Raw genomic sequence first — 55,263 nt, 5'->3', positions numbered from 1 at the left:
ATATACTATCGACAGCGTCTGTGCTTTTGACCACGCAGGTTCGTCAAGTTTGCCATCAAGTGTTATTGTTCCCGATGGTACTGCCTTCGCCCAGATTACATCCTGGCGAGCTGGTTGAGCTTTGGCTACTGTAAAAAAAGACCAAATAGCCAGCAACAGAAATGACAACAGAAATTGTTTCTTCATGAGTGCCTCCATGTTTTTGTTTAGAAATAATATTAATCTATATTTGGACTAAAACTTGTACCTCCTTATTTTCTTCTGTAAAGGAAATAATGTTACCATCAATTTCTTTCCCATTAACAAAAATTTTTTTAATGTTTGATTTATTCATTATTTCGATATTATAGACAGAGCCTCTAAAAGTTCTCTTGATTTTTACTCTGTCCCATTCAGCTGGAAAACATGGGTCAATAATCAACCCTTTCTCTGTTGCTCTAACGCCAATTATCCAATCGACAATAACTTTTTGAAACCATGCAGCCGAGCCAGTATACCATGTCCATCCTCCCATGCCGTAATTAGGTGAATCTGGTCCTTCAATATTGCCTGGTGTAACGTATGGTTCTGCACAATATTTATCTGGATTCATTCCATTATAAATGGGGCACAGTTTTTTAAACAATTCCCAAACATTTTTTTTATCTTTCAATAAAGCATAAGCCCAAATAGCCCATGTAGCGGCATGGGTATAAACCCCTCCATTTTCACGGCGGCCAGGTGCGTACCTAGAAAGATAACCAATATATTTATCCGGCTTAGTGTAAGCAGGATACAATAATAACGTTCCGTTATCTTTCATTAAATAATTGGAAACGGCTTCCATCGCTGTTTCTTTACGTTCGTCACTTGTTATATTACTTATTACGCTCCAAGTTTGTGCATTCAAGTATATTTTACCCTCATCACACTCCTTACTTCCAATTTTTTCTCCGTTATCCTTAGTAGCTCTAAAAAACCATTGTCCATCCCATGCATGCTTATTAAAAGTTTCACGAAGGCTTTCAGCTTTATCAGAATATTTTTTTGAAAGATTATGTTCCTCAATTTTGTTCAGCAATTCTGAAAATCTATTTAAGATTAAATAAATAAATTCTGCGAGCCAAATTGATTCGCCTTTCATTTCCAAGCCAACTGCACTTAAGCCGTCATTCCAATCGCCAGCTCCAATTAGCGGCAAGCCTCTCTCGCTAAATCTTGATAAAGCTTTTTCGATTGCAGCAATGCAGTGATTAAGAAGAGTATCTTCTTTAAGTTTATTATCGTAGTATGGCTCTTTTTCGAAGAGGAATTTATAATCAGCAGTTTCATCAATATATTGAAGAACAACAAATGGAAGCCATAGAAGGTCATCTGTCATCTTAGTTGATAAGCCTGTTTCAGTAATTGGATGCCACCAATGCAAAACTGTTCCATCTTCAAATTGATGCCGTGCATGTAAACGAATCTGTGATGCTGTTAAAGAAGAATCGATAGGCAAAAAAACTAAACTATCTTGTAGTTGATCTCTAAAACCGTAAGCGCCACTTTGTTGATAATAAGCAGTTCTTCCCCACAAACGACCAGATATTGCCTGGTACCTTAGCCATTTATTAACTAAAATATTCAGAGCGTCATCAGGTGTAACTACTTCAAGTGGTGAAAGAAAATTAATCCAGTAGGATTTTATTTCATTTAGGGAAGCATTAATATTATCTCGCGAAGAATATTTTTCAACAATAGATGGGATTTTACTCTTATCACTTTGGATACCCAAAATAAAAGTAACATAATCTACTTCATTAGCATTGATAAGCAAATCAGACTTCAATGAAGCAATTGCATCTCCCCATTTTCCGGTTTTCTTTGCCATTTGTTTAGCATATAATCCAGCTGGATTATTAACTGAATTAAATCTTCCAATAAATGTTTCCTTTTCTCCGTCGTAATCAGCAATTTTTTTTGTCGAAGAAATAAAACCGTAATACGGATACTCTATATTCCAATGTCCTCTATTTTCAATAGGAATTTCCCAAAGTCTTTTAGTAGCCAACATTGTATTAAACTCATCGTGAAACTCAGTCTCAATGAATGATTTGTGGAATTCGCGGTGATGGTCGGCGGAAGAGCCGAGACACCATTCAAAATAAGTATAGATAGATAAATTAATAGGGACACTTCGAATATTTGCAATCTTAAAATCCCACAACTCAAAATCTTCTTTTAAGGGGACGTGAATTGTAAGGGTTATCTCAACATCCTTGTAAACTGAATTAAAGACAGTGTATCCCAGGCCGTGCCTACATTCGAAAAAATTTAGCTGTGTTTTTACCGGCATCCATGTTGGGCTCCATATTTCTCCGGACAGGTTATCTTTCACATAGAAAAACTTTCCCCAGTTATCTTGAACTAAATCCTGATGCCAGCGATTAAGTCTATTAAACTCCGAATGTTCTTTCCAACTAAATCCACCGCCAGTTTGAGAAATAACCAATCCATATTGACCATTTGAAATTACATTTACCCACGGTTTAGGAGTATTATAGTTGGTAATTACATACTCGCTACCGTCATCTGAGAAGTAGCCATATTTTGTAGAAAATTTCGACATTGTTCAGTTCACCCAAATTTATTTTATCAACAAGATTTTCTTACTATTAGTTCAGCTGAGACTTTAACTTTACGATTAGCGGCGTAACTTTGGCTTCCCATTTTATTCAGCAATAATTCAGCAGCAGTAATACCAAGTTCATTAATATGCACCTTTACTGTTGTAAGGGGAGGGTTTAAATACTTTGACAATAGGATATCATCGAAGCCAGTAACACCAATATCTTTCGGTATCTTTAAGCCTCTTTCCTGAATTACTTCATAACAGCCCAAAGCCATCATATCGTTTGCAGCAAAAATAACCTCAGGCTTCTCTTTAAGATCTAATAGAACTTTGCATGCGCTATTACCACTTTCCATTGTAAAATTTCCATCGACCAACCAATTTTTCTTAAGCTTAATTTGGTTATCCTTACATGCATCAATATAACCTTGCTTTCTGCTGATTGCATCATTATTATCAGCTGGACCGCTAATGTGAGCAATTTTCGTATAACCTTTTTTAATTAAATATTCTGTCATAGAGTAGGCAGCGCCGTAATTATCTATACTAACCATTGAGTAGGAATTTTGACTGTTGTCGCTGCTTATAATCACGAAAGGTATTCTTTCATGATTTAATGCTTCTTTTATTTCTTTTGACAAAAAGGGAATTAATAAAATAGCTCCACCAACCAAGCCTGCTCCCATTATTGTATGAATTGATTCAACCAGTGATCGATTTTTATGGGAGCTAATTACCATTGTATAATACCCGGATAGAAAAGCCGTGTCATCTACACCTCGTATTATTTCGGAAAAGAACTCATCAGTTATATCTGGAAGTATAAGTGCTATTAAATTTGATTTACCTTTTACAAAATTTCTCGCTAGCAAATTGGGGTTATAATTGAGTTCCTTTGCTATTTTTAGAATAAGCTGTCGTGTTTCTTCTTTTACTTTTGGGCTTCCACTCAATGCTCTTGAAACAGTAGCAATTGAAACGTTTGCCAACCTCGCTATTTCTTTAATTGTAGAAACCAATCTAATCTCCCAAAGATGAAAAACCCTTTATTTTTGTTAATGTTTTCAACAAGTACAGCAATTATTGATAAAGGATTGGAATAAATTGCAATGTAAACGTTTACATTGCAACTTCAACTTAGCAATCGTTTTTTTTAAAGTCAAGTTAAATCGTACTACAGAATGAAAATTTTAGGATGAATCAAATAATAATTTTTCATTTCACTTTTAATGTATAGCATCACAAATAGAAAGTTCATCAATGAGAATGTTTTCAAAAGGCTTGATATAGATGCAAAAAACTAACTTTCTTAACAATTACTAAAAATTCAACATATACATGAATAAAGTTGCAAATTAGTGGAATTTTCAGCTATATCATTTTATAGTTTTGTGGCGGAAATTATTATTTTACACTAATTAAATACTCCATTTAAGAAGCACAGGATAATATTATGCAAAAAAGAATCATTCAGATTTCATTTCAAATAATTATCGCAATATTCCTTTTCCACTTATCAAGCTGCAAAGCTGTATCCCTCTTCCAAGAGCAATCGAAAGTAACTCACCCCCAATGGAGTAAAAATGCTGTTATCTATGAAGTTAATATTCGTCAATATACACCTGAAGGAACTTTCAAAGCATTTGAAAAACATTTACCAGAACTTAAACAACTTGGAGTGGATATTCTATGGTTAATGCCAATAAATCCTATTGGCGAACTTAATAGAAAAGGCACTCTTGGCAGTTATTATTCAATTAAAAATTATAAAGCAGTTAATCCCGAATTTGGTACATTAGACGACCTTAAAAGTTTGGTAACTAAAATCCATTCACTTGGAATGCATGTAATTATTGACTGGGTTGCTAACCATACCTCGTGGGATAATGTATGGACAAAAACGCATCCTGATTTTTACACAAGAGACAGTAATGGAAATTTTGTTTCCCCTGTAGCAGACTGGAGCGATGTAATAGATTTAAATTATGATAATAAGGAATTATGGACTTACATGATAGATGCAATGAGTTATTGGATAAAAGAATGTAACATTGACGGCTTCCGCTGTGATGTGGCTGCAATGGTTCCTACCGAATTTTGGATTGAAGCAAGGAAAGAATTATCAAAAATAAAAAGTGATATTTTCATGCTGGCTGAAGCAAGTGAAAATTACCTTCATCAAGCTTTTGATATGACATATAACTGGCAACTGAAAGATCTAATAAACAAAGTAGCAAAAGGAACGAAAAAAGCTTCCGACATAATTTCTTACTATAATCAAGAAAAGAAAGATTACAACGATGATGATTATAGAATGGTATTCACTTCTAACCACGATGAGAACTCGTGGAACGGAACTGTCTACGAAAGACTAGATGGTGCTGCAGAAACATTTGCAGTGCTGTGCGGAGTTGTAAAAGGAATGCCACTAATTTACAGCGGTCAAGAAGCTGGATTAAATAAAAGACTACGTTTCTTTGACAAAGATACAATTGATTGGAAACCCAGCCCAATGAGACAAATTTATACTGACTTAAATAATCTAAAAAAATATAATAAGGCTCTATGGAACGGCTTGGCGGGCGGTGAAATGAAATTTTTAGAAACTGGCAATAATGACGTTTTAGCTTTTATACGTGAAAAAAATAACAACAAAGTCTTAGCAATTTTTAATCTCTCGCCTACAAATCAAACTATAAATTTAAGTAGCCCGCTAATTAAGGGTGATTTTTCAATTCTTTTTGAAGACGGTAAGAAAATTACATTTTCTGAGAGCGAGAAATTTCAGCTTACTCCTTGGAAGTATTTAATCTACTTCAAACTATAAAGTGATAAATTTTGATAAAGAATAAAAGGAAGCCTTATATGGAAAAACCCCGTTTAAGCTTTTGGCAAATCTGGAACATGAGTTTTGGATTTTTAGGAATACAATTCGGCTTTGCTCTGCAAAACGCAAATGTCAGTCGCATATTCGAAACTTTAGGTGCAAGTATAGACCAAATTCCAATTCTTTGGATAGCTGCACCTGTAACTGGATTAATTGTTCAACCAATCATAGGTCACATGAGCGATAAAACATGGAACAAGTTAGGTAGAAGAAGACCTTATTTTTTATCAGGCGCAATTCTTGCTTCGCTTGCGTTGCTGATTATGCCAAATTCACCAGCACTTTGGGTTGCAGCTGGAATGTTATGGATAATGGATGCCTCAATAAATATTTCAATGGAACCTTTCCGAGCTTTTGTGGGAGATATGCTTCCACCTGAACAAAGAACAATCGGTTTTTCAATGCAAAGTTTTTTTATAGGTACCGGCGCAATAATTGCCTCGGCTTTACCTTACGTTATGACCAACTGGTTCGGAATTAGCAATACCGCACCAGCTGGAGAAATACCCTCTTCAGTTAAATTTTCATTTTACATCGGCGGGATAGTCTTTTTTCTTGCTGTTCTTTGGACGGTTATCAGTACAAAAGAATACTCACCCGAAGAAATGGAACAATTCAATAAATCTGAAATTGAAAAAGACCCGTCACTGATTAGAAATATTGAATTTCTCCCTTATTCAAAATTTTACAAAAGCGGTCTTGTGTGGTTTTTGATAGGTCTTGTTTTATTTATTTTATTCGATTTTTTTATTTACATGGATTACGGTCTTGCTGTTTTCTTCGGCGGTATAGCTGTATTTGGCTTGCTGCAACTTCTCGTCGGTTTTTTAACGAAATCAGGCAAGATAAACAATGGATTTGTTATTGTTATAAATGATCTTTTTAAAATGCCGAAGACGATGATACAATTGGCTTATGTACAATTCTTTTCCTGGTTTGCTTTGTTTGCAATGTGGATTTACACAACACCGGCTGTAACTCGACACATTTACGGAACAAGCGATACAACTTCGGCACTTTACAATAAAGGTGCAGATTGGGTTGGCGTTCTGATGGCAGTATATAACGGGTTCGCAGCGGTTATGGCATTCTTTTTAGTCTGGCTTGCCAAAAGAACCAGCAGAAAAACAGTTCATTCAATCAGCTTGATTTGTGGAGGTTTAGGATTAGCTTCATTTTATATAATTAAGAATCCCAATTTACTTTTGATTTCTGAATTGGGAATTGGACTTGCATGGGCATCAATACTCGCAATGCCCTATGCAATACTAACTGGCTCACTCCCGAAAAACAAACTCGGCGTTTACATGGGAATTTTTAATTTCTTTATTGTGATTCCGCAGATTACAGCAGCTGCAATACTTGGATTTTTTGTAAGAACACTCTTTGCAGACCAGGCAATTTACGCGCTCATTTTAGGCGGCGCATCAATGATAGCAGCAGCAATTATGGTTTATTTTGTGGAGGATAAGGATTAGATTTTCCCTCTGTGGTACTCTGTGCCTACTCCGTGCACTCCGTGTAATTACTCTACAGATGGGAACACGGAGAACCACAGAGGCACACTGAGTTATCTCATTTCACTTCTTGTTTTTGTAATAACATGCTAATAAAAATTATTACGCCTTGACAAATAAGTTGACTCTTAGCATACACAAAAAAATAATCATTCCAGTTTCAAAAATATCCAACCATAACCATCCAACTTTACTTTAATTTTTCCATCATTAATATCTGTTGAAGATTTACTCAACAGATTTTCTGCTTTATGTAAATTATAAACTTCGGGCAGATTTAATTCTACAGTTTGATGTCTTTTTGATTTATTCAACACAACCAATATCCTCTCATTAAAATCAGAGCGGATGAAAGCATAAATATTTTCATCGGCATGTAAAGTGTAAAAATCACCGTAACGCAAAGCAGAATGCTTTGAGCGAAGTTTTGTAACGTCACTTACAATGCGTAGCATATTTTTTTCATAATTATCAAGCTGTTGACCAAACCGCATCATTCTTCTATTGTCTGGGTCCGCTGCGCCTGTCATTCCAAATTCACTTCCGTAATAAATTACTGGAATACCTGGGATGCTCATCATATATGCAAAATAAAGTTCGGCTCTTTTATAACTGTTCGGATTGTTTACTATAGGAGGATTATTCCAACCAATCTCAACCGCATTATCTCCATTTAAAGATACATCACCATCAGCGTAAGCCATAAATCTAACTTTATCATGACTATCCATTATATTTCCCATTAAACTCAATGGGCCGAAAACATCAAAAGATTTTTTCATTTCGAGGTCAAGTTCTTTAAATGAGCGAGTAGAGTCTAAAAAAACAGCAAGTGCAGTATTGAACAATTCGAAATTAAATTGTGCATCAAGTTGACCATTGTTAACGTAAGAGCCTACTAAATTATAATCCCCAAACGTTTCCCCTATTTGATAAACTTTTTTGTCTTCGGGAATTTCAATTTCCCTTTTAATTTTCCGTGTAAGAGCACGCCAAAATTTATTGGGTACATGTTTAACTGCATCGTGACGGAATCCATCAGCGCCAGTCTGCTTTAACCACCAAATTGCATTGTCACTCATATAATTTACCGCCGAATCAGAATGAATAAAATCAAAAGAAGGCATGTACGGTTCAAACCATGTCGTTAATCTTTGTTCATCCCAAAGACGTAGATTCAATCGACCATCTGGCAATTCAAGTTTGCCAAACCAATTGCGGTGTTTTTTAAACAATGGATTGTCTTCATGAACATGATGCGAAACAAAATCGAGAAGAATTTTTATTTTATGTTGATGAGCAGTCTTGATTAGATTTTTTAAATCATCGAACGTTCCAAATTTTTCTTCTACCTTATTTTCAGCGATTGGCCAATAGCCATGATAACCGGTAAACCACCGATGCGGTGCCGGATATTCTTTATATGCCTTATCAGGATTATCAACAACGGGCGAAAGCCAAAGTATATTCACTCCTAATGAATCAAAATAACCTTCATTTATTTTTTGAGTGATTCCTTCAAAATCACCTCCCATATAATTTGCTTTCCAAGAAACAGAATCATTTTTAACAGGGATATCGTTGTTTTTATTCCCATCATAAAAACGGTCAATCATTATCGAATAAATTATACCATCATGCCAATCAAAGTTATTTTTATTCAATAATAAAATATCGCTTAGCGGAACTACCTGCATGTTGCTGTTAATTCCGTTAATTGTAACAACTGTTCTAAGCACCTCTGCTTTTTTTAATTCATCAATTGGGAGAGAAACAACAATTTCTTTTTCGTTAATCAATATATTTTGTTTATCAATTTTCTTATTGTCGATTAAAGCAATAATGTTTGAATCGCTCAATTTAGTTTTATGGTTTGATTCCAAATAAAAATGAAACTTCAGATTTGATCTTTCTTTTTCCAATCCTTTTTTGTGTAAGAATACTTTTTCTTCATGAGGATTTTTAACAACTAAGAGTGAATTATATCCTCCAATTCCGTTTGGAACCACATTTTCATTTTTCGGATCGAGAAGTTCTTCGCCGTCGCAGTAAAACTTATATTCATAACGTCCGGGTTCGAGAGTTACTGAAACAGAATATATGCCATTTCCTTCTTTATCTTCCATTGGTATGCTTTGTCGGTTCCATCCGTTGAAGCTGCCAAAGAGGTTTATTGATTTGTATTTTTTTGAGGGCTTAAATGTGAAGTGAACCTGTTCTAATTTTTTTGAGTAAACAGGGATTGAATATTCTTCTCCTTTGTATTTAAAATTTACTGTCGTAATCCCCTCAAAATTTGGGTCTGCAGTAAAAATTATTTTTGAATTATTGTTTATGGCATTTGTTTGGACGTTTGGATTGCTTTCCACTGCAATATCATAATCTGGAGCGTAAAACAGGTCGGAGATTACAACGGTATCCGGTTGACCAGCAATTAATTTTACAGGAGGGATTATATCATTAATAAGCTCGGGGTTATTTGAAGAATATGAAATAATTGAAAATACAATCAGAGGGATTATAATTATTATTTTAATCCTAGATTTCATTTTTGTTTTTAATCCTTTTTTACTTCTCAATTCATAAATTGTTAATCATTATTCTGAAATCGATTTTTATAATTTTATTTTCCTGAATACAATAAGATTTAAAAAAATTACACGGAGTTCCACAGAGGAGACTCTGAGAACCACGGAGAAAAGATTATTCTTCTCTAACAAAGAACCACAGCACGGCAGATATAGCAAGTGTAACTGTACTTATCACAAAAATTAAACTTTTATCTGCTGCGGCACTTACCGCCTGCCCCACTCCAAAACTTGCAACCAGCTGCGGAAGTACAACCGCAAGATTAAATAAACCCATGTACAAGCCCATCTTCGTTTGATCAACTTTCTGTGACATAATAGCAAACGGCAGACTAATTGTTGCAGCCCAACCAATTCCAAGGAACCCCATTATTATATAAATCACAATCGGTTGAAATCCGAATAAAAGCATTGCGGCATAAGAAAGTGCCATTGTAGAAATACAAATTGCGTGAGTTTTTACCCTCCCAATTTTTCTTGTAATTGGTTCAAGAACAAACGCAGGCAAAACAGCACCAACTGCGTTCAAAATCAGAAAGCTTATTGAGACAACACGACCCATTTCAATTTGTACATCAGCTGAAATTTCGCTTCCATGTGCAAAATTAAAAACTTTGTACTGCACATAAGCAAACATGTAAACAAACATTGTCTGAATTCCAATCCAGGTAAATGAATGTGCCGCAAGGACTTTTTTAAAGCCGATTAATCCGACTTCGTGTTTTGAATCTCCTTCAGTCTTTTTGAATAGTACTTTTAGAATAAAAACTATTGTAATAGCAAAACAAATTATCTCTACATAATAATTATTGAATTTAATCTGCAATAGTCTCATTGTAATCGCATAAACAGCATAAATCAAAAATCCCCACAATGGCTGAATGCTGTTTAATATTTCAACGAACGATGTTTTTGACGAATGAAGTTTTTCGAAACTCCCGCTTTCTTTTTGGAGTTCTTTCGGTTCCTCAATAAAAAACGGCGGAACAATTGAAAGCAGAATTACCAACACAACTCCCGTAAAAATCAATACATAATTATTCCAAACGGCACCGATTACATACGCCAGAACACCGAACGTTCCAGAAATTGTTTGCATCCAAGCATAACCTTTAGTTCTTTCAACACCCTGTTTTGTAACATCTGCAATTATAGACCTAGTTGGATTGAAGCTAACATTAATTGCCAAATCAAGAGTTAAGGCTACTGCAATTGCTACTCCAAGTATTCCGTTAAAACCAAGTGAGGACGAGATTACATCGATATACGGAAGAGCAAGTAGCATCAAAGCTGCAAGAAATCCACCAATAAAAATGAATGGTCTTCGTCTTCCGTTCCAAAGCCAAACTTTATCACTAATGATACCGATAATTACCTGTCCCAAAATTCCCGCAATTGGACCCGAAGCCCAAACTAATCCCACATCATCGATGTTCAAATGATATTTTGTTGAAAGTATCCAGCTCAGTGCAGAAATTTGGATTGATAATGCAAACCCCATTGCAGTTGCAGGTAAACTTAGCAACGCAAAAAAGGTATTACTCATTCTTTTCTGAATGGTCAACATGGTGCCTCCCATATCTACAGTAATTTTTCAGAGCAACATAAAAATTTGTATTCTTTAAAAGAAGAAAAAACTATAGGCAAAGTGTTATAATAACAAAAAAAATTTCATAGTTAGCGCTAAAGAAAATAGATAGAATGCACATTCACTTGATTAACTTCTTACTCATATCTAATTTTAATAAGAAATAATTACACAAAAGAAAAATGAGTTAATCATGAAATTAAAAGTTTTCATTCTTTTTTTATTCTTCTGTATAAATGTTTTCGCACAGACAACTTTTACCACAAATCCAAAGTACCCAACACAAACAGACACGATAACTATTACTTTTGATGTAACAAAAGCTAATCCCGCAGGCAAACAAACACTTTCTGGCTATCAAGGCGATGTTTATGCACATACCGGTGTAACCTTGCAAACAGGGAACGGAGCGCCTATACGTTGGCAAAAGGTAATTGGCAATTGGGGAGATAATAGCATCCAGCCAAAATTAACAAGAACTGGAACTAATACATATTTAATCACAATTCGTAATCCAAGAAATTACTATAAAGTCACTGATTCCAGCACAAAAATTACCGAGCTTTGTTTTGTCTTGAGAAGTTCTGACGGCTCTAAACAAACTGAGGATATTTTCGTACCGTTATATGAGCCCGGCATATCTGTTGTAATCAACACACCAAAAGTAAACACAAACTTTGGCGACCCAGCCCGTTCCCCAGTGTTCGTAGACGAAAACGGAACAGTCCCTATTTCAATCAGCACTTCCGAAATCGGTACAAAAACAAAAGTGATTAATCTTTTTGTTAATAACTTTCTGAAGTCACAAAGTCAAACAAACTCTCTTAATTTTGATTTTGTTGCAAACGAATATCCGGCGTGGAAAAATGTAATAACCATTATTGCAGAAGATACTGCCGGAGTAAAAGATACATCCAAATTTGCAATATTTAAAAATGTTCCGCCAGCAAATGCACCTCTACCAGATGGAAATCAAATTGGAATAAACTATAGCAGCGACCCGACAAAAGTCACTCTTGCACTTTATGCACCCTACAAAAAAAATGTATTTGTAATAGGAGATTTTAACGATTGGAAAGTTGATACAACTTATTACATGAACCGTTATGAAGTAACTCCCGATAGCGTTATCTGGTGGATTACTATTTCCAATTTAACACCTGGACAGGAATACGGGTATCAATTTTTAATTGACGGCAATCTCCGAATCCCTGATCCTTATACCGAAAAAGTTCTCGACGCTGCCAACGATCCTGGAATACCTTCTACAGTTTACCCTAACTTAAAACCTTATCCCAATGGAAAAACAGAGCAGCTTGTCTCAGTGCTTCAAACTGGACAAACCCCTTATCAATGGAAAGCACAAAATTACGTTAGACCACCAAAAGAAAAACTTGTTATTTATGAATTGCTCGTAAGAGATTTTGTTTCAACTCACTGGTACAAAACTTTAAAAGACACATTAAGTTATTTTAAGAACCTTGGAATAAATGCAATTGAATTAATGCCAATAGCAGAATTTGAAGGCAATGACAGCTGGGGTTACAACCCATCAATGTATTTTGCACCAGATAAATATTACGGCACAAAAGATCAGCTAAAAGAATTTATCGATGCTTGTCATCAAAACGGAATTGCTGTAATTATGGATATAGTACTAAATCATGCTTACGGTTCTAATCCAATGGTAAGAATGTATTGGGACAGCACGAACAACCGACCTGCAGCAAATAATCCTTGGTTTAATCAAACAGCGCCGCACACTTGTTTTAGCTGGGGTTACGATTTTAATCATGAAAGCAACGCTACTAAATATTTTGTGGATAGAGTAACCTCTTTTTGGCTGACCGAATATAAAATGGATGGATTTAGATTCGACTTCACTAAAGGTTTCACCAATACCCCTACCAACAGTTCTAATGGCTGCGGGTCTTACAAAGATAATTCACGTATTGCAATACTTAAAAGAATTGCAGATAAAATTTGGCAAGTCGACTCGACTGCCTACGTCATTTTAGAACACTTCGCAGAAGACAGCGAAGAAATAGAATTATCAAACTACGGAATGATGCTCTGGGGAAATCTTAATGGAAATTATCAACAGGCTGCAATGGGGTACCCTTCAGGACCTCCTGGAACGTGGGACTTCAGCAGAATTTCTTATAAATCAAGAGGTTGGACAAAACCGTATCTGGTTGGTTATATGGAAAGTCACGATGAAGAAAGATTAATGTACAAAAATCTACAATATGGAAATTCAAGTGGAAATTACAACATAAAAGACCTGAACACTGCATTGAACAGAATAAAACTTTGCGCAACTTTTTTTATTCCTGTTTCTGGACCAAAAATGATTTGGCAATTTGGTGAATTAGGTTATGATTATTCTATTGATTACAATGGAAGACTCGGAAGAAAACCAATACCTTGGGACCCCCCCTTGAATTACCTTAACAACAGCAATAGAAAAAATCTTTACAAAGTTTTTAAAGCACTAATAAACTTGAAAGAAAACTACCCGGCTTTTTCTAGTAACAATTTCAGTATCAGCGCTGCAGGTGCATTAAAAAGAATTTCAATAACAGATTCTTCAATGGATGTGACCATACTGGGAAATTTTGGTGTAACACCTGCCAATATAACTCCATATTTTCAAAAAAGAGGAATTTGGTATGAATATTTTTTAGGGGATAGCTTGAATGTGACGGATACTTTAGCACAAATTACATTACAGCCGGGAGAATACAGAATTTATACTTCAGTAAAAATTCCAGCTGCGCCATCAGGGATTACGACCGAAGTAAGTGAAAAAAACAGTTATGAAATTCCAGGTGAATTCAGACTTGAACAGAATTATCCGAATCCGTTTAATCCAACTACAGTAATAAGTTATCAATTACCAGTTGGCAGTTATGTTACGTTGAATGTTTATGATATGTTAGGAAGAGAAGTAGCCACACTTGTAAACGAAGAGAAATCAGCTGGCACCTATAAAGTAAAATTTGACGCTTCCAAACTTAGCAGCGGAGTTTATTTTTACAGAATTCGTACAGAAAATTTTATCTCTACAAAAAAGATGATACTTTTAAAATAAAGACCAGGTGAACCATCAACGTCTATTATGATTTAGAGTAAATGAGTCATAAAAAGCTTTGTTCTTTGTAAAGCATTGCAGATTAAATCTCTGCTATTCTTTTGTGTTAATTTGTGTAACAAAAAGTTACTTAAAGTTTTTTAACTCATTAAATTTATTCAACAAGAAAAATATTAGCACTCATCGGCTTAAGTAAAATTTTTCCATCTACAATTTCCACATTAGAATCATTCATCAAATCATAAAGTACAGGATTTTTTTTGGACAAACTTTCAATAAGATTCATATCAACTTTTTTAATTTCATTATCACCGTTCAGCAAAATTATAGTAGTTTCATTTTTATATTTTTTAGAGTAGGCATAGACATTGTTGTGAGGCGGTAAATGCAAAAGTTTTCCCTCTGTCAACGATTTATATTTTTTTCTCAGCTTAATTAACTCTTGAAAGAAATTGAACAAGTTACTTTGCTTTTGATTTCTTCCTTTTTCAAGAAATGCATTTAAAGTATCAGTAGGAAACCCGCCGGGAAAATTCGAACGTTTTAATCCATCTTCTTTACCACCGGTCATTCCAATTTCGGTACCGTAAAAAATTTCCGGAATGCCTCTTGATGTTAAAAGATGTGTAAAAACAATTTTCACTTTATCCGCATTGCCGTCTGTATTAAACATTGCCCGCACCAAATCATGATTATCCACAAACGTTAAAAGATTGTTCGGATTCTCGTATAAATAATCTTTAGCCAATACACTAAAAATTGAATACAAGTTGGAATTTCCTTTCAAAAAACTTTCGTAAGCATTCTGCAAGGCAAAATCAGTAACAACAGGCAAATTTGTATTATATTTTATATTAAGAGACGAATTTTTTTGGAAAGGAGCTAAAAAAGCCGGTTCACCTGTCCACACTTCTCCAACAATATTGAATTTTGGGTACTCCTCAAAAATTTTCTTTGCCCATTCAGAACTGAACTTACTATCAACATAAGGATAGGTATCCTCTCTAATTCCATCTATACCAGCAAATTCAATCCACCAAATTGTATTTTGAATAAGATAATTAGCAACGAATGGATTTGATTGGTTTAAATCTGCCATCTCATTAACAAACCATCCTTTAGTTAAGTGTTCTTTTGTTAAATCTACCCCATGAATATCCCAAAGAACCATTTTATCGTGCCATACATTTAGATGATTATTCTTCGAACCGTTAAACCAATCCTTAGTTGGCGGATTAGAAACCCACGGATGATTAATACTAACATGATTACTTACGTGGTCATAAATTATTTTCAATCCAGCTTTATGGGCATCTTTAACCAGTTCTTTATATTTCTCATTAGTACCTAAACGCGGGTCAACTTTATAAAGGTCAGTTGCAGCATATCCGTGGTAACTAACCGAAGTATTATTTTCCAATACAGGTGTTAACCAAAGTGCAGTTACACCCAGCTCATTAAAATAATTTATGTGATTGATAATGCCCTGCAAATCTCCGCCATGTCTTCCATTTGGGCTATATGGATTAAAATCATTAATTAACCCTTTCACAATATTATTGGTAGTATCACCATCTGAAAATCTATCTGGCACAATAAGATAAATAATATCGTTTTGGTTAAAGCCTTGATGAATATTTTTCGAATTTTCTCTTTTATATAATGGAAATTCAACTATAACATCCTTACCCTCTTTTTGGAACAACAATTTATATCTACCCGGTTTTGCTTTATCCGATATTGAAACATCAATAAATGAATAGTCCGTATTTTTATTCCTATATATTTTCCTAACGGATATATAATGAGAGTTAAAAGTGGCCTTATAATTAGCGAGATTTTTTCCGTAAATCATTAATTGAATACTACTCATTTTCATTCCAACCCACCAATTTGGCGGTTCAATTTTATCAATTCGGATTTCTTGAGAAAACAGGTTTGCCGCAAGAACAAACAATAGGATTAGAATTTTATTCTTCATTTTTTCTCTCACAAACTTTTAACAATAATGCTCTCAAAACTGTGTAGCAAGTTAATATTTTTTGCGAAAGTTTTGACAAACATATCAAATTTTCAAGTAAGCGCTTAATTAAATAGTATTTTTTGAAGATGTTATTCTTAATTATATTAACAACGATTTTTCTAAAAATTCATTTAAAGAGGCATTATGAATATTGAACGTTCAGCAGGCATTTTGCTCCATCCTACTTCTTTACCAAGTAAATTTGGAATTGGAGATTTAGGTCCAAACGCTTACCAATTTATTGACTTCTTAAACCGAGCAGGTCAAACTTTATGGCAAACATTTCCACTTGGTCCAACAGGCTACGGCGATTCACCCTATCAATGTTTTTCTGCTTTTGCAGGTAATCATCTTCTCATCAGCCCCGAAATCCTTATAAAAGAACAATTGTTAAAAGAAGATGACATTGGAAAAATACCCGACTACAATCCTCACAAAATTGATTACGGTTCTGTAATTAATTTTAAGTACAGGCTGCTTCAAAAGGCATTCGAGAACTTTAAGGACTTAAAAAGTCACTTTGAAAAAGACTATGAATCTTTCTGCGAAAAAAACAGTTACTGGCTAAATGATTACTCTCTATTTATGGCGGCTAAAAATTATCATAGAGGAATTGCCTGGCCGCAGTGGGAACCATCTATTGCATTTCGCCAAAACACAAAAGAATGGGAAAGTAAACTGAAAGATGGAATTGAGTTTCAGAAATTCCTTCAATTTATATTTGATAAACAATGGACAAATATCCGTAATTACGCACATGAAAAAGGAATTAAAATTATTGGTGACCTGCCAATTTTTGTTGCTTACGATAGCGCAGATTTATGGGCTAATAAAGATTTATTCACTGTACGAAAAGATGGAACTCTTGAATTTGTAGCTGGTGTACCGCCGGATTATTTTAGTGCAACTGGACAACTTTGGGGCAATCCACTTTACAAGTGGAAAGTAATGGAAAAAGATGATTTCCAGTGGTGGAAAAATAGAGTAAAAAAATTATTAGAAATGGTTGATTTCATTAGAATTGACCACTTTAGAGGATTTGACGCATACTGGGAAATTCCCGGAGACGCTGAAACGGCAATGAATGGCAGATGGGTAAAAGCTCCCGGTGAAAAACTTTTTAATTCACTTAAAAAAGATTTAGGTGAAGTTCCAATTATTGCTGAAGACCTTGGAGTAATAACCGACTCAGTCGAAGCATTACGAGATAAATTTGGTTTTCCCGGCATTAAAATTTTACAATTTGCATTTGGTGAAAAGGGCGAGAAAAAATTTCTGCCTCATAACCATATTAAAAATTGTGTCGTTCATACTGGATCACATGATAATGAAACCACACGCGGTTTTTTTGAATCTGAAAAAGAGAAAAAATCTGGTATCTACGAATGGGCTCAAAAATACCTTAATTATTACGGCGATGATATTACCTTCGAATTAATTAAAACTGCTTACGCCTCTGTTGCTAATATTGTTGTTATTCCTATGCAGGATATTCTAAATCTTGGCAATGAAGCGAGAATGAACTTTCCTTCAAAATTAGGTGGTAATTGGACTTGGAGATTTACATGGGATCAAATTGCTGAAAATATTGAACATACATATAAGGAGATGACAATCATGTACGAACGACCTCCACTAAAAAAGCATTCTAACGAAGAAGTAAAGGTAGAAGAAGAATAATTAATCTTAACTTTGCTCTGCGTCTCAGCGCCTCTGCGGTTTCCTTTTGGCATTAACCGCAGAGACGCAAAGGCGCAGAGAATTTTTTATTTTGGGAGACAATCAATGAAGTCTTATCGTTTATTAGTAATCCTACTACTTGTTCCTCTCATTTTTATCAATGCTCAAAACGGAACAAATAATATTTCAAAAGTTCCTACATGGGCTAAAAAAGCAATTTGGTATCAAATTTTCCCTGAAAGATTTTGCAATGGCGATACAACAAACGACCCAAAGCCGAAAGATATGGAAGGCGGCTGGCCCTACTTCATTCCAGAAGGATGGCATATTTCTCCTTGGAAATCTGACTGGTATCAAATGCAGCCGTGGGAAAAAAATAATGGCCATGATTTTTATTGGAATGCTGGATTAAGAAGATACGGCGGCGACCTGCAAGGGGTGATGAACAGATTAGATTACCTCCAAAAGCTTGGCATTACTGCAATTTATTTTAATCCATTATTCGAATCACCTTCGCTTCACAAATACGATGCTTCAATGTACAGACATATAGATAATAACTTTGGACCAAATCCCAAAAAAGATGAGGAAATTTGGTCAAAAGAAAATCCTGATGACCCATCAACATGGCAATGGACAACAGCTGATAAATTATTTCTGAAATTAATCCAAGAATGTCACAAGAGAGGAATAAAAATAATTATTGATGGTGTGTTTAATCATGTGGGCACTCAATTTTGGGCTTTTAAAGATGTTGTAAAAAATCAACAAAAATCTAAATACAAAGATTGGTTTGTTATCGAAAAATGGGATAACCCTTCAACCCCACAAAATGAATTTGAATATCATGGTTGGATGGGCGTTAAAGATTTACCAGAATTTAGAGAAGATGAAAATGGAATCGTTCACGGTCCAAGAGAATTAATTCACGAAATAGTAAAAAGATGGATGGACCCAAATGGCGATGGCGATCCATCAGATGGAATTGATGGGTGGCGGCTTGATGTTGCTGAGCAGGTCAATCATAATTTCTGGAAAGAATTTAGAAAATGGGTAAAAGGTATTAATCCCGAAGCATATATCACAGGAGAAATCTGGTGGGAGGATTGGCAGCATAATAAAATGATGAACGCCGCACCTTGGCTTCAAGGAGATGAGTTTGATGCAGTTATGAATTATCGATTTACTCGTGCTGTAAAAAAATTTGTGTCCGACCAAAAAACACAAATCTCCCCACAAGAATTTGTAGACAGCATCAAAACTCTAATGACTCAGTATCCAGTTGAAAACTTCTATGTTATGATGAATTTAATGGGGAGTCATGATACAGAAAGACTTGGCACAATGCTAATGAATCCTGATATTTGGTATGATCATCTTGGTAATTTAAATCAAAACCCTAAAATTAATGTTGGGAAGCCTGATGAGACCGCAATTAAAAAACAAAAGCTGATTGCAGGTATCCAATTTACTATGCCGGGTGCACCTCATATTTATTATGGTGATGAAGCCGGAATGTGGGGAGCAGATGACCCAGATGATCGCAAACCAATGGTTTGGTACGATTCAACTTATGATGATGAAGTTTTATTACCAAATGGCAAATTTAGGTCGGCCGACAAAGTAAAATTCGACCAAAAACTTTTTGACTGGTATCAAAAACTAATTTCGATTAGAAAAGAAAATGAGTGTCTTTCACTCGGTGATATAAAATTTTATGTTATTGACAACGATAAAAGTATACTTGGATATTCAAGAAACTATAAAGGGAAAAGTGCTTTTATATTAATTAACAATAATCCCGAAGAGAATACAATTAAGTTAAAAGCGGGTGAGTACATCCCTTCAAAAAGTTTGCTGAGGGACCTAATAACGAATAAAGAATATAAGGCAAAAAATGGAAACTTTTTGATTTCACTAAAGCGGTACGAAATTTTGATATTAATGTAAATGACAGTAATTATTGCTGAGCAGGTAAAAATCCAAATATATCTTTAACACAAATTTTCATAAAAAAATTTAGGCATAAGGAAGTATAAGTTAAACCGCGGCATTTTAAAATATCGCATAAATAAAAGGCGCAAGCGCTGAGCCCTGTGTTAAAATTATTAACCCGCCCAAAAGTACTAGGAAAATGATAATTGGTAACAGCCACCACTTTTTGCGAACTTTTAAAAAAGCCCAGAGTTCAGATACTATAGAAAGTTTGCTCATTTTATTTCCCTTATTAAAATTGTCTTTCCGTAAACTCTTTTTTGTATTCAGTTATCTCTCTTTTATTCCAATAACTATGTGTGTTTCTGTTAATTTTTTCATTTAGTAAATCTTTGCCGATTATTTTCATAAAAAAGCCAATAGGTGTAAGAACAATATAAAACAAAATTGACAAAATTACTCTTGTCATAATAAATCCCATTATAACAGCAAGAATCATCCAAACCACTTGAAGTGGTTTTAATACAACAGAAAAGAAAATACCTGCTATTATAAACAGCACACCGCCAATTAGAAAATATGAAAAAGCAGATTTATCATTAAAATACAAGAATAACCCAATTAGAGTAAACACCAACCCAATTGTAATTCCGAATTTTCTTAATTCTTTTTTATCGCTTTTAATATTTTTTATTTCTTCCATTAACATATCTGAATCAACACTTAGTTGTTAATCAAGCTCAAATTCTTTTTTCCAATCAATATCTTTATCTAATAGTTCTTGTTCTTGTTTATTCAAAATATAATGCCCCATTATCAAATAATCCATATTAGTTCTCATAAAACATTTATATGCTTCTTCTGGAGTATTAACTATTGGTTCACCTCTCACGTTGAAGGAAGTATTAACAATTACTGCACAACCGCTTAGTTTCTCAAATTCTGAAATTAATTGATAGTAAAGAGGATTAATGTTTTTGTTTACTGTTTGTATTCTTGCTGAATAATCTACATGCGTTACTGCTGGAATATCGGAACGCACAACATTAAGTTTATCAATTCCCCACAGTTCTTTTTCTTTTTTTGACATTTCTTTCCGTCGTTCTTTTTTTACATTTGCAACAAGCAGCATATAGGGACTCGGGTAATCGATTTCAAAATACTCAGAAACTTTCTCTTCAAGAACAGATGGAGCAAACGGGCGAAAGCTTTCTCTAAATTTGATTTTTAAATTCATCACAGATTGCATTTTAGGCGAACGTGCATCCCCAATAATTGACCTTGCACCTAATGCTCTTGGTCCAAATTCCATTCTGCCTTGGAACCAGCCAATTACTTTTTCTTCAGCAATTAATTCTGCGGTTTTAGTTACCAGTTCTTTATCGTCACTAACTTTTAAGTATGGAATTTTGTTAGCGGTTAAAAACTTTTCGATGTAAGCATCATCGTAATGCGGGCCCAAAAAAGAACCTTTTTGAAAATCTGTTGAAGAATCTGCAATTCTCGAATTATTCAAATATTGATACCAAGTAAAAAGTGCAGCACCAACTGCTCCGCCAGCATCACCTGCAGCAGGTTGTATCCAAATATTATCAAATATATTTTCTTTCCAAATTTTTCCATTAGCTACGCAATTAAGTGCAACGCCTCCTGCAAGACACAAATTTTTCATTCCAGTTTCCCTTTTAACATGTCTTGCCATTCTCAACATTACTTCCTCTGTTACTTCTTGAACTGAACGTGCTATGTCCATTTCTTTCTGCGTTAATTTTGTCTCGGGCTTTCTTGGGGGTCCTCCAAACAACCTGTGAAATTTATCATTCGTCATTGTTAGTCCAGCACAATAATTAAAATACTTCATATTCATTTTAAATGAGCCGTCATCCTTCAAATCGATTAACTCATTCAAAATTTTATCAACATACTTAGGCTCACCGTAAGGAGCTAAACCCATAACTTTATATTCACCGGAGTTAACCTTAAAACCAGTATAATATGTAAAAGCCGAATAAAGCAAGCCGAGCGAATGAGGAAATTTAATATCTGCCAATATTTTGATTTGATTAGCTTCGCCAATGCCGTAACTTGCGGTAGTCCATTCACCTACTCCATCTACAGTTATAAATACAGCTTCTTGAAAAGGAGATGCAAAAAATGCTGATGCAGCATGAGATTCGTGATGTTCTGGAAACAGAACCATTTTTTTGTAGCCTAGTTCTTTTTTAATCAGTTCTTTAATCCACAATTTTTCTTTTATCCATAAGGGCATTGATTTGATAAATGATTTTATTCCTATTGGTGCGTACATTAAATATGTTTCAAGAATTCTTTCAAACTTCAGAAAAGGCTTGTCGTAAAAAGCAACATAATCTATATCTTCAACTTTTAGTTTTGCAAAATCCATACAAAATTTAATTGCATTTAAAGGGAAACGATGGTCGTGTTTTTTTCGGCTGAATCTTTCTTCTTGAGCTGCAGCAATAATTTCTCCATCTTTTATTAAAGCTGCAGCGCTATCGTGGTAAAATGCTGATATGCCGAGGATATTCATAAAATAATGTTAGATAAGATTAGAATATTTGTCATAAAAGTTAAACAATAATACATGAACAAAATAAATCTATAAATAGATATTGTAATTTCCAATTGATATTATTTATTGATTTCATTGTATGATACAAAATAAAAAACCCTTTTTTCAACAACCTTTCTGGAATAATTTTTATTATTTTTTCGGACAAAAAACATACGGATAAAAATTGAGTCTATCTAAAAAACAGATTAAATACATTCAATCAAAGAAAAACAGCATTCCTGCAGAAAAAATAGCTAAGGAATTAAACGTTGATATTAGTGAGGTTAAAAAAATTATAGGTAGTGAAGAGAAACTAAAACCTCCCAAGTACTTTTACTTAATTTTGTTTTCTTTGCCTTTTCTCTTTTTCATTGTTTTAGAAATAAGTTTGCGCATTTTTAATTATGGGTATAATCTTGATACTTGGGTTTCTGCTACAGATGATAAATATATGTTAAACCCCGATTTTGCATGGAGATATTTTAATAATGTAAAATCAGTTCCTACTTCAATAGAAGATTTTTTTGATAAAGAAAAGAAGGACAACGCATTTAGAGTTTTTGTGTTAGGTGGGAGCAGTGCTGCTGGTTATCCTTACATGCCTTTGGGATCATTTTCACGATACATTAGAAAGCGACTTGAGCTTTCCTATCCAAATAACACAATTGAAGTTGTAAATCTTTCTTTGACCGCTGTTAATAGTTATACAATACGCGATATAATCAAAGATGTTTTGGAACAAAAACCAGATTTGATTTTAATTTATGCTGGACACAACGAATATTATGGTGCATTAGGAGTCGGTTCACTCGAATATTTGGGGTCTTCTGTAATGATGGTAAATACTGCAATATGGTTAAATAAATTTAAGACCGTACAGTTGATAAAAAATTTTATAAGATGGGGCAGAGAAGTTTTATCGAGCAATGAAGAAAAACAAAAGAGCGGCACTCTAATGTCGCGTATGGCGAAAAATCAATTTATTGCTTACAAATCAGAGACTTTTAATGCGGGAATTAATCAATTCACCGAAAACTTTAAGGACATATTAAAATGGATTACAAACAAAAAAGTGCATGTAATAATTGGAACATTAGCGAGCAACCTAAAAGACCAGCCTCCCTTTGTTTCCCAAAAAAGTAATAAATTTCCAGCGGCAGACTCAATCTATAAACTTGCCGAACTTGAATACTCAAATAACAATTTTCACAAAGCTGATTCGCTATACCGCCTTGCAAAAGATTTAGATGAATTGAGATTTAGAGCGCCGGAAAAAATAAATTACAGCATTAAAGAACTTGCAAGAATATTTAATATTCCAGTTGCCGATATAGATTCTCTGTTTGAAAGTGAAAGTCCAAACGGCATTACAGGAAATAATTTGATGACAGACCATCTTCATCCTATTTTGCATGGTTATCAGTTGATGGGAAAACTTTTTTACGAAATAATGTCTAAAATGAATTATCTGCCTATAGGCGCTCACCCGCAAATTCCATTTAATAAACAAGATAGTATTACAATTGCGCAGTTTCCTTTTTCGGGTTTAGATTCTACCATTGCAGACTTTAGAATTAAAGTATTAAAAAACGATTGGCCTTTTGTAAAAAATCCTCAGAGTTTTCCTCGCAAAAACTATTGGCAACTAAACAGCTATAAAGACAGCATCGCTTATGATATTGTTATAGATAAAATGAATTGGATTAAAGGACACGAACTTTTAGCAAATTATTACTTAAGAAAAAATGACATGAATAATTATTTAGCAACAATGAATAGTCTAATTTATCAATATCCTGTAGTTGTTGAATACTACGATAATGTTGCACTTGAACTTATAAAAAGAAAGATGTATGATGACGCTTACAATATTTTATTAAGCCGTTATAAAATAAAGCCTGGTGAATTTTGCACCAAATGGCTTGGTAATATTAATTTATATAAAAATAGAATTCTACCAGCAATCAAATATTTAAAAGAAAGTTATGAATTTAATCCTAACGATACACAAACATTGTACAATCTTGCTGGTGCATATGCATTAAATAAAGACATAGCCAAAGCGCTTGAGATGGTTAACAGATGCTTGAGTTTAGATAAGAACTATCCTGGTGCACAAAATCTAAAAAACCAATTATTAGCAATTTCGAAGAATCAAAAGTAAGCAAAAAATAAAAAAGCGCCCCGTAGTCTTGATATAATTTTTAGGAGACTACGGGGCGTTAAAATTTCTTGACTAATTTACAGCTGAGAAACTATTTTAGAAGCACCATTTTCTTCATTGAATGATATCCATTCACATTAAGGACATAAAAATAAATTCCACTAGAAAGTCCAGAGGCGTCAAACGTAACAGAATAAACACCTTTTGCCTTCAATTCATTTACTAATGTTTTTAATTCATTCCCTAATATATCATAGACTTTTAATGAAACAAAACCATCTTCTAGAATTTGATAACTAATAGTAGTTGTTGGGTTGAAAGGATTTGGGAAATTATCATATAATTTGTATTCAACAGGTAATGATTCTTCTTTAATCTCATTGTTTTCTAAAGAATTATTAGATATTATCAAAGGCGATGGTGGAGTATATGCTATATAATCACTTTGTTTTACCCAAATAGCATATCCACGAGGTGGAGCGGAAACATAAACTCTGCCATCAGCATAAACATAAGTAGTTTGATTAGGATCAAATGCATTTACTAAAGTTGTATTACTCCAATTTGTAAACCCAGTTGGAGAGCTATCAACCCAAAGACCTTTTGTCTGGGTATCATGATTATTGATTACAATAATTGCACCACCGCGTACTCCATTACCCTGCCTTCTTGCAACATAAACATTATAAGCATCGCTTGATGGATAAGGATTTCCTACTTGACTTAGTACCGTTAATGTACCTCCCAAATAATTTTTACGGACAAATATTAATTTATTTATATCTTCTTTTAATGACGATGGTGCTTGAATTGAAAGTGAAGGATCATTTGCATCATATTGTCTAATAGAATAGTAATGTGGGTAAAAAACACATGGCCGTCCTTCGTGTGTTAAAATATAGGCATAGCCCATTTTAAAATCTTTAGTTACCCATTTATCAGATTCCTTGCCCGTATCGTGGTTATCTAGAAACGTTACAATAGAGGTGCCAGGCAAACCATTACCAGAATTATTTCTAACCATGCCTGCATTGTTGAGCCAGCGCATATCGAACGACGAACCATTGCCATTGCACATATCTTTCAACGTAAATTTTAAGGGGAAGTCAAAAGCATCTACATCTGCACCATAAGATGCTACGCCATTAACCCAATCACGTATACGATAATCTGCACCCCAATATTCACCCACAATAAATCTCTGCTGACCGTTTAATAAAGGAAGATTTTTTACCCAGTCTGCTACAAAATCAATTTGGAAACCGCGTACAAAATCTAATCTATAACCGTCAAAACCGATTGTGTTAGATAACCAAACTCCCCAGTTTTTTAATCGTGTTTTAACAGTAGTGCTATACGTATTTAAATCATTACCAAAAAATTTTGTATTGGGTATTATTTCATCTGTACCTGGCCAGCCTAACCAGTCATAATTATCTACAGGATGAAAGTCTGTATAAGTCCAACTATAGTTAGGCTCTCCGGTTCCTGTATGAGTAGGATAAGTAATATTAGTCATAGTTCTCGCCTCTAAACTGGTTAGAACAAGATTACTTCCATTATACCAAACATTAACTGGATAGTAGCCTTTAGTTTGGTCTTCCCATTGCCATTCCCATTGCCCTTGGGAATTGGTACCTTCTTTACGTGCAGTTAATTTAATTACTATATCGTGTGCACTGCTTACAGTAACCTTATACTCATCAATATCGCCTTGATAATCCGCATGACCCCTAACTATTCTTCCCGAGCCAGGGAAAATATTATATTGCCCGTTGCCGTTATTAGGTTCATATTCCCAAGTATCGGTGCCATTATACCCTACGCCTGTCCAATCAATAAAAACATCATACCCACGCTGAGTATAATTTGCATTCCAATCTAATAAATACCCTTTAATCTGAATATAATAGTCACCTGGAGAAGCATTTGGAATTACCCATGTAATTTCGTTAGTAGGATAAGCATTATATTGAGTACCATTGCGGTAGGCTTCGTCCCTAACGTACTGTTTGACAGCAGGATTACTTTGTAAATTTTCTTCGGCTCCGTAAACATGATTCAAAATAACATCAGCATAAATGTTCATGTATGGTTTTCCATTAGCAGTATTATGTGCTTCAGAAATCATATTTAATAACTCCTGTTTAGAACCAAACCTTGTTTCTATAGTACCCTTTTGATTATAAGCACCCAAATCATAATGGTCATAAAGTCCATATCCCATATCTTCAATTCCCCAATTACCTTTGGATGGCGGGGGTACCCAAAGGCCTGTAAAACCTGCGTTTTTAAGATAATTCATTTTAATTCTTAAAGTATCCCACCATGTACCATTCTTATTTACTTTATCAACTGGCACATTCCAATAAAAAGATTGCATCATAACGTCGTTTTGAGCTTTGTTGTATTGAGGAAGGGAAAGTAATAATATTAAAGCAAAGAACAAGAAAACCTTATTAATTATTTTCATTTTGGTGCCTCCATTATTTAAAAGTCCTTTTCAGAACTTTAATTAATTTACATATAACCCAATGTAGCAGGTTAAGCAAAAAGCCGCTTCCACTATTACCTTTAAAATTAGCTTTAATAAAGAACTTGGTGAGAAGAATAAGCAGGATATAGAAAAACACCCAGTAGGGCTGAGGTTACTCAACCCTACTGAATGTAATTATAAATACTACTTCAGTAAGAGCATCTTTTTAGTAGCCGTAAAGTTCCCTGCTTTAATGGTATAGAAGTAAACGCCACTAGCAAGATTTAGTGCCCCAAAATTAACTTTATGCACGCCAGCTTCCATTACTTGGTTATTAACAAGAGTGCTAACTTCCTGTCCCAGTATGTTGTATACTTTTAAAGTAACTTCTGTTTGTTTAGGAAGTGCAAAACTAATTGTAGTACTTGGATTAAATGGATTAGGATAATTTTGGTTTAGAGTATATGTAGCAGGAAGATCGCCCAAAGTTTCAACACTAGTTGGGTATCCATCAGGATAAGGTTCAACTTGACTTGACTTATCTGCTTTATTTGTCCAAACGTCTAAAGGAGCGGTGTAAGGTTGAACAAAGGAACGATAACCATTTTGACCGATAAATCTTACACGCCAAGCATTATTATCAAAACTAGTAGGCTCCTTAACTAAACCATCAGCGTTAGCAAATTCATAATTATACACAAATCCATTAAATGCAGGTCCATTAATGGTAATAGTTGCTGTATAGATATGATCACCATCTGGGTCACTAAATTTAACTGCTCTATCCATTCCCTCAGTCCAACCCATCACGGCTGCCCAAGCTGCTTGTCCTGGTACTAAATAAACAGTATCTGTTGCTGGATTAAAAGGAACCGCTTGTTTTTGAGGATCCATAGCGGGTGTCATATCAACACTTAATGTAATTGAAACAGATTGACCCTGTGGAACTACATAATCGGGGCGAATATCATCAAAGAAAGCTGTTGGAACAGTTTGGTCATTTAATCCTTCAAAGGGAATAGTTCTATTCCCACCGCCTGTAGATAGAGGTCTCTCGTAGCCTGCATCACCTTTAAACGGCGAATTCACTTGATCTTTCACTTGCATTCTGAATTTGTAAAACTGATTTGAACCTACTTCACCTTTAATGAATGGTACTTGAATAAACCATTTTGAAGGTTCAAAGATGTCCTGGTTCATAAGCGACTTTGTAGGATCGCTAGAGCTCCATCCATTAAAACTGCCGCGCAGCTGCACGGAATCTTCACTTGAGTTAAACAACCCTACCTCTTCCATTGGGCTCATATCTACATAAAAACTTATGTTGCCATCTCTTAAGGTTACATTAGGATTTACATCATTAAAAAATCTGTTGATAGTGTTATCTCCATCTTTAATCCAAAATGTTTTATTTGGGTCGTTTTCCCAAGTTGTACCGCCAGATTGATTTCCATATAAGAACTTATAGTGAATCAGTTGTGCAGAATTAATTTGGACAGTTTTTGAGTAAACTGAATCCCCATCAGTGTCTGTTAATTCATCAGCAGTAGTATTCCAACCATTGAAATCCCCTGCGACATACACTTTGCCAACTCCAGGTATTAAATCACCCTGTTTAATAGGTAATCGCATATCTGCATTGAATGTAACATTAGCAGGATTGCCTGAGGGCATAGGTTCATCATTAAACCAAACAACATCTAATGTTACATCTCCTGTAACAGTTGTTGTACGGTTATCAGCCATAGTTTCCCATCCTCCATTATCTGCACCTGCACCGTGGGAGAAAAACTTGTAGTACATCTTCCCGTTATCAAGTTTGCTGGCCTCAACCGCAATTGTACCAGTATAGATGCTATCATTGTCGGCGTCCGATAAATTGGATTCGCCCCAATCATTGAAATTTCCCCTAACAGAAACAACATCTCCTCCTGATATTTTGCCTTTCTTAAACTCTACTTTCATGTTGACTTGAAAAGTAACATTGTAAGTCTGAGCATAAGAAAGAGCAAAGGAAGAAAGAAGTATTACTGTAAGAGGTAAAAGGATTTTTTTCATGATGCCTCCTTTTTGTTAGTTAATAATATCTCCTAATTTGGAGTTTTACTTAGTTAGTAAAATTAAAATCCTATAATAACCCCAAAACTATGCATATTATCTAAGTATTTTAGTCGCTGATAAGAATAATCAATGCGAAGGCTAAAAACCTTCAATCCATCGTATTTAATTCCAGCACCTAAAGTAAGCCCCTCTTGACTATCTTTCAAAAATAGAGTTTTATACCCACCTCTTATAGAAATTAAATCATTTAGAAACGACAATTCACCACCTACATCAACCCACTGATCATTATCATTTGGGTGAATTGCATCCACAGAAATTGTAAATCTATTTTCTTCTGCAATCATAAAGTCCTTGGAAATTCCTATCTGTAATTTCAAGGGTAGTTCGAACTGTTCAGTTGCGTAATTAGCATCGATAGTTTGATTGTTACCGGCACGCGTTGGGTCAGGGTCATACCTTATAAGTAAATCTTGACCGGTAATTTGCATTTTAGAGCCATAGTTGGTAATGCTAGAGGCAAATTTTATCCCATAAAAAGGAGTGTTAAAAATTGTACCAACATCAAAACCATAACCTTCAGCAGTACTATTGTAAATATCTTCTCTTATATATTTAACAGAAAATCCAACACTAAAATTATCAGTGATATGACGGGCATACGAAAGACCAAACGCATAACTACCAGCTGAAAATTTTTCTCCTGTTCCCTCTGGGAAATATTCGGTTGTAACATTCATATCCCCAACATTTAATGCAGTAACACTTACACCAAAAACTCCAACATCTCCAGTCGGTAAAACTACCCCAATGTAATTCAGGTTAATATCTGCAAACATTTTTGTGTAAGTAAAAATGGATTGAAAGTCGTTGATATTAGAAATTCCTGCTGGATTCCAATACATAGCCGATGGATCATTAGCTATTGAAGAATATGCAGACCCCATTGCATTTGCTCTTGGACCAACTCCAATACTTAAAAACTTGGCCGCAGTTGTACCTGTTTTTGTAACGTGTTGAGCTAAAGACGGAAAAGCAAAAACAACTGTAAATAATAATCCGCTTAATATCTTTTTATTTATCACTTTTTATACTCCTCAAAGTTTCTATTCTTCCTTTTTTTATTTTTATCTTTTCATTTAATTATAGCAAACTTGCCAATTTTCTGACCTATACCCGGGGCGTCAATTTGATATACATAAATTCCATAAGAGATTGATAGTCTATCCTTTGAAAGCATGTCCCACTTTTCTGTTCCATCATTTAGTGGCGAGTCGTGTTCAATAGTATCTACAAGTTCACCATTTACTGTAAATATTCGAATAGTGCATTTTGGAGGTAAATGTGTAAAATGTAGGTCCCTAGGACCTCTGCCGCTCGAATACGGATTTTTTAATTCCCAAGCTGCTGTGGCAACATATGGATTTGGTACAACCTTAATATTATCTAGTTGTGCCTTAGCCAATTCTGCATCTGTTTTTTGTGCTTTCGCTACAAATCTATATTTATCAGCCGACAAAAATGGTTTCTTTAGTTGAATATTAATTTGATCACCTGATTGTGGAAATCTTTTGCCAGGCTGGGATTGTGGACTTCCTAGTAAATAAAACGTCCATGTAAATTGTAATTGGCCTTTAGAATCTGGTTCAAGAAAAACAATTCTATCTCTTTTTGCACCTTGAGTAGAAAGCATTCCTGCTCCTGTAGAATTATCAACCTCAATAAACATAAAATCAATATATTTGCCAGTACTCTTATTATAAACCTTAAAATTGACAGGAACAGAAGGTAAAGTAATATTACCTAGTTTTCCTTCTTTTGACTGTCCAAAACCAACATCACCAAATTCTATTCTATAGTCACTAGGCTGTTGCACACCGTTAATTCCACCCGGGTAAACAAATCTCTCAAAGGCATAAGAAACTATATTTGTATCACTCCATGCCGTTTTTGTTTGATCAAGCTCAACTCTCTTTTCATTAAAAAACTTTAATCTAAATCCGTCAATTAAAGGTTGTTCAAAATCTGAGCTTAGATTAGGACTTCGATTAATTAATATTCTATTTGCAGTAGAGTCAACCAGTGTAAAATTCTTGGTTGTAAGCGTATCTGGTGCTCCTGGTTTTTGTGCAACTTTTATGGTATCTTCAAAAGATATAAGGTAAACGTGGCCATCAAGAATTTTGTTAACGTCAACAATATCGTAGCCAATTTGACCTGTGGACGAGCCGGCATAATGTTCGAAAGTTCCTAACGAAGGAGGCACATATCCTGCTGTTGGTGCTTCTGGTGTAACCCTGGCAACGTTAGGACCTAATTTTACAGAGCCATCCTGTTGTAATGAAACTCGAATTGGGCATTCAGCTGGAATTATACCTCCTGCAGGATATCCAAAATCATAAGAAGTTATTGCATAGTAATAAGTAAACCCATTTTGAACTGTTGAGTCAATAAAAGAATGTTTAAGACCCGAATCATTACCCAAATAAAAATGAATACCATCAATACCAATTGAATCAAAGCCAACAATGCCATCAATTTTATCAAATTGAGCTATAGGCTGCTTGAATTGTAAAATACCATACCCATTTGTAATAACTTCAGCATCAGCGAAGGCAGGATCGGAAGAACGATATATCCTATACCCTTCAAAATCATGACCATTACCACCAATAGCATCAATATAACTATCAAATGAACTTTCTGCAATATCGTCCCAATATAATGTAACTCTATTGTTACCAGGCACAGCGGTAAGGGTTGGGGTTAAAGGAGCGTTAGCAAATTGATAGTCGTTATTATATGTTTCTTGAGCTCTGATCTTTTTTCTAAGTATTTCCTTTTTCCTAAATTCACCACCAGGATCAAGAGTTGGTCCGTTTGCAAGAATAATTGCTATAGATATTGGTTCTGTTTGTCCGGCTTTAAGTGGAAAAAGGTTAGAAGAAACAAATAAATCATATTCTCCAAATGTTACTTCTTGAGGATCATAAAACTTACCTGGAATCATAAAGTCGAACCACATTTGAGCGTCGCTATTAATATTCAGCCCGCCTGCTGGTACATAATCTGCATTTGTAATACCAATTTGGTCTGTCTCAGAAACATCAGTTACATCAATTCCTCTTTCGCCTGGCAGGCCAAACCTTGCACCAGAAGTAGGCTTTCCATCGTTTTCACCAAAATCTCCCGTTCCAGCAACACCGTCTAGCCCTGTGTCATCTGTTAAAGGATTCCAATCGTAATCATCATCAATTCCATTATCCCTGCTTTCATCAATCATCACATCGATCCCCTCGTCAATATTTTCATCAATTGCACCATCGTTGTTATTGTCTATTCCATCAGCATATTTCATACCTAAAGTTGATTGAACAACATTATACAGAATTATTTTGTCATTAACACGATATCGATGGTATGGGTCTGAAGCGGCTGCATCAATCATTTCTTGTGTAATTACCGGGCTACCTTCTTCACCATTGCCATCATTATCTATTCCATCTTTATAAGGCATTCCTAATTTATCTTGAGTAACTTCTATCAAATGAACTTGGCCTTTTTGGAATGCATCCATAGGCGGCCATAATTTCCATTTATTGTTTGGATCACTGTTTGCATCATCTATCATTTGTTGAGTTACGACCGGACTATTTTCTTCTCTATGAAATCTAGGATGCTTTGCAAGCCAAGTTGGATTAATCGGCTGACCAATTCTATCGGCATAAGTTACACCTTCCTGCTGACCAAAGGGAACGTGAGTTAAGTTCTCGTCAATAAGTCCATTGCCATTATCATCTATTTGATTAGTTGGGTCCTCACCTTCGAGCATTTCCATTGTTACTTTAGGACCAAGTTCAGGGCTATCACCATCATTATCAATTCTATCTGTTGCATTGCCTGGTGTTTCCAGGAATACAGCCGCCACAGCACCAACAGGGTCGTTGCCAAAAAGAGGTGCCTTGTTATCATAATCACGGGTCCAAGCAATATCATTCAGAAGGTCGAAATCTGACCTATCATCTTGCGAATCCCCATCACCGCCTACAAAGTCAGCATACCAGAGCGTAAAACCTACTTTAGCTATATCCTTTGTCCCATCGTTTTTAACATAATGCAATAAATACAATGCATCTTGAACTAATACTTGAGACCATGCCAAAGCTCTTACACTAAGAATAATACCCAATCCTTTACGAGTTAAATCGGTTGTATCGGGAAAATAAGCAGAATATCTATCATAGTTATCATCCGAAGCGTGGTAATACATTTCTTGGTCAGCATTAAATTTATTTTTCCCAAAGTAGCCGTTCCAAGAACCAGGCCATCCGGGATCTACTTTATCCTGTGTTCTATCTGGCCAGAACGACGGCCAAGTTTCAGGGTCCACACTGGTTGCAACCTCATTTTTTGTTTTGTTTAAATAGCCAGGCACTGGTTCAAAATTCCATGATTTCCCTTGAGGTGATTGACGATAATTCATTACATCAATTATATGTTGAATCTGACCATTATTGTCAACTACTTCTCCGCCCACAAAAATGCCAGTCATAGCCAAATAAACGTGTCCAGTATTTTTAGGCCATTCATAAGGTGTTTGGACATTAATAGGGAATTGACCCCCCTCTCTACCGGTTTGTCCAAAATTAAATATAGTCGTTCTTATTTGATTACCTTCCATCTGACCTTTTGCTCTCCACTTAACATCACCTCTTTCTTTACTTGGTTTATACTGAGCATATGAAATAGGGTTAAGAATTAATAATGTAACAATTAATGTCAAACTCTGTTTTAAGATTCTATCCATTTATTTTTTACTCCTCTTTATAAAATTTTCTAGACTATTAGAATGAAAATTCGAAGCCAATTTGAACTAATCTTGGAGCCGCATAATTAGTTGGGTTTTTCAAGAATTCTTCAACAGTATTTGGTCTCTTAGGATCAAAACCAATATTTTGAGCTTGAGTTGTATAATCAGCGCTACCAGTATCTGTAAACACATTTAATACCACCTTATTATCGAGCAAATTAAAAACCTGAACGAATGTAGTAATATCTAAGTTGGCAATTTTAAAAGTCTTATGTAATCTTAAATCCATAGAAAACTGATTTGGCTTTCTTCTACTATTAGTCTGAAGCCCAGAAGTAATTCCTCTATCAGCAGTATACTGGGTAATAGATGGAGTATATGGTAAGCCTGTACCGTAACGTGATATAAGACTTACACCCCAGTCAACATCTCCAACAAATAACGAGAAATTAAGCAGATGTCTTTGATCCCAATCTAACGGTATTAAGAAAAGATTAGGTTCATTATTAGACAGCTGAGCATTGAACTCATCTTCTGGGCGAGAATTACTTCCCTCGGCGACTTGGTATGTATAATTTAAATCTATTGAATAGTGGTTACTAAATCTCTTATTTAAGTTAAGTGTAATTCCTTTCACATTAGAATAATCTTTATTAATAAAGATAGAATAAGTTACAAGATTTCTTGTGGTAATTAATGGGCCAGCAGTAATCCAATCTCGTATATCTCTGTAAAAACCAGTTATGTCCACATTAAAATCGTCAAAAAATTCCTGTCTAAAACCAATTTCATACATGATTGTTTTTTGAGGTTTTAAATCAGGATTGCCATAAGGGCCGTAACCACTACCAGTTTCAGGGACATAATAAGGTCCATTTTGAAATAGATATTGAAAAGTTGGTATCTGTAAAAAATGCCCATACGAAAAATGCAGCACACCTTTATCGCTAATAGGATATGCTATACCAAAACGAGGTCCAATTTGCCATTTAGGTGTTGCTTTTTTATAAAAATAAGGTTCCCGTTCTGCTAGAGAAAGGTTTTCTAACTCGGGTCTTAAAGGTAAGTTTATGTTCGGGTCTGTTGGATCTACTAAAACATTAGCCCTAGAATCAAAATAATCTAATCTTAACCCGATATTTATGATAACACTTTGATATTCAATTTTATCTTGTATATAAGCAGATAGTTCAATTGGCTTATTATCATATTTTGTTCTATTCGGCGTATTTATATCTGGAATAGCTGGTTGAAAAGGTACAACTGGAATGCCGTTGATTCTTAACGGCTCTAGGTAATAATCATCGAATTTAAGATTATGGATTCTACCTTCTACACCGAATTTAATCAAGTGATTTTCTGTGACTTGACTAGTAAAGTCAATTTTACCAATATAAGAGTTGGTTTCCCTAAAAAATCTATGCAAATTTGTACCAGTTTTTCTAAAAGCATATCCTACAGTGTTTAAAGAGTCTGGGCTTAAATACCTTGGGTCAAACGGGTCAGGGTACAAATATTCATTAAAATCTTTAAAAAATTTAGAAAGTTTTAAGGTATAGAAAGCTGTATTAGAAAAAGTATGAGTCATTGTAAAAGTAAGATTATAACTTTTAGAATACTTGAATACGTTGCCGTCTGGTTCCCACTTAAAAAGATGGTCATAATCCTGGTAGTTTTCTTTGGAATAAAGTGCCTCGAGATTAAACTTAAAATTTGTTGAAGCAAAATAGGTTATATTTGATTGGCCTATCCATCTCTTGCTCCAATTCATTGGAACAAGTGCACCATCTCCAAGTTGACCTGTAGTGGTAAACTTCCTAATGCCATATAAATAACCATCATCGTAAACGTACCTACCCGTAGCAAAGAATGTAAGCTTATCCTTTGTAAAAGGTATAGGTCCACTTAAACTACCTTGAAAGTTATAGTTTGTAAATGGGTTGTATCTATCAATTCCAACAAAGTAATCTGTAAAATTACTAACATAGTCGCTGCTATAGACCTTTACATCGCCATTAAAACTTTTCCCACCTTCTTTTGTTACAGTATTAACGATACCAGATAACGCCTGGCCATATTCTGCATTAAATGTTCCACTAATCACCTGCAACTCTTGAACACTGCTATTATCAATTTCAATCCCCCTGCTATTATCGTACGGATCAGTAATTGAAATCCCATTAACCCAGTAAGCTATTTCTGTTGTTCTACCACCCCTAATGTGGAACTGCCCATTTGCATCCTTTGTTACCCCTGCTTGCAATTGTAAGATATCGTTGAGCTCAACTACTGGTAAATTCTGAATTTGTTCAGAAGTAACACGAGCCTGCGATGAGGTTATATCTTTTTGAATTCTTTCAACATTGCCTTGAACAATTACTGCGCCCAATTCTATGGTTGATTCTTCGAGTTGTGCATCTTGAGTGGTAGTTAAATCAATCGATATTTGTACGTTTTCAACTACTAAAGGTTGATAGCCTACATACTGGAATTTTACATTGTACCTACCCGGAGGAATATTAAGTATTACATACCTACCATCTAAGTCAGAAGCAGCTCCTAACGTAGTCCCTTCAATAGTAATATTAACAAATGGTAATGGTTCACCGGTCTTTTTATCGGTTACTCTTCCAGTTAATTTCCCTGTTGTCCCAGCAAAAATCAAAAATGGAAAAAGCAAAACCAGTGAAACAATGGTAAAAATTTTCTTCATGGTGCCTCCCGTTACATAAAATTATATACCAATCATTTCCTTATGCAAACCAGCTTGCTTTTTGCAAGCAGGCTCAAATGTTTTATTTAATTAAAAACTCAGCTTTATCTCGCTTAGATTTTTATCGTATTCTTCAGTAACAACCCTTTCTTTTATTTTATTTACATAGTCCTCTACTAGTTGTTTAGACTTTTCTTTCTTAGCTAATCTTACTACTTCCTTTCTTACTTCTTCAAACGGTTTTACAGTACCCTCCTTTTTTCCTAGTATCTTAAATATGCCATAATAACCTTCGATATTGACAGGCCCCAATACAGAACCCACATCGTATTTCCATAAGGTATCTTTTAATATACCAAACTTAGAAATTTCAGCAAAGCCCATAACACCATTGTTTTCAGCAGACCATTTTCTTATCGAATATTGCTTTGCCAAAGGTCCAAAATCAGCACCATCCCTAATAAGAGTTGATATCGAATCAGCAAGCTTTTTATCCTTTAGTATTATTTCTTGAATGTTCAGCTGTGGTTCAGTGCGAAAATATTGTAGATTATCAGTATAAAATTTATGAATAACACTATCAGGTAAAACCGATTTTTCTGCTATTTCTTCTCGTTTGTATTTAAGAAAAATATTTTTATTGTACTTTCTAATCATTTCCTCCACTTCGGGGTTTTTATCGTAACCTTCTTTAACTGCTCTTTGATACAAAAGATCTTGAATTACTAATCCCTTAATAACGGTCTTTAATGCATTAATTGAATCTATTTTTTTTCGATGAAAAAACGGAATTTGATTTATTCTTTCTTGAATTTCTGTTATCGAGTATTTTTTATTACCGTACTGAACACATGTCAAATTAGGATTTGAGTTGCTAAACTTTTCAATTAGATTTTGTGGTGATTGACTTAAGCTTTCAAATAGCGCATTAAGAACTTTTTCGTTTATTCTCAATTTCTTTTGGTCAAAAATCTTATTAATAAATTCACGTTCAGCAGGACCTTTCTTTCTTATTTTGAGAACCCGAATAAAATGGTCTTTCTTGTTAAGAAATTCTGTTTCTGTAAGAAGTGGGTGAGGTTTAGCATCAATTAATTTTATAATGCTATAACCGTAAGCTGTTTTTACTGGCTTTGATATTTCTCCAATTTTAAGATTATAGGCTGCTTCTTCAAAGTTAGGATCCATATCTCCCCATGTAAAGTACCCCAAGTAACCGCCGTTTTTTCTCAAAGTAGAATCAGTAAAAACCTGCGCTGCCAATGAATCAAAATCAACACCAGCTTGCAGAAGCTGGTAAAGAGATTCAGCTTCAGATTCTGTTTTAGCGTAAAGATGCTTTACAGCTATATATTCATTTGCTCTATAAAATGCCTGCCGAACTTCTTGGTCCGTCACCGTTATTTTTGCATAAACGTCCCTATCTTCCAAAAAAGCAAGTATAGTTTGTCTCTTTGCCCAATTAAGTTCTTTTTGGTATTCGGGATTTGCAAAAATATTTCTGTTATCATCGTAATAGTAAAGTAATATTTCATTCGTCATGTTATTTAGAATAGACTTTCGAACCAAAATATTGTCTTTAACTCCTGAAAGTAAAAGGTAATCCTCAAGCCTATTTTTTACTTCGCTAGCTTTTATTTTTTGATTCCCTACAACAGCTACTACTGATGTATCAGAAGGAACCTGAGGTAAGCAATTGGTGTAAAGAAAAATCATAGCAAGAAATACTATACTCTTAAAATACATTTCATAAATCGAAAAAAGTGAAATGTATTTTTTAAGAAACATGGACAGCTTTAACAAAAACTTTTTTTGTGATATGTAACTTAGTTCTTTCATCTGATTAAAAATGCAAAATCGATTTTCTAAAATCAATTTTAGACTTGTGAAAAATCTATCTCTAATCTTACTTAAGCGCTAACGGTAACGATATAGTAGTTATATTTTTTTATAACTAGAAAAAAAAGTGGATTTCTTAAGTGAATTTTGGTAATAAAATTGTTTGCAAGATGAGTAAAGTAAATTAGGCGATTTTGTAGATTGAATCTAAGACTGTCCCGTCTACCCATTTAACAATTGCGACTATTTTATTTTTATCAACTTTTGGTTTGGATGGTTTACCGCCGCATATTTCATTAACTTCTTTTTGAATTTCTTTCAGAGAACGAATTGGCAAGGAAGATTTTTTTACTGCAGTTAGTAAGTCTTTTCTTCTCGGATTTATAGCAATGCCTCTTTCAGTTATTACAACATCAATCAACTCGCCAGGTCCGCAAAGTGTTGTTACTTCATCAACAATAACAGGAATGCGATCTCTAAAAGAAGGAACAGCAAGTATAGTACATTTTGAGAACAAACAATTTTGCCACCCCCCAATTCCATGCAAAAGGAGACCATCAGAGTGAGTAACAACATTTGCATTAAAGTTAATATCAACTTCGGTTGCACCAAGAATTGCAGCATCTACTATTGATGCAAAATTACCTTTTCCGTGATAGTTGTAACTTGTGAAGGGGGAGGTCATTACATGATTAGAATTATCACGCATCGAACGAACACCATCAAGATCAAATGTTTGTCCATCTAATATAAAATCTGTTAAACCCTCTTCTAACATTTCTACAAGATATTTTGTCGAACCACCCCTTACAAATCGTGCCTTTACTCCTTTAGCTTTCATCTTTTCTTTAAGAAAAGGGATAAAAGCAAGTGAAGTTCCTCCGGCTCCCGCCTGAAAAGAGAACCCATTTTTAATAATGCCAGCTGCATTCATAAATTCTGCTATATATTCGGCAATCAAAAGTCTATCTGGACTCCTAGTAATTTCAGTAGTGCCACTAACAATTTTAGAGGGATCGCCAAGAGATTCAACTTGAACGACGTAATCCACATTATTCCCTTGAATCTGCCAAGGAACGCATGGGAAAGGAACGAGGTTGTCTGTAACAATAATTACTTTATCTGCATACTGAGAATCTACAAGAGCAAACCCTAATCCGCCGCAAGCTGATTTACCATGAACACCGTTAGCATTTCCAAAAGAATCTGAAGTTGGAGCTGCAATTACAGCAATATCAATATGAACCTCTCCATCTTGAACGGCCTGGTATCTTCCACCGTGCGAACGAAGTACACCAACACCTTTCATTTTACCTTTACTTGTAAATTCACCAAGCGGTCCATTCATACTTCCTTCGATATGATGAATAGTTCCATCTTCGAGATATTTTATTAGATGTTCGTGACAAGGGAAAGAAGCACTTGGAAACCATCTTATGTTTTTTATTCCCATCGAATGAATCACATCGAATAACATATTTGTAACAATATCACCGTTACGGAGATGATGATGAGTAGAAATTGTCATGCCATCTTTCAAGCCGCATTTTATTAAAGCTTCTTTTAAGTTCTTTACAACTTTATTACCATCATTTGGGTAGTTAGCACATGAGCTTATCGGCGGACTAGCTTTTTTCCCTCTTGGAACATATTTACCAATTCCTTTAAATGGAATTTGTTTTTTCCCGTTCACAACTATTGGCACTAATCTTCCTAAAGCATTTTTTACTAGTTTCATTGTTATACTTTTTTGTCATTTATTGTCAGTTAAAGAATTTCAAAAGTCATTGCAATTTTTCTTCCCAGTTTTTTTCCAATAAGTTATACATCAAAGCCAAATCAATAATTTTTTGTGCACGTTTTACAACTGGTGCATCAACCATTTTACTGCCAAGTGAAACCACACCAAGTTTTTTCTTTTCTGCTTCTTTAAAGGCAACGACTATTTTTTTAGCTTTTTCGATTTCTTTTTCCGTTGGTGCAAATGCCTCATGCACTACTTTTATTTGACGAGGATGAATACAACCCTTGCCCTCAAAGCCAAGAGATTTGGCTTCAATTACACTTTTGCGTAAACCTTCAAAATCATCAACGTCAGAAAACACTGAATCGATAGCTTGAACGCCGGCAGCTTTAGCAGCAGTTATTATTGCACTTCTTGCATAAAAACTTTCTTTCCCGTCATTGGTTCTTTCTACACCAATATCGGCTGTGTAATCTTCAAGTCCAATTGTTAATGCACAAACATTATCTGATGCCGTAGCAATTTCATAAGCTTTTAGAACTCCTGCCGCACTTTCAATTATTGGCATAAAATATATTTCCGAAGAGAAATTTTTTTCTGCCCTTATAATATTAATCTCTTCTTCTACTTGTTTTACTGTGTCTGCAGACTCACATTTGGGTATTAAGATTACATGCACATTATGCGGAACCACAAAACGTAAATCTTCTAATCCCATCGGCAGTTGATTAATCCTTACCATTCTTTCAGCTCCGTAGAAATCTACCGACCTTAAGGCATTGCGTACTAAATACCTTGCAGCTAATTTTTCAGATGGTGCAACGCTATCCTCAAGATCAAGTATAATTCCATCGGGTTTATGTAGGCCCGCGTTGGGAAAAAACTTAGGTTCCTTGCCTGGCAGATACAAACGACTTCTACGCAATCTGTCTTTTTGAGTTTTATAATAGTTTTTTCGATTAAACGGAAGAAGGAATTCTCTGTTATCATCAAAGTTAATTTGTTTATATGCAGCTTCAAATCTTGCAGCAAGTGTAAATGGAAGAGCGCCACTATCCTCAATTTTTATTTTTGCATTTTTTATTTCAAAAAAGCTACACACCTGCAGTATTAGGTCTTTGATGACCTCCCCGTACAGAGTATTAACTTTACTATTAAGTTCTATTATTACTCCATTTCTTTTTGTTAACTCAATTTCTATATGACAATCAGAGCGTACCTTTTCGCCGCGTTTGCCAGACATGCCAATTTCGGGATTTACTTTTGTTTTAGTTTTCACCATAATATTTATTATCTATGCCTGTAATATTTTTTTCAACATCTCAATTTTACAGTAAAAAAGATACACATTAAATATAGTAATAAAGATAAAGAAGTGTCCTTTAATAAGATTAAGTCTCCTAAATTCACTTCACAAAGATGTTCGAAAAAAATATTCCTTACTTTAAAAAATGATATAAAAAAACCCAGTGTGAACTGGGTTAATTGAAGTAAAAAGTTATTGTGGAGTGCACCTTGCCGGACTCGAACCGGCGGCCTGCTGATTAAGAGTCAGATGCTCTACCAACTGAGCTAAAGGTGCGTCACAAAAATAAGCAAAAACCAAAATGTTCCCAAAGATTTTATAAGAGAGCAAACTGACATCTCTGATATCAGTTTTTCTTTATCTGGGGAACTTAACAATAATAAAATATTTTTTGTGGAGCATGTCAGACGCTCTACCAGGACCTCATCACGACTCTTTGTGGTGACAGGCCAAGCTAAATATGCGTTACGTAAATAAACATTTACATAACAACTTTATATTTATGAAAATATAATTTTTTGCCAGCCTGTTGTAAGTAGGAACAATAGTAAAAAGGATAAAAGCTATTTTAACGTAAGCTTCAGAAACTCAACACAAGTTTTTCACCAATTATTATTTAAATCCAACCTATCCATTAGAACAGTGCTGTCCAAAATAATTTTGAAATCAAATCCTGAAGGGATGAATTACCAAATAAATTTGAAAACTTCAAGATTTTGGACTATTCTACTTGTCTTAAAAATCAAACCCCATCTCGTCCATACGGGACTTTTAACTTCAGTTTGATATTTATTTATTCTATAACTATATAATTCATAAAAGGATTACATTGGTTTAAGCATAATCAAAGCCTTATTGTCCCGTTAGGACAAAATATTTACAGGATAAAGAACAAAGAAATAGATTGAGTCCCTTTAGGGACGAAATAAAAAATATATTGGACAGGTATGCATAAGAAAATTATATATTCACCTTTACTTGTGACTTGTCTGCATTCTATCTTTATTTACCTTTGTCTATTTATAAATTTTCCTCTTTACTTCATTCTTGCTCTTTCTACGCTGTTAGTTTTTAGATTAACTGTCAACAATAAGCTAATAAGGTTGATTCACTCTGATCTCTCGCTTGTTACTAAGGTTCATTGCTCCCTCATTATTACTTTCTATGACTAAGGTTCACTTACAGATAAGTGGTGAATTCTCATCGTGGATGCATTCTCATAATACCTTATTCTTTTCTTTACTACCTTAGTAACCTAAACAAATAAAAAAGAAACCAGACCTTATTAGCTTATTGAAAAAACAACTCTGCTTACAGTAAGTAAGCCATAAAACCAATAATAGTTAATTCTTTGAAACTTCTGAAAAATTCAATGCGTAATTACAGGTACCTTTGATTTGAGTGTAGACTTAAACTTTAGTGAGAATGACAGATAATCCCAACCTATGCATTAGAAAATTATATATTCACCTTTACTTGTCACTTATCTACATTCTATCTTTATTTACCTTTGTTTATTTACAAATTCTCCTCTTTACTTCATTCTTGCTCTTTCTACGCTGTTAGTTTTTAGATTAACTGTCAACAATAAGCTAATAAGGTTAATTCACTCTGATCTCTCGCTTGTTACTAAGGTTCATTGCTTCCTCATTATTACTTTCTATGACTAAGGTTCACTTACCACGAAGTGGTGAATTCTCAAAATACCTTATCCTTTTCTTGACTACCTTAGTAACATGAACAAAGAAAAAAGAAACCAAACCTTATTAGCTTATTGAAAAAAACAGATAGAACCAATAGCAGGTCAAACTAAATTTGGTTGTTAATGTTATCTCCCCGATATATGCATTAGAAACATGAGAATCTGATTTCTGCTTTTCTTTTATATATAAGTACAAAGTTAATTTTTTCATATTCTATTGCATAATTTGGGTTGAATCATTATTGAGATGCTTTTAAATAATAGGCTCAAACTGATTCATGCAATTTATCTTTCCAGAACTCAATTTGTTCTTTCACGAGTTTTGGATTTGGTGAGCCAAAGGTTTGCTTCCTTTGCAGTGAGGTTTCAACATCAAGACATTTAAGTGCATCTCCAGTAAAAATTTGATTTATTTTTTTTAGCTGCTCTAAGTTTAAGTCGGAAAAACTGATTCTGTTTTCTTCGCAAAATTTTACAAGTTCACCAACAATTCGATGAGCCTCTCGGAATGCAATCCCGTTAAGTACCAACCAATCGGCAAGGTCTGTTGAAAGTATAAAACTGTTTTTTAATTCTTCTTTAAATCGATTTGTGTTTACTTCTATCTTTTCGAACATCTTATTCATTATTGTCAAACTATCGGCATAGGTAAAAAAAGAATCGAATACGTGTTCTTTATCTTCCTGAAGATCTCTGTTATAGCTCAACGGCAATCCTTTAATTGTAGTGATTAATGAAATATAATTTCCAAAAGTTCTTCCAGCTTTGCCGCGAATCAGTTCCGCCATATCGGGATTTTTTTTCTGTGGCATCAAAGATGAACCAGTTGTAAATTCCTCCGGCAGTTGTACAAAGTTCCATTCACTTGAACTCCATAAAATCAGTTCCTCGGCAAGTCGGCTTAAATGCATCATTCCAATTGATACAGCATTTAAAAAATCTAAAAGGAAATCTCTGTCGGAAACTGAATCCAAAGCGTTCCTGGTGGGTTCAGCAAATCCTAATTTTTTTGTAGTGTAATTTCTATCTAATGGTAAAGTTGAACCAGCTAAAGCGCCAGCGCCAAGTGGTGATTCATTGGTTTCGTTTTTAACAAAGTTAAATCTTTTTTTATCGCGCTGAAGCATTTCTACATAAGCAAGCAAATGAAAGGCAAATGAAACAGGCTGTGCTCTTTGCAGGTGAGTGTATCCCGGCATTATTGTATTAATGTTTACATCAGCTACTTTAATTAAGGTTTTTTGGAAATTGGATATATTGTTTTCAAGAAAAGAAGAAACTTTTTTAATCCATAATCTTTCGTCGGTTGCAATTTGGTCATTACGACTTCTACCGGTATGAAGTTTTCCGGCAGTCTCTCCAATTAATTCACTTAACCTTGATTCGATAGCTGAATGAACATCTTCAAATTTTTCACTTTCAGGTTTCCATTTTCCATTTCTGTACTCTTCTAAAATTAGATTTAATCCGTTTTTTATTTTTTTGAAATCTTCGTTTGTAATTAAACCTACATTAGAGAGCATTTCGGAATGAACAAGGTTTACAAGGATATCTTCCTCAAATAAATTAATATCTATATTTAAAGAGGAGGAAAATTTTAATGCGAGTTTATCTAATTCTTTTTTAAATCTTCCTCCCCACAGCATTAAACAACTCCTTTTTCCTTGCGTGCATTTAAAACTTCCGAGAGAGTTTTGTACGGAAGCCCATATATTTTTATAAATCCTTCACTTGCCCGATGGTCAAATATATCTTCTTCGGTATAAGTAGCAAGTTTCATATTGTACAAACTGAACTGAGAATTTCTGGATAAAACTCGAACATTGCCTTTATAAAGCTCAACAGTTACCTCGCCTGTTAAGTTCTCTTGTGTTGAATCGACAAAAGCCATTAGCGATTTAAACAGCGGCGAGAACCATAATCCATCATAAATTAAATTAGCAATTTTATTAGAAACTGACTGCTTATATCTAAAAGTTTCGCGGTCTAAAATTAATTTTTCAAGTTCATTATGTGCAATATGTAAAATTGTAGCTGCTGGTGCTTCGTAAATTTCTCTAGATTTAATTCCGACTACACGATTTTCAATCATATCAATTCTGCCCACACCATTTTTAGCTCCAATTTCATTTAAGTACTCAATAAGCTCAACTGGGTCATAATTTATATCGTTAATTGCAACTGGAATTCCTTTTTCGAATGTGATTTTTACTTCGTCGGGTGAGTCGGGTGCATACTTGGGGTTAGTTGTAATTTGGTATGCATCCTCTGGTGGTGCATTCGTTGGGTCTTCGAGCACACCGCATTCAATTGCAATCCCCCACAGGTTTTCATCTATAGAATATGGGGAATCTTTTGTTGCTTTGACTGGTATTTTGTGTTTTTTAGCATAGTCCATTTCTTCTTCACGGCTTTTAAATTCCCAAAACCTTAACGGAGCTATAACATTTAAATGAGGTGCTAATGTTTGAATTCCCACTTCAAAACGAACTTGGTCGTTACCTTTACCAGTACAGCCATGAGCAATTACTTCAGCACCCTCGTTAAGTGCGATGTCTACCATCATCTTAGCAAGAAGTGGTCTTCCAATTGCAGTGGCAAGTGGATAAGCGCCCTCGTATAAAGCGCTGGCTTTTAATGCTGGCCATAAATAGTTTACTGCAAACTCGTGGCGCAAATCCAAAATAACAGATTTTGAGGCTCCAGCTATTTTTGCTTTTTCTTCAATATTATCAAGTTCAGCTCGTTGACCTAAGTTGCCCGTTGCAGTGATAATTTCGGCATCAAATTTTTCCGAGAGCCACTTCACCATTACGGAAGTATCCAATCCTCCGGAATAAGCAACAACAATTTTTGTTTTTCCCAATTTGATTCTCCTTCCTTTAAATTTGTTTATAATTTATCTGTCATCATTTCTTTAATTAGTTCAACAACTTTTGGCAGGTTTTTAGTTGAGTTTGGAATTACGAGCACTGTATCGTCGCCACCTACAGTTCCTAAAATTTCCGGTACATTTAATCGGTCGATATAATGTGCTACACCTTGTGCTCTGCCGGCTAAAGTTCTAACAACAATTAACGCCTCGTTATGTTCTACGCTAATTATTTCAAAACTTATCAGTTTAGAAATCTTTCTGCCTGATTCTTCAGGATTAAGCAAATACTTTGGAGTATTACCTACAATTGTTCTTATCACCCCCATTTCAGCAAAATCGCGGCTCAATGTTGCCTGGGTAACATAAATATGTTCCTTTTTTAATAACTCAATAAGGTCTTCGTGTGTGCTTACAACTTTTGTAGCGAGAATTTCTTTTATAACATTCTGTCTTTTTAGTTTAGCCGACATATTTCACCTGTTTTTTTGTTAGATAGTCAAATTAGTTTTTTCAATACATTTTTAAATATGCCAATAAACTTTTCTATCTCTGTTTCTCCTACAATAAAGGGGGGGAGAATTCTAAGCACCGCATCTCCGGAAGTGCCAACAATAACTCCTTCATTTAATAAATTAGATACAATTTGCTTTGCTGAAAAGCCATCATTTAATTCAACGCCAATCATCAAACCTTTACCTCGTACTTCTTTAATCACATTAGAATTCAAAGATGAAATTTCGTTTTTAATTTTTTCTCCCATTTCAAAAATATGATTCAGTAACTCATCACTAATTAAATCTAAAACTTTATTAGCTGCTGCAACAGCTATGGGATTTCCACCGAAGGTTGAGCCATGATCTCCAGGATTAATTACATCACCAATTTTTTTTGAACACAAAGTAGCCCCAAGCGGAATACCATTAGCTATTCCCTTTGCCAATGTCACAATATCAGGTTTTATATTTTCATACTCGTAAGCGAAGAATTTTCCTGTTCTTCCCACTCCTGCCTGCACTTCATCGAGGATTAATAGTATTCCTTTTTCATCGCAAAATTTTCTTACCTCCTTTAAATATCCTTCTGGAGGAATTATTATTCCTTTCTCGCCTTGAATTGGTTCAAGCATCACAGCAACTACATGTGGACCGAATGAATTTTCAATTGCTTCAATATCACCAAAAGGTACATATAAGAAGCCTGGTGTCAAGGGGAAGAATCCTTCCCACAATTTATATTGGCCAGAAGCTGAAAGACTGCCGTATGTTCTCCCATGAAATCCTCCAAGAGCAGTAATTATCTGGAATTTGCCATTTCCCCATTTTCTTGCAAATTTTATTGCTGCTTCGTTCGCCTCAGTACCCGAATTACAAAAGAACGCATATTCTAAAGAAGAACGCAGATATAATTTGTCGGCTAAAATTTTTTGTCCAGAAGAAATAAATAAATTCGAGACATGCCACAATCTTTTTACTTGTTCTTCTACTGCTTCTTTAATTTGAGGATTGCTATGTCCAAAAGATGTAACAGCAATTCCACATAAAAAGTCGAGATATTCTTTACCAGTAGAATCATAAAGATAAGCACCTTTTCCTTTAACAAAATCTATTGGTGCTCTCGAATAATTTTTTAATAAATGATCTTCAGTATCGGCTATTTTAAGATGACTGAACGATCCATGTACCGACTTGTTGGTCGTTTGATACGCTTTCAAATATACTCTCCAAATTTGTTGAACCTATCCAAACTTTTTTAATTCCTTTATTCAGCAGTTCTACACAGCTATTAAGCTTAGGAATCATACCTTCTGTAATTTCACCATTACTAATACCTTCAATGATTTCACGTTCATTTATATATTTCTGAACCGCGCCGTTAATAATTACGCCATTAATATCAGACAAGAAGAAAACGCTTTCAGCTTTTAATGAAGTAGAAAGGACTTCCGTAAAAATATCGGCATTAACATTAATTAAATTGCCTTCTTTATCTCTACAGATACTTGAAAAAACCGGTACAACTTTTTCATTCAGCAGGTCATAGATCCAATCGATTGGTTTTACTAATTCTGGAATTCCTACGTAGCCCAAGTTTTTGTCTATTATTTTTGCCACAAAACTCCCACGGTCAATTCCAGTTAAACCAATAGCTTTAATACCAATTGAATTCAATTTGCTGACAATTTTTGAATTAAGCAGACCGCTTTGAACTGCAGCAACAACGTCCATCACTTCTTTTGAAGTAACTCTCTGTCCATTAATAAATTTAACTTCATGTCCAAGTGCTTTAGACCATTCAGTAATATTTTTCCCGGCACCGTGGACAATTACAATCCCGTCGTAAACCATTCTTAATTTTTTTAATGGGGTTTCCCATCTATTACTATCAAAAAAAGTTTCAAGGGATTTTCCACTTATTTTAAGTACAGCTATTTTCATATATACTCCAATTAAGTTCTATAATTAGCATTAATTTTAACATATTCTTCTGAGAAATCGCAAGTCCACCATGTAGATGAAAAGTCGCCACCGTTCAAATTCACATTTATAGAGTACTCCTTTTTAGATAATATTTTATAAGCGATTTCCTCATTTAACATAACTTGAAAATGGGGCAGTAACACTTCGTGGTCATCAAAACTGATTGAGACTTTAGCAGGGTCGAAATTTGCACCACTCATACCTGCAGCCGACATAATTCTTCCCCAGTTCGCATCGTTGCCGTAGAGAGCCGTCTTAAGTAAATTAGAATTAGCCAGCGACTTTCCGACCAGGTCAGCATCTTCTTGTGTATCAGCGCCGGTAACATTGATAGTAATAAGTTTTGTTGCACCCTCGCCGTCGGCTACAATTGATTTTGCCATTTCAATTGAAATAGCATTTAATGCTTTTTGAAACAATTTTTCGTCGCTGCTTCCCTCAATAACTTCAACGCCACTCAAACCGTTGGAAAGCAAAACAACCATATCATTTGTACTTGTCTCCCCATCAACTGAAATTTTATTAAAAGAAATATTTACGGAATTGACTAACAATTTTTTTAAAAGAGGTTTTTGTATTTGTGCATCAGTAGTTATGAAAGCAAGCATAGTTGCCATATTAGGCATAATCATTCCGCTGCCTTTACATATCGCTCCGATTGTAGTTTCTCCGTTCGAAAGTCTTACCTTTACGGCAAATGATTTAATTTTCGTATCAGTAGTCATTATAGCTTCTGCTGCATCGATTCCGCCTTTTTCTGATAAAACATTAATAATTTGATCTATCCCGCTAATAACCTTTTGAACAGGTAATTTTACACCAATTACACCAGTCGAACTTATTAGTACATTTTCCGGACTAACATTTAATTTATCTGCACAATATTCTTGTGTAAATTTTGCATCCATAAAACCGTCTTCGCCAGTACAAGCATTAGCGTTACCGGAATTAATCAATACGGCTTTTACTTGAATATCCTTATCTGTAATTTCTTTTGAAACTAGTAGTGGTGCCGCTTTAACTTTATTTAGTGTGTATACAGCAGCAGCGTTACATAACTTATCTGAAACTATTAATGCGAGATCTTTTTTTCTCTTTTTTATACCGCAAAAAATACCAGCAGCTTTAAATCCTTTTGGAGAAGTAACAGAGCCTTCATTAATAAACTGATACATCTTTTTCCCTCTTAGTTATTAGTCCTGTAAACTCTTCCCATTTAAATAATTTATTCATATTCTGGATTGCCTGTCCCGCACCACCTTTAATTAAATTATCTATTGCCGAAGTCAGAATCACTGAGTTTCCTTTTACGGAAACGTTTATATCACAAAAATTAGTTCCTACAACCCAGTTAAGCTCTGGTGGTGTTTGTCTTAACCTTACAAAATGAGATGATGAATAGTATTCTTCATAAACATCAATTACATCCTCATGTTTTAATTCAGTTGACAAATGCGCTATAGAAGTTGAATAAATGCCAACGCTAATCGGCAGTAAATGTGTAGTAAAAGAGAAATGTGAGATAAATCCATTTTTTTTCAATTCCTGTAATATTTCAGGTTCATGACGATGTTTATGCACGTTGTATGCTTTTACATTCCCATCCATTTCTGATAAAAGTAAATCAGTTTTGGGAGATTTTCCAGCACCACTAGTTCCCGAATAAGCTACAATCGAAAGCGAAATAATTTCACTTCCGTATTTGAGCACCAGTGGCAAAACTGAAAGTAAAGCTGCAGTCGGATAACACCCAGGATTTGCAATTAGTTTTGCATCATTAACATAATAATTTTTTTTATCTGCCAGTCCATATAATTTTTCTTTTAATAGATTCGGTGCTGTGTGCTCTAATCCATACCATTTCTCATAATCAGCTGCTGAATCGAGCCTAAAATCCCCACTTAAGTCAATTACTTTTTTCCCAATTGACAAAAGGGAAGGTATCAATTTAATTGCCTCACCATGTGGAAGCGCAAAAAAATAAACATCATGCGAAAACGAAATATCCTTAATAGGAAGAATTAATTTATTATTAACAAAACCTTTGAACTCAGGAAAAACAGAAAGCAAATTATTACCTGCAGTTGTATTTGCATAAACAGTAAAATCATCAATGTAAGGATGTTCGTTGCAAAATTGAATTAACTTTTTCCCTAAATAACCACTGCCTCCAATAATACCAACTGATATCATATTAAAAAACCTTTTTCTTTTGTTGATAAATATTTAGTTGAAAAGGTATTAATTACCTTCTACGTGGCATGCGTCTTAATCGGGGGCGAAAAGAAATTGAACTGTCCAAAGGATAAAAATAAATTTTCACTTGCATTTACTCGCAAAAATAACTTGGTCAAATCTAAATACATATCTAATATATGTCAAGAATAAAATGAATATAGTTGCAAGATTTTTTGATTATAGAAAGTTTTACGAGAGAAAATACGTATAATAATACAGTTTTAATGTATTATAATACTAATCAATTTAATTAGCCAAATAAATACGGCTTAAAAGATAAGACGGAAGAATCTACCTGCACAAAAGCAAATAGTTTTTTGAGAAGGTCAAATGTGCACGACTTTTAATGCAGTGCGCATTACTCTTACACCCTCTTTACTTTTATCTTTTTACTTTTATCTTTTTACTTTTATCTTTTTACCTTGACCTTGACTCACAGATAAGATTCAGTTTCTTCCCAATCATTTTGTTTCATTTCCCAGTCAATACCATCGCAAGGTAAATAATTAGTTGTGGGGTGTTCATCATGTTTAAGGCAGAGAACTGCGGATTTATCAAAATAGCGGCAGGAAGAACAAAGTGTACCTGTAATTATTTCTTTGTTTTTTTCCATAAAAAGATTGTACTGAATAACAGCAGGATGAATTATAATTCCATAAACCGACAGAATTAGTAGAGTCCACCAATACTTAGGATCTATCACTGAATACAAAATCCATAAAGCAGGCATAAGCAAGGCAACTCTAACTAATCCCCAAAAAACAATTGCACCCATAATCTTTATTATTTTTTTATTAATCTAATTAAACGAAAATCAAGTTTCAAATAATAATCAACTGACCAAATTGATTTTAGGTGAGCATTCTTTTAATTTTGGTTAAGTTATATATAAACAGGATTTTTTTTTGGAACAGAACAATAAACCTCAGAGTCACACTTCGCAAGGTTCGCAGATAAAAAAGCCCGTAAGACGTTTTTATTATCATAAAAGACGTCCAAAACAAATACCAAGTGAGTTAGAACAAAGATCAATAAAGCAAGTTTCTTTTAAAAAAGTCTCTATTGTAATACCTCTTTTTGATGAAGAGGAGTCGATTTTTCCATTGTATCAAGAAATTAAAAAAGTATTAAAAAATATTTCATCCGATTACGAAGTTATCTTTGTAGACGACGGCAGTAATGATAAGTCATTAGAGCATATTAAATCCTTAAGTAAGACCGATAATCATATAAGGTATATAAGTTTTAGAAAGAACTATGGGAAATCTGCAGCTCTGCAAATAGGTTTTAAGTATGTTACAGGCGATGCAGTCATTACTATGGATGCGGATTTGCAGGATGACCCAAACGAAATACCTAACCTCCTTTCAAAACTTGAAGAGGGTTTTGATATGGTTTCTGGCTGGAAGAAAAAAAGATTTGACCCTTTCGTTAAAAAATATTCTTCTCGTTTTTTTAATTTTGTTACGCGTCTGCTTACAGGTATAAAAATACATGACTTTAATTGCGGATTAAAAGCTTATCGTCGACAGGTAGTACAAAGTATAAATGTTTATGGAGAGTTACACAGATATATACCCGTACTTGCAAACTGGAAAGGATTTTCAGTTACAGAAATTGTCGTCAAACATCACCCGCGTCGTTATGGGAAAACTAAATTTGGCATATCGAGATTTTTCAAAGGATTTGTGGACTTAATTACAGTAATATTTATCACTAGATATATAAAACGTCCAATGCACTTATTTGGTTTTTTTGGATTTTTATCTTTCGTTTTGGGCGTTATAATCAACGCATATTTGAGTTATGAGTGGATTTCTGGAAAACCGCTTTACAACCGTCCTCTATTATTTCTTGGAATGTTGTTAATTATTGTTGGTGTTCAGTTTTTTGCTGTTGGACTTTTAGGAGAGATAATGGTGCATAACTCACAGAGTGACAAAGAATATGTAATAAAAGAAAAAAAGTGAACCAAAACTTTTGCTAAAAAATCTGCCCCTCAGGTAAGACAAGCAATAACAAACCCATAAAAAACATTTATTTTGTTGCATGAACTCTTAATTATTTACTTCCAATCATTTGTCTTAGCTATTTTGTCATCTGCTCCAAAGAGCACAAGCACATCATCATCTTTAATTACATAGTTTGGGTCTGGAACTATTAATTCTGGCTGCTCTTCAATTGAATCAAAAGCAGAAGGAGAATGTTTTATCATTAGTACTTCCAGGCCATAATTATTTCTTAATTTTAATTGAGCAAGTGTTTTACCTACGAAATTGTGATTTACTTTTTTCTCAATTATTGAATAACCATCAGCAACTTTGGATATGCCTATTTTATCAATGGAACGCAATTCACTCGCAAAACTGTCAGCAACATTGTATTTCAAGCTTTCTTTGTTGTATGCAGCAATTACATCCTGGCGCCAAATTGTTCCTATTATTTTAGTAGGGTTTGATGACGAAACAACGGGTAATTCATCAATATCCTTGCTCTCAAAAATTTTCATTACATGGTCAAGGTTATCAGTTTCGTAAACAGTAACAAAATTTGAATTTGCTATATCACGTGCAACTAATACTTCTCTAATGTGTTCATATTCGGTTATAATTGGCCTTAGTTCTGTTTCTGTAATTATTCCTACAATATTATCTTTGTTATCTACCACGTAAAAAGTGCTATGAGGTAAGTTCATTAATTTAACTACAATACTTGAAAGAGGTGTATTTTCAGGAATTAGGACAACATCTTTTCTCATTAGTTCATTCACATGTTTGTTTCGCAGAATACTATGTTGCCTTCCAATGGCAAGCCTATAGCCTTGGTCCTCAAGATGTTTAACATGAACCGAGCCTTTAAGTGAGATTTGAACAATCATTGTGCTTGCTACAACTGCTATCATTAGCGGAATGATAAAGGAATAGTCTTTTGTCATTTCAAATATTATCAGAATTGCAGAGATAGGGATAGAGTTCGCTCCGCCAAGAATAGCCCCCATGCCTACTAAAATAAATGCTGTTGTATCAACTCCAAATCCCCAAAAATAATTTAGTGCAAGTGCAAATAAGTAACCAACACAAGCCCCCATAAATAAAGATGGTGCAAATGTTCCGCCAAATCCACCAGTATTTAAAATGAGAGGTACTAAGATGAACTTCAGGACAAGTAAAACAAGAACAACTTTCCAAGTGAGTAATTGAGCAAGTATATGGTTAATTCCAATGTAGCCTATTCCAAAAATGTCTTTATAAAAATATCCTGAGATTCCCATTAATAAACCGACAAAAGTCATTAATATCCATTGTGGAAATATTTTTATTAGTTTTTTTCTAATAAACTTATCAAGCATATCAGAATAGCGAATAAAGGCTAATGAAATTAAGCCGGCCAAAATTCCAAGTATTGCGTAAAGATACAGATTTTGGTAACTGCCAATAGATGGACTGACAAAATTAAAGACAGATTTATTGCCGAGGAATATTCTTGAAATTGTACTTGCAGTAACCGAGGAAAGAATTAGAGCTGAAAAAGTTGCTGTTTGAAAATCATTAAGCAGAACTACTTCTAAGGCAAAAAAGATGCCTCCCATTGGTGTATTAAAAATAGCGGCTATAGCCGCACCTGCACCTGCTGCTGTGAATATTCTTTTTCTTGAATCAGAAAGTTTAAATAAACTTGCGAGCTTGCTGGCTAATCCACCCCCAATCTGAGCTGCTGGTCCTTCGGGTCCTACGGTATTTCCTGAACCAATGCTAATTACAGGCGCTATAAAATGAAAAATGGTTGTTCGAAGAGGTATGTGTCCCCCTCTAATTGCTACGGCCTTTATTACTTCTGACACTCCTTTATGTCGAGCTACATTAGGTGAAAGAATTATCATTATTGCTTGAATGAGCATGCCGAGAGCCGGTATTGCAACTACAGCCGCAGTGCCTAAAAAGAATAAACCGCTTGTTGTTTGATTAAAGAATACTTTATTGAAAAAAGTTATGGAATCATGAAAAAATACGGCTGCAAAGCCTACTACTATTCCAGTTATTATTGCAAATATTGAAAAAACAGTATAGTCTGGCAGCGTAATTTTATCAATTCTTTTTTGAAGCCACCTCTTCGAAATTAGGTAAGGTTTCCTTAATAGCTTGGTAAGTTTTTTTAAGTCCATTACCATCGAATAAAGATAATTATTTAAAAGATAAATTATTGTTCAACTAAACTTCTTTTTTTATCACAACCACAGTTGCGTCATCTTCCCATTTTTTATTGTTGCCAAAGGATTTTGCAGTATTAAAAACAGCCTCGATAATCTTTTGTGGGCGTTCGTTCTTGTTTTTTAGTATAACATCTTTTATCCCTTCTATTCCAAAATTGCTTGATTTGG

General features: G+C 34.5%; 34 protein-coding genes and 1 tRNA gene (1 of these 35 only partly in view). 7 read left to right on the top strand and 28 right to left on the bottom strand.

Annotated features, from left to right (window positions below):
* The 3 genes from ABRY23_11685 to ABRY23_11675 all read right to left on the bottom strand — a co-directional run.
* A partial coding sequence (locus ABRY23_11685; GenBank protein MFA3783713.1) for a hypothetical protein occupies window positions 1-186 on the bottom strand: 186 nt, incomplete at its 3' end.
* Window positions 187-223: 37 nt separating this feature from the next.
* Window positions 224-2,590, bottom strand: coding sequence for a GH36-type glycosyl hydrolase domain-containing protein (locus ABRY23_11680; protein MFA3783712.1), 2,367 nt, complete (start codon window positions 2,588-2,590; stop codon window positions 224-226).
* 26 nt (window positions 2,591-2,616) lie between these two features.
* Complete coding sequence (locus tag ABRY23_11675; protein MFA3783711.1) at window positions 2,617-3,612, bottom strand: LacI family DNA-binding transcriptional regulator; 996 nt, start codon at window positions 3,610-3,612, stop codon at window positions 2,617-2,619.
* A 434-nt stretch (window positions 3,613-4,046) separates the two neighbouring features.
* On the opposite strand from ABRY23_11675, the gene ABRY23_11670 reads away from it, so the two are divergent.
* On the top strand, window positions 4,047-5,420 hold the full coding sequence (locus tag ABRY23_11670) for an alpha-amylase family glycosyl hydrolase (protein ID MFA3783710.1): 1,374 nt from the start codon (window positions 4,047-4,049) through the stop codon (window positions 5,418-5,420).
* Between the two features lie 38 nt (window positions 5,421-5,458).
* Window positions 5,459-6,958 (top strand): MFS transporter, encoded by a 1,500-nt coding sequence (locus ABRY23_11665; protein MFA3783709.1) that lies wholly within the window; start codon window positions 5,459-5,461, stop codon window positions 6,956-6,958.
* A gap of 188 nt (window positions 6,959-7,146) precedes the next feature.
* Here the strand turns inward: ABRY23_11665 and ABRY23_11660 are convergent, their stop codons facing one another.
* Complete coding sequence (locus ABRY23_11660; protein MFA3783708.1) at window positions 7,147-9,546, bottom strand: alpha-amylase family glycosyl hydrolase; 2,400 nt, start codon at window positions 9,544-9,546, stop codon at window positions 7,147-7,149.
* Window positions 9,547-9,700: 154 nt separating this feature from the next.
* Entirely contained in the window at window positions 9,701-11,152 is a 1,452-nt protein-coding gene (locus ABRY23_11655) for an MFS transporter (GenBank protein MFA3783707.1), read from the bottom strand.
* A 214-nt stretch (window positions 11,153-11,366) separates the two neighbouring features.
* On the opposite strand from ABRY23_11655, the gene ABRY23_11650 reads away from it, so the two are divergent.
* Entirely contained in the window at window positions 11,367-14,267 is a 2,901-nt protein-coding gene (locus tag ABRY23_11650; GenBank protein ID MFA3783706.1) for an alpha-amylase family glycosyl hydrolase, read from the top strand.
* Window positions 14,268-14,421: 154 nt separating this feature from the next.
* On the opposite strand, the gene ABRY23_11645 is transcribed toward ABRY23_11650, so the two are convergent.
* Window positions 14,422-16,248, bottom strand: coding sequence for an alpha-amylase family glycosyl hydrolase (locus ABRY23_11645; protein MFA3783705.1), 1,827 nt, complete (start codon window positions 16,246-16,248; stop codon window positions 14,422-14,424).
* Window positions 16,249-16,434: 186 nt separating this feature from the next.
* Between ABRY23_11645 and malQ the strand changes: the two genes are divergently transcribed.
* Both malQ and ABRY23_11635 read left to right on the top strand, forming a co-directional pair.
* Window positions 16,435-17,970: a 4-alpha-glucanotransferase gene (gene malQ, locus ABRY23_11640; GenBank protein ID MFA3783704.1), complete on the top strand. Its 1,536-nt coding sequence runs from the start codon at window positions 16,435-16,437 to the stop codon at window positions 17,968-17,970.
* A gap of 105 nt (window positions 17,971-18,075) precedes the next feature.
* Window positions 18,076-19,920: a glycoside hydrolase family 13 protein gene (locus ABRY23_11635; GenBank protein ID MFA3783703.1), complete on the top strand. Its 1,845-nt coding sequence runs from the start codon at window positions 18,076-18,078 to the stop codon at window positions 19,918-19,920.
* Between the two features lie 105 nt (window positions 19,921-20,025).
* Here the strand turns inward: ABRY23_11635 and ABRY23_11630 are convergent, their stop codons facing one another.
* The 3 genes from ABRY23_11630 to ABRY23_11620 are packed head-to-tail and all read right to left on the bottom strand — an operon-like array spanning window position 20,026 to window position 22,456.
* Window positions 20,026-20,184, bottom strand: a complete 159-nt coding sequence (locus tag ABRY23_11630) for a DUF5989 family protein (protein ID MFA3783702.1) — start codon at window positions 20,182-20,184, stop codon at window positions 20,026-20,028.
* A gap of 13 nt (window positions 20,185-20,197) precedes the next feature.
* Window positions 20,198-20,608, bottom strand: a complete 411-nt coding sequence (locus tag ABRY23_11625; GenBank protein MFA3783701.1) for an SxtJ family membrane protein — start codon at window positions 20,606-20,608, stop codon at window positions 20,198-20,200.
* Between the two features lie 27 nt (window positions 20,609-20,635).
* On the bottom strand, window positions 20,636-22,456 hold the full coding sequence (locus tag ABRY23_11620; GenBank protein ID MFA3783700.1) for a carbamoyltransferase: 1,821 nt from the start codon (window positions 22,454-22,456) through the stop codon (window positions 20,636-20,638).
* A 208-nt stretch (window positions 22,457-22,664) separates the two neighbouring features.
* On the opposite strand from ABRY23_11620, the gene ABRY23_11615 reads away from it, so the two are divergent.
* Window positions 22,665-24,644, top strand: a complete 1,980-nt coding sequence (locus tag ABRY23_11615) for a hypothetical protein (protein ID MFA3783699.1) — start codon at window positions 22,665-22,667, stop codon at window positions 24,642-24,644.
* A 91-nt stretch (window positions 24,645-24,735) separates the two neighbouring features.
* Here ABRY23_11615 and ABRY23_11610 read toward each other — a convergent pair whose 3' ends face one another.
* The 17 genes from ABRY23_11610 to ABRY23_11530 form a co-directional block, all read right to left on the bottom strand.
* The gene (locus tag ABRY23_11610; GenBank protein ID MFA3783698.1) at window positions 24,736-27,117 is read right to left on the bottom strand and encodes a T9SS type A sorting domain-containing protein; all 2,382 of its coding nucleotides are present in this window, start codon (window positions 27,115-27,117) and stop codon (window positions 24,736-24,738) included.
* A 207-nt stretch (window positions 27,118-27,324) separates the two neighbouring features.
* Window positions 27,325-29,178 (bottom strand): T9SS type A sorting domain-containing protein, encoded by a 1,854-nt coding sequence (locus tag ABRY23_11605; protein MFA3783697.1) that lies wholly within the window; start codon window positions 29,176-29,178, stop codon window positions 27,325-27,327.
* A gap of 62 nt (window positions 29,179-29,240) precedes the next feature.
* On the bottom strand, window positions 29,241-30,266 hold the full coding sequence (locus ABRY23_11600; GenBank protein MFA3783696.1) for a PorV/PorQ family protein: 1,026 nt from the start codon (window positions 30,264-30,266) through the stop codon (window positions 29,241-29,243).
* Between the two features lie 50 nt (window positions 30,267-30,316).
* Entirely contained in the window at window positions 30,317-33,988 is a 3,672-nt protein-coding gene (locus tag ABRY23_11595) for a hypothetical protein (GenBank protein ID MFA3783695.1), read from the bottom strand.
* A gap of 37 nt (window positions 33,989-34,025) precedes the next feature.
* Window positions 34,026-36,704 (bottom strand): TonB-dependent receptor domain-containing protein, encoded by a 2,679-nt coding sequence (locus tag ABRY23_11590; GenBank protein MFA3783694.1) that lies wholly within the window; start codon window positions 36,702-36,704, stop codon window positions 34,026-34,028.
* Between the two features lie 90 nt (window positions 36,705-36,794).
* A complete protein-coding gene (locus tag ABRY23_11585) occupies window positions 36,795-38,492 on the bottom strand; it encodes a peptidylprolyl isomerase (GenBank protein MFA3783693.1) in 1,698 nt (565 codons plus the stop codon).
* Window positions 38,493-38,727: 235 nt separating this feature from the next.
* Window positions 38,728-40,281: a citrate lyase subunit alpha gene (citF, locus tag ABRY23_11580; protein MFA3783692.1), complete on the bottom strand. Its 1,554-nt coding sequence runs from the start codon at window positions 40,279-40,281 to the stop codon at window positions 38,728-38,730.
* A 46-nt stretch (window positions 40,282-40,327) separates the two neighbouring features.
* On the bottom strand, window positions 40,328-41,569 hold the full coding sequence (locus ABRY23_11575) for an aldolase/citrate lyase family protein (protein ID MFA3783691.1): 1,242 nt from the start codon (window positions 41,567-41,569) through the stop codon (window positions 40,328-40,330).
* A gap of 227 nt (window positions 41,570-41,796) precedes the next feature.
* Window positions 41,797-41,869: transfer RNA gene (locus ABRY23_11570), tRNA-Lys, on the bottom strand.
* A gap of 1,692 nt (window positions 41,870-43,561) precedes the next feature.
* Window positions 43,562-44,941, bottom strand: coding sequence for an argininosuccinate lyase (gene argH / locus ABRY23_11565; protein MFA3783690.1), 1,380 nt, complete (start codon window positions 44,939-44,941; stop codon window positions 43,562-43,564).
* The gene (locus tag ABRY23_11560; GenBank protein MFA3783689.1) at window positions 44,941-46,161 is read right to left on the bottom strand and encodes an argininosuccinate synthase; all 1,221 of its coding nucleotides are present in this window, start codon (window positions 46,159-46,161) and stop codon (window positions 44,941-44,943) included. Before ABRY23_11560 ends, argH begins: the two co-directional genes overlap by 1 nt.
* A 26-nt stretch (window positions 46,162-46,187) precedes the next feature.
* The gene (locus ABRY23_11555; GenBank protein MFA3783688.1) at window positions 46,188-46,640 is read right to left on the bottom strand and encodes an arginine repressor; all 453 of its coding nucleotides are present in this window, start codon (window positions 46,638-46,640) and stop codon (window positions 46,188-46,190) included.
* A 26-nt stretch (window positions 46,641-46,666) separates the two neighbouring features.
* A complete protein-coding gene (locus tag ABRY23_11550; GenBank protein ID MFA3783687.1) occupies window positions 46,667-47,881 on the bottom strand; it encodes an aspartate aminotransferase family protein in 1,215 nt (404 codons plus the stop codon).
* Complete coding sequence (argB, locus tag ABRY23_11545; GenBank protein MFA3783686.1) at window positions 47,826-48,605, bottom strand: acetylglutamate kinase; 780 nt, start codon at window positions 48,603-48,605, stop codon at window positions 47,826-47,828. Before argB ends, ABRY23_11550 begins: the two co-directional genes overlap by 56 nt.
* A gap of 11 nt (window positions 48,606-48,616) precedes the next feature.
* Window positions 48,617-49,822: a bifunctional glutamate N-acetyltransferase/amino-acid acetyltransferase ArgJ gene (argJ, locus tag ABRY23_11540; protein ID MFA3783685.1), complete on the bottom strand. Its 1,206-nt coding sequence runs from the start codon at window positions 49,820-49,822 to the stop codon at window positions 48,617-48,619.
* Window positions 49,806-50,840, bottom strand: a complete 1,035-nt coding sequence (gene argC / locus ABRY23_11535) for an N-acetyl-gamma-glutamyl-phosphate reductase (GenBank protein MFA3783684.1) — start codon at window positions 50,838-50,840, stop codon at window positions 49,806-49,808. The genes argJ and argC overlap by 17 nt, the downstream gene beginning before the upstream one ends.
* Before the next feature lie 478 nt (window positions 50,841-51,318).
* Window positions 51,319-51,660 carry a hypothetical protein gene (locus ABRY23_11530; GenBank protein ID MFA3783683.1) on the bottom strand — a complete coding sequence of 114 codons (342 nt, stop codon included), beginning with the start codon at window positions 51,658-51,660 and terminating at the stop codon, window positions 51,319-51,321.
* Window positions 51,661-51,790: 130 nt separating this feature from the next.
* Here ABRY23_11530 and ABRY23_11525 point away from each other — a divergent pair, with 130 nt between their 5' ends.
* Window positions 51,791-52,855, top strand: a complete 1,065-nt coding sequence (locus tag ABRY23_11525) for a glycosyltransferase family 2 protein (GenBank protein MFA3783682.1) — start codon at window positions 51,791-51,793, stop codon at window positions 52,853-52,855.
* Window positions 52,856-52,950: 95 nt separating this feature from the next.
* On the opposite strand, the gene ABRY23_11520 is transcribed toward ABRY23_11525, so the two are convergent.
* Window positions 52,951-55,047 (bottom strand): chloride channel protein, encoded by a 2,097-nt coding sequence (locus ABRY23_11520; protein ID MFA3783681.1) that lies wholly within the window; start codon window positions 55,045-55,047, stop codon window positions 52,951-52,953.
* Between the two features lie 46 nt (window positions 55,048-55,093).
* Window positions 55,094-55,263, bottom strand: partial view of a PP2C family protein-serine/threonine phosphatase gene (locus ABRY23_11515; protein ID MFA3783680.1) — the 3' portion only. Its footprint extends 1,024 nt past the window's final position; 170 of the gene's 1,194 nt are visible here — the last part of the coding sequence; its start codon lies off the right edge, out of view — the gene reads right to left on this strand; its stop codon occupies window positions 55,094-55,096.

The organism is Melioribacteraceae bacterium 4301-Me, from assembly GCA_041538185.1.
GTDB classification, from domain to species: Bacteria; Bacteroidota; Ignavibacteria; order Ignavibacteriales; family Melioribacteraceae; genus Pyranulibacter; species Pyranulibacter aquaticus.
This window is presented reverse-complemented; position numbering and strand designations above follow the sequence as displayed.

Bases quoted from the DNA above. Each gene is read 5' to 3' on its own strand.
- ABRY23_11680 (MFA3783712.1), bottom strand. From the start codon at position 2,590: ATGTCGAAATTTTCTACAAAATATGGCTACTTCTCAGATGACGGTAGC.
- ABRY23_11670 (MFA3783710.1), top strand. From the start codon at position 4,047: ATGCAAAAAAGAATCATTCAGATTTCATTTCAAATAATTATCGCAATA.
- ABRY23_11665 (MFA3783709.1), top strand. From the start codon at position 5,459: ATGGAAAAACCCCGTTTAAGCTTTTGGCAAATCTGGAACATGAGTTTT.
- ABRY23_11660 (MFA3783708.1), bottom strand. From the start codon at position 9,546: ATGAAATCTAGGATTAAAATAATAATTATAATCCCTCTGATTGTATTT.
- ABRY23_11655 (MFA3783707.1), bottom strand. From the start codon at position 11,152: ATGTTGACCATTCAGAAAAGAATGAGTAATACCTTTTTTGCGTTGCTA.
- ABRY23_11650 (MFA3783706.1), top strand. From the start codon at position 11,367: ATGAAATTAAAAGTTTTCATTCTTTTTTTATTCTTCTGTATAAATGTT.
- ABRY23_11645 (MFA3783705.1), bottom strand. From the start codon at position 16,248: ATGAAGAATAAAATTCTAATCCTATTGTTTGTTCTTGCGGCAAACCTG.
- malQ (MFA3783704.1), top strand. From the start codon at position 16,435: ATGAATATTGAACGTTCAGCAGGCATTTTGCTCCATCCTACTTCTTTA.
- ABRY23_11635 (MFA3783703.1), top strand. From the start codon at position 18,076: ATGAAGTCTTATCGTTTATTAGTAATCCTACTACTTGTTCCTCTCATT.
- ABRY23_11630 (MFA3783702.1), bottom strand. From the start codon at position 20,184: ATGAGCAAACTTTCTATAGTATCTGAACTCTGGGCTTTTTTAAAAGTT.
- ABRY23_11625 (MFA3783701.1), bottom strand. From the start codon at position 20,608: ATGGAAGAAATAAAAAATATTAAAAGCGATAAAAAAGAATTAAGAAAA.
- ABRY23_11620 (MFA3783700.1), bottom strand. From the start codon at position 22,456: ATGAATATCCTCGGCATATCAGCATTTTACCACGATAGCGCTGCAGCT.
- ABRY23_11610 (MFA3783698.1), bottom strand. From the start codon at position 27,117: ATGAAAATAATTAATAAGGTTTTCTTGTTCTTTGCTTTAATATTATTA.
- ABRY23_11605 (MFA3783697.1), bottom strand. From the start codon at position 29,178: ATGAAAAAAATCCTTTTACCTCTTACAGTAATACTTCTTTCTTCCTTT.
- ABRY23_11595 (MFA3783695.1), bottom strand. From the start codon at position 33,988: ATGGATAGAATCTTAAAACAGAGTTTGACATTAATTGTTACATTATTA.
- ABRY23_11590 (MFA3783694.1), bottom strand. From the start codon at position 36,704: ATGAAGAAAATTTTTACCATTGTTTCACTGGTTTTGCTTTTTCCATTT.
- ABRY23_11585 (MFA3783693.1), bottom strand. From the start codon at position 38,492: ATGTTTCTTAAAAAATACATTTCACTTTTTTCGATTTATGAAATGTAT.
- citF (MFA3783692.1), bottom strand. From the start codon at position 40,281: ATGAAACTAGTAAAAAATGCTTTAGGAAGATTAGTGCCAATAGTTGTG.
- ABRY23_11575 (MFA3783691.1), bottom strand. From the start codon at position 41,569: ATGGTGAAAACTAAAACAAAAGTAAATCCCGAAATTGGCATGTCTGGC.
- argH (MFA3783690.1), bottom strand. From the start codon at position 44,941: ATGCTGTGGGGAGGAAGATTTAAAAAAGAATTAGATAAACTCGCATTA.
- ABRY23_11555 (MFA3783688.1), bottom strand. From the start codon at position 46,640: ATGTCGGCTAAACTAAAAAGACAGAATGTTATAAAAGAAATTCTCGCT.
- argB (MFA3783686.1), bottom strand. From the start codon at position 48,605: ATGAAAATAGCTGTACTTAAAATAAGTGGAAAATCCCTTGAAACTTTT.
- argJ (MFA3783685.1), bottom strand. From the start codon at position 49,822: ATGTATCAGTTTATTAATGAAGGCTCTGTTACTTCTCCAAAAGGATTT.
- argC (MFA3783684.1), bottom strand. From the start codon at position 50,840: ATGATATCAGTTGGTATTATTGGAGGCAGTGGTTATTTAGGGAAAAAG.
- ABRY23_11530 (MFA3783683.1), bottom strand. From the start codon at position 51,660: ATGGGTGCAATTGTTTTTTGGGGATTAGTTAGAGTTGCCTTGCTTATG.
- ABRY23_11520 (MFA3783681.1), bottom strand. From the start codon at position 55,047: ATGGACTTAAAAAAACTTACCAAGCTATTAAGGAAACCTTACCTAATT.